The following is a 53,307-nucleotide window of genomic DNA, read 5'->3' on the forward strand; positions in this document are numbered from 1 at the left end:
CCACGAATTCGGCATCGCCCGCATCATGCTCCAGGATCAGCGCCGGGTGCGCGGTGCGCAGCGCCGCCAGTTGCTCGTCAACCTTCGCCGCTGCATCGCCCGCGGGCTTGCGGCGCGCGCGCGTATCCTTGACCAGACCCTTGAGCCCGCCCGGATAGCGGTCGAGATAGGCGGGAAGCGACCCGCGCTCCAGCCCCGCGTCCTTCGCATGGCCGAGCACGCAGGCATATTCGGCGAGGCGCGTCTTGTCGTAGGAGGCGCCGAACACCAGCTTGACGACTGGCGTCATTGGCGCACGCTCCTGCGCCTGCAGCCCCGCATCCTCGAGCAATTCGGCGAAGGCGTCGGGCTTCGCTTCGGCGGCGAGCGCGAAATCCCACGCCTTGCCAACCGCCTGATAGAGCGCGCTGCGGCTGCGGCTGTCGGCCGCCATCGCGCGTTCTGCGGTCTCGCGCGCCAGCGCCAGCCAGTCGGCCAGCTCGGCATCTTCACCCGGTCCGGCCGCGCCATCTTCGACAGTCTCGTTGGCGGCATCATCACCCTTGGCAGCCGGTACTACAGGATCGTCGAAGCGCTCAGTCAGCAGCATCACATCGCCAAAGGCAACCGCTTCGGGCAGGGCGTCGCCGAGCGCGGCGAAGCCCGGCGCCGCTTCGTCGTCGATCTGCTCCGAATCGGGGCCGTCGGCCCACACTGGCACGGGTGCGGTCAGCGGCGCAGCGCTGCGCAGCGCCTGCTCGACCGACAGTTGCAGCTCTTCAGCCTGCTCTGCGGCAACCGCTTCCTTCCAGTTGATGACGCCCATGATAAAATCGATGGTGTCGTCGTCGGACGAAAAGGGCAGCAGGATGCCGCGGTACATGATTGTCATGCCGCGATCGTTGACGAACTCGGCCTCGAAGCCGATCGGCGCGCGGTTGGCGATGATCTGGAGATAATGGTCGGTCAGCCGCGACAGCAGCGACCGCCCCGGAATCTGGCTGATATAATGGACATCCTCGTCGATCTGCGATTCTTCACGCAGCCGGTCGCCGAGATAGGAGATGCCCGGATTTTCGATACCCGCGGTAAAATCGAGCAGCACCGCATTGGGCCCGAAGTCGGCGCCGTCGAGGTCGAGATCCTCGACCGACGGATAGGCGCGGTCGGCAAGCAGCGATGCCCAATGATTATAGGCGCGCACCTGCATCCGCCGTTCGTCGACACCGACAGCCGGCGGCGCATCGATCGCGCCATCGTCCTGATCGTGGCTGCCCGAAAGCAGTCCGCGCATGCTGTCCATCATTTGTCCCCAGTCGCAAACATCGGGGATGTCATGCACCGACAGTGGTAAAAGTGGCGTAAACGATGCGCTCCGCAGGCACCGCGCGCCGCGCCGTCAGGCGAGCGTGGTGGCGATCGGCAGCCCGGCCTTCAGCGTCAGCGTGACCGGCGTGCGCTCGGCAATGTCGGCCATGCGCGCGCGCTGTTCGTCGTCGAGCCCGACGATCGCCAGCGTGCGGTCGATCCGCTTCTCCTCGCGCCCCGACAGGCGCAGGCCGACCTCGACCGATTCGAGCGGCCAGCCCTTGCGGTCGGCATACATACGCAGCGTGATCGCGGTGCACGCGCCCAGGCTCGCGAGCAGCAGATCATAGGGCGCCGGGCCCACCGCGCCGCCGCCGAGCGCGGGCGGCTCGTCGGCGATCAGCGCATGGCCGCCGACATCGATCTCGGTGCGATAGCGGTCCTTGCCGATTCGCGCGCTGCCTTGCGCCATGCCATCCTCCTGCATCCTGCGTCGCGCGCAGCCTATCAGATGCACCGCTCGTTGCCAGCCACCGTGCGCAGCTGGCATAGACGGCCCCGCAGGGGAGGCGAGGATGCAGACAAGAATGGGAGCAGGACCGCTGCTCGACGCGCGCGGGCAGCTCGCCGAACGCGGCTGGGCGACCGCCGAGGTGCGCCGCTACGACCGTGCGCGGATCGCGGCGGGCAAGCTGCGGATCAAGGAGTGGGACTATTATTGCATCCTCACCGACGCCTTCGGGATCGCGCTGACCGTCGCTGACAATGGCTATCTGGGCTTCCTCGGCGTGTCGTGGATGGATCTGGCGGCTCGAACCGCGATCAACGACGGTGCGGTGATCCCTTGGCCGATGGGCCGCATGCGGCTGCCCGAAAGCGCCGATGCGGGCGATATCGAACAGCGCCGCGGCGGCATGCTGCTGCGCTTCCGGCATGAACCGGGCGGCCGGCGGCTGACGGTCGAGGCCCCGAATTTCGGCGGCGGACAGGGTCTCGCGGGCGAATTATGGCTCGCGCAGCCGCCGATGGACCGCATTGTGATCGCCACGCCTTTCTCGGGGGCGCCAAGGGCCTTCTATTATAATCAGAAAATCAATTGCCTCGCCGCCGAGGGCGAGATTCGGGTGGGGAACACCCTCCATAGCTTCAGCCCCGACCGCGCCTCTGGCGTGCTCGACTGGGGGCGCGGCGTCTGGACCTACGACAATGTCTGGTATTGGGGGTCGGCCTCGGGAATGAGGGACGGACGCCGCATCGGCTTCAACATCGGTTACGGCTTCGGCGAGACGGCGGCGGCATCGGAGAATATGGTCTTCGTCGACGGCACCGCGCACAAGCTCGACCGCATCGCCTTTCATATGCCGGCGGGCGGACCCGACACAGGGCCGTGGCGCTTCACGAGCAACGACGGACGGTTCGAAATGACGATGGACCCGATCGTCAATCGCCACCACAGCACCAACCTCGGCCTGTTCAGGACGGTGCAGGATCAGGTTTTCGGCCGCTTTTCAGGGCGCATCATCCTCGACGACGGCAGCGCGCTCGACATTGCCGGGCTCACGGGCTTTGCCGAAGAAGTGCGCAACCGCTGGTAGTCGGTGCTGTGCGCCTGCGCACAGCAATCCACACCCTTGCGCCCTATCCCCGAATGCGAGACTATCGCGGTCCATCGGGGGAGACATCCGGGGTCGCGGTTCAGCCATTGGGTGGAGACCGACTATGACAGGGAATGACCAGCAGCCGCGCTCGATCGTCGATCGCGTGAAGAATATCTTGCTCCAGCCCGCGCGCGAGTGGGAAGTGATCGACGGCGAAGCCGAAACGATCGGCGGCCTTTATCGCCGCTATATCATCCCGCTGGCGGCGATTCCCGCTGTGGCGGGGCTGATCGGCATGCTCGCCTTCGGCTTTTCGGTAATGGGCTTCACCTATCGCCCCTCGGTCGGCTCGGCCGTCGCCTCGGCCGTCGTGCAATATGCAACGACCTTGATCGGGGTCTTCATCCTCGCGCTCATCATCGACGCGCTCGCCCCCAGCTTCGGTGCGACACAGAACCGCGTCCAGGCGTTCAAGGTCGCGGCCTATTCGGGCACCGCGAGCTGGGTCGCGGGCATCTTCGCGATCCTGCCCGCACTTTCCTGGCTGTCGCTGCTCGGCCTCTACGGCCTCTATCTCCTTTACCTCGGCCTGCCCCGCCTGATGCGCGCGCCGCAGGAAAAGGCGATGACCTACACGATCCTGATCGTCGTCGCGGCGATCGTCGTCGCACTCGTCATCGGCGCGATTACTGCCCCGATCACCGCGACCTTCATGCGGGGGTTCTAGGCAAGAAGGCGGACCGGCGAGGGCGGGGGCGGTGCGATCGCCGTCTCCCGCCGTCAGTCCGCCAGTTGCTCGAGCGCCCATCGCGCGGCGTCGGCGACCATCGGCGATGTGTCGCTTGCCAGCGCCACCAGGCGCGGCCGCAAACTGCGATCGCCGCTGTTGCCCGCCGCAATCGCGGCGTTGCGTACCATGCGGCCCCGCCCGATCCGCTTGATCGGCGAGCCTGAAAAGACCTGCCGGAACCCCGTATCGTCGAGCGCGAGCAGATCGGCGAGCGCGGGCGCCGCCAGTTCGCCGCGCGGCAGAAACGCCTGGTGCCGCGCCGCGGTGTCGGCAAACTTGTTCCACGGACACACCGCCAGACAATCGTCGCAGCCATAAACGCGGTTGCCGATTGCGCGCCGGAATTCGGTCGGGATCGGTCCATCATGCTCGATCGTCAGATAGGAGATGCAGCGGCGGGCATCGACGCGATAGGGCGCGGGAAAGGCCGCGGTCGGGCATGCCTGCTGACAGGCGGTGCAACTGCCGCACCGGTCGCGTCCGGGAACCGAAGGCACGAGATCGAGCGTGGTGTAGATCGCGCCCAGAAACAGCCAGCTGCCATGCTCGCGGCTGACCATATTGCTGTGCTTGCCCTGCCAGCCGAGCCCGGCAGCGGCGGCGAGCGGCTTTTCCATCACCGGCGCGGTGTCGACAAAGACCTTCACCTCGGCGCCCGGCGCCTCGGCGACGAGCCAGCGCGCGACATGCTTCAGCGCCTTTTTGACGACGTCATGATAGTCGGCTCCCTGCGCATAGACCGAGATGCGGCCGCGGTCGGATGCCCCAGCGAGCGCCAGCGGATCGGTGCCGGGGGCATAGCTCATGCCGAGCGCGATCACCGACCGCACCTCGGGCCACAGCCCTTGCGGCGATCCGCGCTGTTCGGCGCGGCTTTCCATCCAGATCATGTCGCCGTGGCATCCGTCGGCGAGCCATTGCGCCAGCCGCGCCGCGGTTTGCGGCGCCGCGTCGGCGCGCGCGATGCCGAACGCCGCGAAGCCATGCGCGCGCGCGGTGGCCGCGAGCCGCTCTTCGATCGGGGGCAAGGCATTGGAAAGCATTGCGCCCCTATACGACAGGCGGCGGGCCGTGCCATAGAGCGATGATACAGTGATGATATGCAGGCCGATTCAGCGAGCGGGGACCAGCGTTTGACCGATTATTGCGTGGAGGCGCGCGGCCTCACCAAATATTTCGACGAATTCAAGGCAGTCGACCATGTCGACCTCGAGGTACCGGTCGGCAGCATCTATGGCGTTCTCGGTCCCAATGGCGCCGGCAAGACCACCAGCCTGCGCATGACGCTGGGCATCATCGATCCCGACGAGGGGACGAGCCGCCTCTTTGGCAGCCACAAGCCGCAATCGGTGCGCCACCGCATCGGCTATCTGCCCGAAGAACGCGGCCTCTATCCCGGTATGAAGGCGCGCGAGGCGATCGCCTTCATGGGGGCGCTGCGCGGGCTCGACTGGGGCGAAGGTCGCCGCCGCGCCGCGACCTTCATGGCCGAACTCGGGCTCGAACGCGTCATCGACGAAAAGATCCGCAAGATGTCGAAGGGCATGGCCCAGATGGTTCAGCTCATCGGCTCGATCGTCCATGCTCCCGACCTGATCGTGCTCGACGAACCCTTTTCGGGACTCGACCCGGTCAATCAGGAGCGGCTTGAAACGCTCGTGCGGCGCGAACGCGATCGCGGCGCGACGATCCTTTTCTCCACCCATGTGATGGCGCATGCCGAGCGACTATGCGACCGGCTCGCGATCATCGCGCGGTCGCAGCGCCGCTTCGAGGGCACGGTCGACGAGGCGCGCGCGCTGCTGCCGATGCAGGTGCGCTACGCACCGCGCACCGGCGCCGACGATGGCGTGATCGCGGCGCTGCTGCCCGCCGATGCGCAGCGGCGCGGCGACGCTTGGCATTTTGCGATCGACGACGCGGGGGTTGAACCGCTGCTCGCGCGGATCACCGCCAGCGGGCATGGCGTCGCCGGCCTGTCGATCGCCCGCCCCGGCTTGCACGATGCCTTCGTCCATATCGTGCGCCAGGTCGACGCGGGCTTCGCCGCCGACGCCGCCGAAGAAGCCGCTGCGGAGGCAAGCGCATGACTCCCTTTCTGAAAAATATGGCTGTCGTCGCGCGCCGCGACTTTCTTGCGATCGTGGCGACGCCGACCTTTCTCCTCTTCCTGCTCGCACCGCTGTTCATGCTCGGCATGAGCCTGGTCGGCGGCCTCGGTGCATCGCAGCTCGCCGACAGCGCGCGCGGCGCAGGGCGGATCGTCGTTGTCGCCGACGCCGGCGATGTCGCGGCGCTGCGCAGCGCCGACACACGCTTGCGCGACGCGCTGGGCGGCCGCGGTCCCGCGACGCTCGACGTGCGGATCGCCTCGCCGAAGGGCGATGATCCGCTGGTCATCGCGCAGGAAAAGGGCGCCGACACCTATGCGGTGATGGTCGGCCCGCTCGCCGCGCCGCGCATCGTCGAACGCGAGGAGGGTAGCCGCTCGGGCCGCTATCTCGCGCTGCTCGCGGAAGAGGTGTTGCGCGACCGCGCCGCCGGCGCGGTGCCGCCGGTCGCACCGCATTTCGAATCGATCCGCAGCGGCGGGACGAGCATCGCCGTGCAGCAGTCGATGGGCTTCGGCGCGGTCTTTGCGATCTTCCTGATGACGCTGCTGCTCGCGGGGCAGACCGTCAGTTCGCTGGCAGAGGAAAAGGGCAACAAGGTCATCGAAATCCTCGCCGCCGCGGTGCCGCTCGAAAGCGTCTTTCTCGGCAAGTTGCTCGGCATGCTCGGCGTCGCGGTGCTGTTTATCGCCTTCTGGCTTGCGATTGCGGCAGGAGGCGGGTTGATCGCGGCAACCCAGATCGACCCGGCCACGCTCTCGGCGGCAGGCGCGGGCAAGCCGGTCGCGGCGATGCTCGCGGTGCCGGCTACCGGCTGGGGCTTTTTCGTCGGCATCTGCTTCGTCTATTTCATCATGGCTTTCCTGCTGCTCGGCGCGGTGTTCCTCGGTGTCGGCGCGCAGGCAGGAACGGTGCGCGAAATCCAGATGCTCAGCCTGCCGATCACCATCTTTCAGGTCGGCATGTTCAGCCTCTCTTCGGCCGCCGCGAGCGCGCCGGGCAGCCCGCTCGCGCGCTTCGCCGAAATCTTTCCCTTTTCGTCGCCCTTCGCGATGGCGGCGCGCGCCGCGACCGACGATGCGAAGGCGGTCCATCTGCTTGCGCTCGGCTGGCAGCTGCTCTGGGTCGCGCTCGTCATCTTCCTCTCGGTCCGGATGTTCCGCGCCGGGGTGCTGAGCGGCAAGGCGGGCTGGAAATTCTGGAAACGGCGGCAACGCGCGTGACCTCGGGCGACCGTTGCCATTTCTAGGGTGATCGCCCCAAAGCCTCATTGACAAAACTGTAAATAGTGGCATTCTGCAACCCAATCGGCCGCGCCCGACGGCCTTGAGAGGAGCTGCCCCCAATGGCCACCCAGATTCGCGTCGAACCCGAAACCGTCAATCCGCTCGACGTCAGCCGCGCCGACATGTGGCGCGAGGATCGCTGGCAGCAGCCGATGGCGCAGCTGCGCGCCGAATCGCCGATCTATTATTGCGACGATTCGAAATTCGGTCCCTATTGGTCGGTGACGACCTACAAGCCGATCCAGCATATCGAGGCGCTGCCCAAGATATTCTCCTCCTCGTGGGAATATGGCGGCATCACCGTCGCAGGCGACGGCATCGAACATCTGCAGGAGGGCGAAATCCCGATGCCGATGTTCATCGCGATGGACCCGCCGCAGCACACGGCGCAGCGCCGCACCGTCGCCCCGGCCTTCGGCCCCTCCGAAATCGAACGGATGCGCGCCGACACGCTGCGCCGGACAAGCGAAGTGCTCGATTCGCTGCCGATCGGCGAAACATTCGACTGGGTCGAAAAACTGTCGATCGAACTGACGACGCAGATGCTCGCCATCCTGTTCGACTTTCCCTTTGAAGAACGCCACAAGCTGACTGCCTGGTCCGACGCGCTCGGCGACATCGAAAGTTTCAATACCCTCGAAGAACGCCAGGCCCGTCTCGCGATCGCATTCGAAATGGGCGCCGCGTTCAAGGAATTGTGGGACCGCAAGGCGCAGAATCCCGGTACGCACGACCTGATTTCGATCATGCTCCAGTCGGATGCGATGAGCCACATGAGCCATGAAGAATTCATGGGCAACCTCATCCTGCTGATCGTCGGAGGCAATGACACGACGCGCAATTCGATGTCGGCCTACGCCTACGGCCTCCATCTTTTCCCCGAGGAGCGCGCGAAGCTGGAGGCAAATCACGATCCCGAACTCGCGGTCAACGCGATGCACGAGATCATCCGCTGGCAGACCCCGCTGGCCCACATGCGCCGCACCGCGACCGAAGACACCGAATTGTTCGGGCACCAGATCAAGAAGCGCGACAAGATCGCGCTGTGGTACGCGTCGGCGAACCGTGACGAGAGCATCTTCCCCGACGGCGACCGGATCATCGTCGACCGCGAAAATGCGCGGCGCCACCTCGCCTTCGGTTACGGCATCCACCGCTGCGTCGGCGCACGCGTCGCTGAGCTTCAGCTTACCGCGCTGATCTCCGAAATGCAGCGGCGGCGGCTGCGCGTGAATGTGGTCGGGGAACCCGACCGGGTGAACGCCTGCTTCGTCCACGGCTATCGCCACCTGCCCGTGGTGCTCGAGAAATATTGACGCGGCGTTGAAACCGGGAGCAGACCGGCATCGTATCTAGAAGGCAGAGGAGCCTGCCATGATCGAACGTCGTTATCTGCTTTCCGGTCTCGCCTTGGGCGGCGCGATGATTGCCGCGCCGATGCTCTTCGCCAAGCCCGGCAAGCGCCCGCTGGCACAGCCGGGCTGGCGCCTCACCGATGCCGAGTGGAAAAAGCGCCTCTCCGCGACGCAATATGCGGTGCTGCGGGAGGCCGCGACCGAGCGCCCCTACACCAGCCCGCTCAACAAGGAGCATCGCGCCGGCACCTTTGCCTGCGCGGGCTGCGCGCTGCCGCTGTATTCGAGCAAGACCAAATATGACAGCGGCACCGGCTGGCCGAGTTTCTGGGCGCCGCTGCCGGGCGCGATCGCAACGTCGGTCGATCATGAGCTCGGCTATCCGCGGACCGAGGTGCATTGCCGGCGCTGCGGCGGCCACCTGGGTCATGTCTTCGACGACGGGCCGAAGCCGACCGGCAAGCGCTATTGCATGAACGGCGCCGCGCTCCGCTTCATTCCCGCCTGACCACGCGCCGATTGGTGCACGCTCCAAACGAAAAGGCCCGGCGGATCGCTCCGCCGGGCCTTTGCCGTTCCGATGCGCCGCCGCTTAGTCGCGGCTGCCCATCAGGTTGAGCAGGAAGGTGAACATGTTCACGAAGTCGAGGTAGAGCGTCAGCGCGCCCATCACCACCGACTTGCCGACGAAGTCGGTACCGCGGACATAGAAATACATGCTCTTGATCTTCTGCGTGTCATAGGCGGTGAGGCCGGCGAACAGCAGCACGCCAATCACGCTGATCGCGAGGTTGAGCGCGGTCGACTGCACGAAGAGGTTGATCAACATCGCAACGAGGATGCCGACGACGCCCATGATCAGGAAAGTGCCGAAACCCGACAGATCCTTCTTGGTCGTGTAGCCATAGAGGCTGAGACCGAGAAAAGCCGCTGCGGTCGCGAAGAAGGTCGTCGCGATCGAGGTCTGGGTGAAGGCGAGGAAGATCGTCGACATCGACAGACCCATGATCGCCGCATAGCCCCAGAACAGCGCCTGCGCCGCGCCGGTCGACAGCTTGTTGATCCCGAAGCTGAGCACCATCACGAAAGCGAGCGGTGCGAGCATGACAACCCACATCAGCGGGCTGCCGATCAGCGACAGGGTGAAACCCGTCGAATAGGCGAGCATCGCGACGATGCCGGTAAGCAGCACGCCCGAGCCCATATAGTTATAGACCGACAGCATGTACGACCGCAGGCCGGCATCGACGGCCTGATCCATCGCGCTCGCGCTGCCAGGAAAGCCGGACGCCGCCATATTGGGGTCGTTCCAATTAGCCATTTTCAAATCTCCATCACCGGCCAGCCCATACCGGCCGTACTCCCAATATCAGTATTTTCGCCCTCCGTTTCAAGCGAAACCGGTCCGGGCGCCTTCGGCGCTGTCGCGCGCGGTGCAAAAGCCCTATGACGGGGCGCACCATGTCCACGCACCGCCTGTTCGTCGCCCTGCGCCCGCCGCGGCCGATTCGCGCCCGGCTGATCGCAGCAATGCATGGCATTTCGGGCGCACGCTGGCAGGATGACGATCAGCTTCACCTGACCTTGCGCTTCATCGGTGAAGTCGATCACCACCGGGCCGAGGATGTCGCCGCGGCGCTCGGCGCGTTGCACGCCCCCGCCATCGCCGCACGCATCGCGGGGGTCAGCCTGTTCGAGCGTCATGGGCGGCCGCACATGGTGTGGGCAGGGGTTGAGCCCGCCGAACCGGTCGCGGCGCTGCACCGCAAGGTCGACCAATTGCTGACGCGCAGCGGGATCGAGAAGGAGACGCGCGCCTTTCTGCCGCATGTCACGCTGGCGCGGCTCAATCGCGGATCGGGGCCCGTCGCACCCTTTCTTGCCCTGAACGGCGATCTGGCGACGCCCGACTTCGTCTTCGGTCATGTCACCCTTTATGAGAGCGAGCTTGGCCATGGCGGGTCGCGCTATCATCCGATCGCGCGCTATCCGCTCGACGACCCGGTCGCGGCAACCAGCGCGGCGGCAACCGCGCTGACATCGGCCCAGGTTTCGGCAAAGCCATCGTCGGCGCCATAATAGGGATCGGTCACGCTCTCGCCCGCCCGTCCGGGTACGAGATCGAGCATCAGCATCAGCCGCGCCGTCGCGTCCCCCGGGGCGAGCGCACGCGCGGTCCGCAGATTGTCGGCGTCGGCAGCCAGGATCAGATCGAAGCGGTGAAAGTCGCCGCGCACGAGCTGGCGCGCGCGCAGATCGCCGATATCGACGTCATGCCGCCGCGCCTCCGCCTGCGCGCGGGCGTCGGGCGGGTGACCGAGATGCCAGTCGCCAGTCCCCGCAGAATCGAGCCGCATCGCGATTCCGGCGTCGGCAAAGGCGGCGCGCGCCGCGCCCTCCGCCAGCGGCGAGCGACAGATATTGCCAAGGCAGAGAAAAAGGATGGCTGGCGCATCGCCCCAGTCGTCGGTCATGTCATGTCCTTCTTCACAAAGTTGAACCGGTTTTCAACTTGCGCTGCCCGGCGGCTCTGCTAGCCATGGCGGCCAACGATAATGACTGAGGGAGCGCGGTGCCAGATGGCTGAGACGAGCAACGATCCGGGGACAGGCTTCGAAAGTGCGGAGACCGAACCGCGCGCGACGGGATACAGCTGGTATGTCCTCGGCGTCCTCGTCGTCGTCTATATCCTCAACTTCATCGACCGCCAGATCGTCAGCATCCTTGCGGTCGACATCAAGGCCGACCTCGGCCTGACCGACGCCGACATGGGCTTCCTCGGCGGTGCCGCCTTCGCGGTCTTCTATGCGCTGTTCGGCATCCCACTCGGACGCCTCGCCGACAATTGGAACCGCGTGAAGCTGCTGTCGATCGGCCTCGCACTTTGGTCGACGATGACCGCCCTGTCGGGGTTCGCACGCAATCAGGTAACGCTGACCTTTGCCCGCATGGGCGTCGGCGTCGGCGAAGCGACCGCCAGCCCGACCGCCTATTCGCTGATCTCCGACTATTTCCCCAAGCGGCAGAAGGCGACCGCGCTCGCCATCTATTCGTCGGGGCTTTACCTTGGCGGCGGCGTGTCGCTGTTCATCGGCGCCTCGATCGTCGAGGCGTGGAACCGCACCTGGCCGAACGGCGGGCCGATGGGGCTGGTCGGCTGGCACGGCGCATTTCTGGCCGTCGGCATTCCCGGCCTGCTCGTCGCGCTGTGGGTCGCAACGCTGCGCGAACCCGCGCGCGGCGCGATGGACGGAGTCGCGAGCCACAGTTCGCCCCATCCTTTCCGCGAATTCTTTCGCGACCTGTCAACGATCGTTCCGCCCTTCACCCTTTTCGGCGCCGCACAGCGCGGCCCGACCGCACTGGCGGTAAACATCGGCTTCGCCGCCGCGATCGCCGCCTTTGCGTGGTGGATGATTCGCCTGACGGGCAATTTCCCGCAATGGTCGGCGGTCGGGCTTGGCTATTACGCCGTCTTTTCATGGGCCTCGACGCTGCGCGCGCGCGATCCTGCGACCTTCCGTCTGATCTGGGGCACGCCAGCCTTCATCTGCACGACGCTGGGTTACGGGCTGGTGAGCCTTGCCGCCTATGCTCTCGCCTTCTGGTCACCGCCCTATGCCGAGCTTGTGCTGAAGCTGCCCAAGCAGGAACTGGCATTCATTCTCGGCGCCAATGGTGCGCTTGCAGGGTTCGTCGGGGTAATTCTGGGGGGCCGCATCGCCGACGCGCTGCGCGCGCGCAATCCGGCGGGCCGCATTCTGACGATCATATTCGGCGTTGTCGCGCCGATCATCCCGATCTGGATCGGCTACACGACCGAAAGCAGCTTCATCTTCTATGCGATGAACTTCCTTGCCGGCATGTTCGGTGCCGCAGCGCTGGGCGCGGCCGCCGCAACCACGCAGGATCTGGTATTGCCGCGCATGCGCGGGACGGCGACTGCCGCCTTCTTCCTCGGCACGACACTCGTCGGCCTGTCGTTTGGTCCCTACATGGTCGGGCAGATTTCGGACCTCGCCGGCACGATAGTCGATGGCAAGCCCGTGGGTGACCTGCGGACCGGCATATTGTCGCTGATCGGCGTCGCGCCGATCGCGCTGGCGCTGCTGATCTATGCTTATCGCACGGTGCCGCAGGCCGAAGCGACGATTGCCGAGCGCGCGGCGAACGCGGCCGCCTGACCGCGCCCGCGCAACGCCGATATGCCGCTGCTTATCCGGCCGTGATCACGCCGCAGGCCACGCGGCCGCCGCTGTTACCGCTCGGATCCGTCTTGTAATCATCCGGACCGGCGTGGATGACGAACGCCGCGCCGTCGGCATCGAGCAGCCCGCCCTCGCCGGTCAGGCGCGAGCCGACGACCTGCAGCGTCGCTCGGCCGATCGTTCCCGATTCGACGACGAGGTTGGGCAGATCGCCGTGATGGGCGCCCATCGGGTTGTCGCGTCCATGCTGGGCATGGGTCGGGTTCCAGTGCGGGCCGGCGCTGGTGAAATCGGGCGGGGTGCATTGGCCGACGGCGTGCAGATGCATGCCATATGTGCCAGGTGCAAAGCCGCGCGCGACCAGTTCGATGCGCAGGCCCGTTCCGTCCTTGTAGATATCGACGCGCCCACGGTCGGCGCCCGAGGCGTCGTAAAGCTGGGCATGGGCGTCGGATGGGGGCATCGTCGTCGTCGGCCCCTTTGATCCGCTGGCGCAGCCGCCAAGGGCGAGCAGCGAGGCTACGCACAGCGCGGCGGTCATCGTCGGGCGAAAAGTGGCGGCAGGCTTCATGGATTGGCTCCCCATCATTGGCGCGGTGCGGCGCTTGCGAAAATCCTACGCCGCAGCGCGGCGTTCGTTCCCAGGCCCGCAGGATGCCCCGTCGAAGCTGCCGCGCCAAGCGCTTTCACGCCGGGCAAAGCAAAAGGGCCGCGGATCGCTCCGCGGCCCTTCAATGGCGCATCGCTGATCTAGCGATCAGAAAACGCGCCCATATTGTTCGTTACCGACGAAGCCGAGCTTGCCGACGCCGCTACGCTTTACGACCGCCATGACGCGATCGACCACGATATAGCGGGCGTAGGGGTCCGGCTGGATCTGCAGTTCGGGTTCAACCGGCAGCGCCTTCGTCTGCTCGAGATAATCCGAAAGCTGCGCCAGATCGACCGGAACGCCGTTCCACGTGACCGTCCCCGCGGGGTCGATCATGATCTTGTTCTTTTCCGGGTCGACATTGTTCTTCGAATCGGTCGGAACCGGCAGGTCGATCTTCACCGCGTGGGTTTGGACCGGAATGGTGATGATGAACATGATGAGCAAAACGAGCATGACGTCGATCAGCGGCGTCGTGTTCATTTCCATCATCGGTTCATTATCGTCCCGATCCCCAACAGCCATAGCCATGAGACTATTCCTTCATTCCTTCGCGGACCGCCTTAGAGGCGGCCCAGCGTAGCCGAACCAGGGGCAGGTTCCGAAATGAACCCGATCTTCTGGAAACCGGCATATTGCATCGTGTAGATCACACCGCCGATGCACTGGTACGGCGTATTGATGTCGCCGCGGATATGCACTTCGGGGAAGTTCTCTTCGGTGATATTCTGGGGCCCGCCGATATCGTTGAGAAGCTTTTCAAGCTTGTCTTGACCGCGCTTGAGCAATTCGCGCGAATCGACCGGAGACTGGCCCCAATATACTTCGCAGCTACCGGGGGTTGCGCCCGCTCGAACCGAGATGTTCACATTCTCGGGCTTCGTCGTCGTCGGCTCAAAAGCGACGTCGGGCAGCTTGAGCTCCACCGTCTCCAACACCACGGGAACCGTGATGAGGAAGATGATGAGAAGCACAAGCATGATATCCACGAGCGGCGTCGTGTTGATGTCGGACATCGGGGCATCTTCGCCCTTTGCGCCTGCACTCATCGCCATAGGATTAGCATCCTGTCACAAAATTACTGTCATGGACCTGCGAAAAGCCTGCCGAAGCGCGCCTGTCGCTGTCCAGCGGCCCCGCCGATCGCCTGAGCGGCCGACGGGGCGCGAGAGTCTTAGGCCTTCTTCGGCGCAGCGGCGGGAGCAGCCTTGGCGGGCGCAGCGGCAACCGCCGGCTTCACCTGGCCGCCCGACATGATCGAGCCGAGCACGTCGTTCGAGAAGGTCGACAGACGGCGAGCAATCGCCTTGTTGCGGCTCTGGAGCCAGTTGAAGGCGAGAACCGCGGGAACCGCGACGATCAGACCGATGGCGGTCATGATGAGCGCTTCACCGACCGGGCCGGCGACGGTGTCGATCGAGGCCTGGCCCGATGCACCGATCTTCACGAGGGCGCGAAGAATACCGATAACCGTACCGAACAGACCGACGAACGGCGCGGTCGAACCGACGGTCGCGAGGAAGGCGAGGCCGCCGTTGAGCTTCGAGTTGATGTGGTTCTGCGAACGCTCGAGCGTGCCGTGCATCCAGTCATGCGCTTCGACCGGGTCGGTCAGCTTGTTATGCTCTTCGTTGGCGCGCAGACCGTCTTCGACGACCTGACGATAGGCGCTGTTCTTTTCGAGCTTGTTCATACCTTCAGCGAGGGTCGGCGCACGCCAGAAGTTCGCGTCGACTGCCTTGCCCTGGTTAATCACCTTATTCTGTTCGAACAGCTTGGTGAACAGGATGTACAGCGTGCCGATGAACATGATCAGCAGGACGAGGAAGGTGATCTGCGACACGATACCGCCTTCGCACAGCGCCGGGACGAGACCATAGGGGTTCTCGCCCTCTTTCTTGACGCACATCGACGCGGGCATGAGGCTCATCCCGACATCATGGGCACCAGCCGCAGCAGCGGCGTTCGCAATCAGATTGAACATTTCGATATTCCCTCTCAAAAAATCTAAACCGGGGGTCGGCATTGCTGCCGGAAAATTCAGGAAAAACGGCGCTTAGCGGTCGATCTTCCAGGTAAAGCGGCTCGACCAGCTACCCGTCGTGGGATTGCCGTTCCGATCGACGGCCGGAGCGAATTTCGCGCGGCGCATCAGCAGCTTGCACGCTGCATCGTCGAGGTCGGAGTGACCGCTGGACGAAGTGACCGAACAGCCGGTGGGCTTGCCGTCAGTGCCAATGGTCAGACGGAAACCCGTCGTCCCTTCGCGTTCCTGACGCTGCGCGCTCGGCGGATAGTCGTCGTTCGTCACCCAGCGGCCCGGAGACCCCTTCGGCGACGCTCCCTTCGACATGTCGGGGGTCGGCGGCGGAGCCGGCGGCGCGGGCGGCGTATAGACCTGCGGCGGCGGCGCCGGCGGCGGCGTCGGAACCGACTGGATCTGGTTCGCGGTGCTCGGCGGCGGGATCGGCGACGGAGGCGTCACGACCGGCGGCGGCGGCGGCAGCTTGTTATCCGGCGGCGGCGGCGGCGGCGGCTCCTCCGGCGGCGGCGGCTCTTCGACGTCCACCACGTCCAATTTTTCGGCAATTTTCTTGACGATGCTGATATTCAGGCCGTTCACCAGGCCGTAGCCCAGCACTGCCGTCAGCAAGCCCACCAAGACAATTGCCACTACCCTGTTTTTAGGGTCGACATTATCACCATAAGCCATTCAGGGACGACGCTCCTTGCTAGATCATCCTGACACCAAATCCGCACCATCGGGTTCGGTTGCCAATTGCCCGGATATTTTCCGATGCGCTCCGCAGACCCGATGGCTTAGCAACCGGCTTGTTCTGTTTGTGCCGGACGCTTCACCGCTCGTCCTATCGCGGTGGCGAGAAGTTCGCAAACCCTTTATCAGCGGTTAATGTGCACTTGTCCATGATGGGCAATTGGCCGCCTTTCGAGGCAGGATAGAACAGAAGGTGGATTGAATATGCGCGCCCTCGCCCTGGCTGCCGTGGCCGGCATTGCTTTGTTTACTAATTGTTTTTCAAATGCTTACGCCCAAACTCCGACACCCGCCGCGGGTACCGAAAGCCCCTGGAGCTATGCCGATCTCGCCGATCTGGCGACAGTTGCCCCGATGGTGATCGAAGCGCGTGTCTACAGCACGGCGCTGCTTAAGGCCGAACGCGCACCGGGGCTCGCGGCGGGCTTTGCGCGATTCTATGTCGAGGCCGATGTGGTCAGCCTGATTCGCGGATCGGGGCCGTTGGCGGCGCGGATCAGCTATCTTGTCGACCTTCCGCTCGACGCAAAAGGCAAGCCGCAGAAGCTCAAAAAGAAGCAGCCCGTGCTGCTTTTTGCCCGCCCGGTCGCGGGCGCGGCAGCGGGGAGCAGCAGCACCGGCAGCGTCCAGCTGATCGCGCCCGACGCCCAATTGCCTTGGGACGCTGCGACCGAATCGCAGCTGCGCGCGATCCTGACCGAGCTGGTCAAGCCCGGCGCCCCGCCCGCGATTACCGGAATCGCCAACGGTTTCCACGTCCCCGGCACACTGCCCGGCGAGGGCGAGACGCAGCTGTTCCTCGACACCAAGACCGGCGAGCCGGTGTCGATCACCGTCCTGACCGCCGCCGACGGGTCGCGCCGCTGGTCGGCCGCCTTCGGCGAGATCGTCGACGAAAGCGCGCCGATTCCGCGCCAGAACACGCTCGGCTGGTATCGCCTGGCCTGCGGCTTGCCGCGAAGCCTGCCGCTCAGCAAACTCGGCGGCACCGCTCCCGAAGACCGCAAGAAAGCGGCCGCCGATTATGCCGTCGTCCTTGGCGCGCTCGGTCAATGCACGCGCACCCGCACACCGCCGCCAGGCCTCTGACCCGGCCAAACTGCCGGGCCTGCGGCAACGCGGGGCCTTGTTTCCGGGCGAAAAGCCGATAGGGGCGCAGGCGAATGCGGGCTCCGGCCCGCCCTGCCAAGGAGTGCCTGCATGTCGCCTCAGCCCGCCCCCGCCACCCCGCGCCCGCCGCTGCGTGTCGCGCTCGCCGGTATCGGCGTCGTCGGCGGCGGTGTCGTCCGGTTGCTCGAGGCGAATCGCGCCCTGATCGCACGCCGCGCCGGCCGCGCGGTCGAGATCGTCGCCGTCTCCGCGCGCGACCGCCAGAAGGATCGCGGCGTCGATCTGTCGCCCTATCGCTGGGAAGACGATATGGCGGCGCTGGTCGAATCCGACGATGTCGACGTCGTGGTCGAGATGGTCGGCGGCGCCGACGGCCCTGCGCTGACGCTCGCCCGCCAGGCGCTGGGCGCGGGCAAGGCGCTCGTCACCGCGAACAAGGCGATGATCGCGCATCATGGGCTCGATCTCGCGCAGATCGCCGAGGCGCAGGACACGCCGCTCAAATATGAAGCCGCCGTCGCGGGCGGCATCCCGGTCATCAAGGCGATCCGCGAAGGCGCCTCGGCGAACCAGATCGCCCGCGTCTATGGCATCCTAAACGGCACCTGCAATTATATCCTGACGCTGATGGAGCGCGAGGGCGCGAGCTTCGCCGACGCCCTCGCCGCGGCCCAGGCCGAAGGCTATGCCGAGGCCGACCCGACCTTCGACGTCGACGGGATCGACGCCGCACACAAATTGTCGATCCTCGCCGCGCTCTGCTTCGGCACCCGGCTCGACATCGACACGGTGACCGCCGAGGGCATCCGCGGCCTGATCGCCGCCGACATTCGCGAGGCCGCCGCGCTCGGCCACCGCGTCCGCCTGATCGGTATGGCCGAACGCGACGAAGGCGGTCTCTATCAACATGTCCAGCCGTGCCTCGTCCCCGCCGACCATCCGCTCGCCTATGTCCCCGGCGCGCTCAATGCCGTCGTCGCCGAGGGCAATTTCGTCGGCCGACTCTTTTTCGAAGGCGCGGGCGCGGGCGCGGGGCCGACGGCATCGGCGATCGTCGCCGACATCATCGACATCGCGCGCGACGAATATGGCCCCGCCTTCGCGATGCCGGTCGATGCGCTTGATGCCGCCCCCGCCGCCGATGCGGGCGCGCGCGTCGGCAAACATTATGTCCGCCTGATCGTCGAGGACCGGATCGGCGTCCTTGCCGAGATCGCGACCGCTATGCGCGACGCCGGCGTTTCGATCGAAAGCTTCATCCAGCGCGGCGACGATGCCGAGGGCGGCGTGCTGATCGCGCTCGTCACGCACGAAGGTCCGGGCCGCGCCGTCGCCGCGGCGCTCGCGGCGCTTGCAGCATCGGATCATGTCATCGGTACGCCAATGCATATGCCGATCCTGGCGCTCTGACCCCGCTTGCATTCGCAAATCCCCCTGTTAGCTCTCGCTGAGGGGAATGGGGGGACAGACATGGACTTAGCGATCCGGGAGGGCTTGGCCGAAGCACGCGCGCTGGCCCGGCAGTATTGGCAAGCGCTGCTGACCTATGTCGGGCTCGGCGTCGTGCTGCCCTTTCTGCTGCTGTCGAGCGAGCCGATCTTCGATCTGCGCACCCTCGTCGCCATCGCTGCCGATCCCTGGACCTATCGCGTCAGCGGATCGATCACCGGGCCGCTCTATCTTCTGGGCATCGTCAGCCTGATCGTAAGCGGCGCGCTGCTCGCGGCATGGAATGCGCTGCTCGCCGAGATCCGCGAGGGCTATATTTCGGAGATCATGTACGGGCTCGTCGCCGGCGCGGCCTATCTGGTGGTCAATATCATCCTCTATTTCGGCGTCGGAATCATCCTGTCGCTACCGATCCTGCTGCTCGCGGCATTTCAGTCTGTTCAGAGCTATGGAATCGCCCTTGTGATCTTCCGCTATATCGTTTCGGCGCTGCTCGGCTCGTGGATTTATGCGCGATTCTGTCTCGTCGGACCGGTGATGGCGGCGGGCGGGCGGCTCGAGCCGGTATCGGCCTTTGCCGAATCCTGGCGCCGCACGCGAACGGCATGGCCGCGTCTCCTCGGGCTCTATCTTGCCATCTACGTCCTGTCCGGCCTGCTGACGCTGGCGCTGCTCGCACCGCATCTTTTCATTCTGTTCAACAGCGCGCCCGGCAGTTTCGCCGAAACGGCGATGAGTATGGGGTGGCTGCTGTTCTGGGCGGCCTATTTCCTGATGCTGCTGCTCGTTCCCGCAGGTCTCTACCGCGCCTCCGAAGATCGCACCACGGTCGAGGTGTTTGCCTAGGGCTCCTCGGGCAGCGCGGGGATTCCCGCTTCGGGATCGGTCGCGCGCTTCGCCATCTCGTAAAGCGGGTTATATTCGGGGCCGGGCTTGTACCGCCCGCCGATCGGCATCCAGTTATAGGGCAGCTTGTCGAGGCTCATCGCCTTCGCCTCGGCCCGCGGGATTTGCGGCGATGCATCCTGACCCACCCCGGCGATGGCGCGCAGTTCGGGCGACAGGCGATTGCGGTCGGTATCGGAGCCGCACACCAGAATCTCGCCAGCCTTGATCGGACCGCAGCGGCGCACGGGGTCGGGCAGCACCCGGCTGCGCGCGATCGCACCCTCGGCGTCCTGCGCGGGCGGCGGCGACGCATCCTGAGCGGCGAGCGGCGGCGCTGTCATGCCAATGACGCACGTCAGCGCAATCACGCCCCCGAATCGGGCGAAGCGATCTCGACAAGCGGGGCGCACGACCATATGGCGCCCAGCATGCCGATGGGGCGGAGCAAGTAAAGACGGAGATGTGAGCCGATGGCAAAAAGTGACGGTAGCAACCTCGACCGGGTCCTGGTGCTCGAAATGGTGCGCGTCACCGAAGCCGCGGCGATCGCTGCCGCCAAGCTGATCGGCCGCGGCGACGAAAAGGCGGCCGATGCCGCCGCCGTAGAGGCGATGCGCAACGCTTTCAACACGCTCTATATGGACGGCACGATCGTGATCGGCGAAGGCGAACGCGACGAAGCACCGATGCTCTTTATCGGCGAAAAGGTCGGCAATGCGCCTGGCAAGGGCCCGAAGATCGACATTGCGGTCGACCCGCTCGAAGGCACCACGATCACCGCCAAGGCCGGCCCCAACGCGCTCGCAGTGCTCGCGATCGCCGAAGAAGGCTGCCTGCTCAACGCCCCCGACGTCTATATGGACAAGCTTGCGGTCGGTCCCGGCTATTCGCCCGGGATCGTTAATTTCGACAATAGCGTGCGCGAAAATGTCGAAGCGGTGGCCCGCGAAAAAGGGTGCGCGCCGGCCGACATCATCGTCTGCGTCCTCGACCGCCCCCGCCATGAAGCGATCATCGCCGAACTGCGCGCGATCGGCTGCGGCGTCGCGCTGATCCCGGACGGCGACGTCGCGGGCGTGATCGCTACGACCAATCCCGAAACCAATGTCGATATCTATATGGGATCGGGCGGCGCGCCCGAAGGTGTGCTCGCCGCGGCGGCGCTGCGCTGCGTCGGTGGCCAGTTCAAGGGCCGCCTGCTTTTCCGCAACGACGACGAGCGGCTGCGCGCGAAAAAATGGGGAATCGAAGATCTCGACCGCGTCTACGACCTCGAAGATCTGGCCAAGGGCGATGTAATCTTCGCCGCAACCGGCGTCACCGACGGCTCGCTTCTGCGCGGCGTCAAGCATCGCCGCGGCGGCATCTTGACCACTGAAACCGTGGTGATGCGCGCATCGTCGGGCACCGTGCGCTGGGTGAAGGGCGAACATCGCCTCGGCTGAGGACGCCCCGTCACCCCCAAAGCAGGATCAGGACTTTAGCCGCCGCTTGCTTTCGCGTCGTCGGGCGGTGCCCGCGCGCCGCCCTGTCCCCCGCCGGCGGCGTCCCCGCCCGCCAGCGCGCGCGCCAGCGGCTTCAGCGCCAGCGTTCCGAGCCGAACGCGCGGCGTCTGCTTGCCCGGGACCGCGGATAGCGCAAATGCGGCATCGAGCCGCAGAGCGGCCGCCGATGCTTTCGCTATCCGCACCGTGTAGCGTCCGTAAGCCACGCTTTCAAAAAGGAAATATCCGTCGAACTCGGTCAGAGTGGTTGCGCGCACCCGTCCTTCTGCATCGACCAGCTCTAGCTGCAATCCCTCGATCGCATTGCCGCCGTCGCGCATCGCGACGCCTTCGATTTCGCCGGCCGCGGTCAGCGGCAGCGCAACATGCGTCGCGACGCCGGGCCGCGGCGTGACGACCACACCGGGCAGTGCGGGCTGGATATAGGGGTCGGGCAGGCTTCCGGCATCGATGCCGATCATCACCGGACGAAAGGGTTCGAGACCGTCGATCGTGGCACGGCCATCCTTCGCGGTTGCGCTATCGACATAGCCATTACCCGCGGTCAGCGGGACGTCGGCGACCGCCGCTTCGCCCGGCTGGCGGATACCGTCGCCATTATCGTCCATCCACACTTCGGCGAGCACCTGGCCGCGGCTTGCGAGCTTTTCGCTCGACACGCGCCAGCCCCCGCCGCCGCCATCGGCCCGGCTGCGCGGCCCGAAGCTGAAGGCAAGCGACAGCGACGCCGCGACCGATCCGTCGCTCGCCACTTCGCCGAAGCCCGATAGCTGAAACTTGTCGAAACGCCGCGTGTAGCCAATCCCGGCGCGCGCGCGGTCGAGCCCCTTGTCATAGCCCAGTTCGGCGCGCCATTCGGCGTCGCGCTTGCCCGACCATTCGGCAATCGCGGTCAGGCGCGAATCGGCGTTCGATCCCGCCAGCGCAAAGCGCGCCTCACCGCGCAGACGGACGCGCCCGATGCGCGCATTGGCGAGCAGCGTGGCGGTCAGATTGTCAGGCGGGTCGGGGCCATAGGGCACATCCGATCGCGACCAGTCGATCTGCCCGGTCAGCGTCATGGTGCGGAAACTCGCCGAGGCGCGTCCCGAGGCCTCGATGCTCGAAACGCCCGAGGTCCGGTCGATCTTCGCCACATCGACGTGCAACGGCAGCACCGCCTGTCCCAATTTTACCGACTGGTCGATCGACACCGAATAGAGGCCGTTGATATTGTTGATGAAACGGTCCGAAACAAAACCGCCCCAACCGCGCATCGCGTCGGCACGGATATAGGTTTCGCCAAAGCCGGCGAGCCAGCTTGCCCGCAGCGCGTGGCCGCCGTCGTCGGCATAGGCAACGCCAAACTCGAGCAAGGTCGGGCCGATCGAACGGCGCAGCGCCGCCTCGCCATAGTTGCGGCGGACATTCTCGATCAGCAGACTGTGGAAATAGGCGGCGATCGAGGTGCGCGTATCGAGGCCGCGCTCGATCCCCGCCGAACCGCGCCAGCCGCGCCGGAAGGCGCCGCCGCGCGGCCCGCCGAACTCGATCAGGTCGGTATCGTCCTGGGCAATCCCGGCCCAATACCAGGTCTTTTGCGGCGGGATCGAATCGAGCCCGACCTGCAATTGCCGGATTTCGCGGCGCACTTGCCCCTGCGGGCCATAAAGGACGATCTCGAACCGGTTCGATCCATATTGCAGTGGGACGCCCAGAAATTCGTAGCGGCCGTCGCCATTGGGGCTGGTAAAGGCCAGCAACTGACCGTTGCGATAGAGTTCGGCGTCCCATCCGGCGGGTAGATCGCCGCGGAAATCGGTCTTGTCGAACGCGTCGGGGCGTTCGACGGGGCGATTGGTCAGCACCGCGCCACGGCCCGGCACCGACTGGGCGACGATTCCCGTCGACAGCAGGCTGACATCGCCGACCGCATAATGCGTCGCGTGGAGCGGGCCGAGAAGCTGGCCGGTGGGATCGGTGCGATAGAGCCGCAGGCGCAGGCTGTCGGGGACGCCCTTGTCGTCGGACGAGAGGCGCGCATCGAAGCTCTGCTTGAGCAATTCGCCGGCAGCGAAGATTTCGTAACGCGCCTGCGTCGAAGAGCCGCCCTGCTTGTCGGACACCACGCCTGCCGAAGCGACAACGTCGAGCGACGGCGTGCTCCACATTCGGTAGGGTCGCGGCGCTTGCGGCAGGCTGGCGAGGTCGAAGCGCGTCTGCGGACGAATCGTCGCAGCGCGCGCGCGGCGCTCGGCGGCGAGCTGGAACGGCAGCTTTTCCTTCGAATCGATGCGCAGAACAGCATTCGACAGGTCGGCGCTGATCGGCACCCCGATCCATTTCGACAGACTGGCAAGGTCGACGCACCACCCCGCCGCCGTGTCGCGGATCATATTCGCGCCGATCCGGAAGCGCTCGCTGCCCGCGCGCACTTCGCCCGCGTCGCGGTCGATCAGGAAGGTGCGGCGCTCGTCGAGCACCCAGCCGGTTGCGCGGCGCAACTTGCGGTCGACGCGCACCGCGAGATCGAGTGCGAGTACGACATCGGCAAGATCGACGCACAGCCCCTGCGGCGTCTGATAACCCCGCACGCCGTCGCCGAGCCGATATTGGCCCGAGCGCAGGTCGAACAGCCATCGATCGTCTTCGTTCGGTTTCCAGCTGTCACTAGTAGTTTGATATATATCTGTTTTTTCAGCGGCGTGGGCGCCGGAGGGCAGCAAGCCCACCAGCGCCATCCCGGCGGCGAGCGCCGGCAGCAGGCGTTTCAGGAAGGCGCCGAGCATCGCCGCCTCCGTCCGGTTCCGCGCGCCGTCCGGCTATTTCACCACCCGGTCGGCCTGATCGATCGTCGCACCGCCGACTTCGCGATCCTCCGAATAGCGGATCTGCACCGGCCCCTTCAGCTTCGCCGCGACCTCGGCCGGCACGCGCAGCGAAACGGTGCGATCGCCGACCTCTGGATAAACGGCGATGCCGCGCGCCAGCAGCAGCGGCTCAGCCACACCCGGCCGCGTCACCGCGATATCGCCATAGACCGACCGGTTGCCGGTGCGCGTGAGGTGGAAATTGAAGGCGGGTCCGTCGCGCGTATCCCCAACCCAAGCCTCCCCGATCTTTGCGGTCGCGGCGAGTTCGCCGACGCGCACGATGATCGGGATAGTGATGCCATAGATGGGGGTGAGCGCGATCGACACACCGTCGCCCGTCGGCTTGGCAGGATCGGCGACGGCCGGTGCCGCATCGGGAACCGCGCGGAAAAGCATATGCGCGCGATATTCACCCGGCGCGAGGCCTTCGGGGATACGCACGCCGATGCGGATCACCTGCGGCTGGTTCGGCGGCAGCGTCACGCGGCGCGGGCTGAAGGCGATCATGTCGAGCGCGGCGCGTTCGGCAGCGTTCGCGTTCGCCTCGTCAATCTCGTCGAGCCCGCCCTCGGCGGTCATCCGCTTGATCTCCAGGCTAACGCGGTAGGTTGCGGGTTCGGCCCCGATATTGTTGAGCACCACCTCGGTGCCGCGCGAACCGTCGAGAATCACGCGCGTCGGTGCCACGAGCAGATCGCCCGCGGCGTGCGCGGAGGGCGCAGTGCTGCTGCACGCAGCCGCCGCGAGCAGGCAAAAGCCCTTGAAAAAGCGAAACATAGATACGATCCCCACAATCGTTCGGGGACCGCGGTCGCCGCCCCCAGGTTGGTCGCCTCCCTGTTGCGCCATCATGGTTGATATTTCGCTAACCATAGCTGGGCACGCACGCATCGCCCTGCGCCGCGCATACGAAAAAGGGCCGCCGGAGCTGGTATCCGGCGACCCCTTTCGATGGCCGGCACGCCCACAGGCGCGCCGATCCCCCCACCTGATAATCAGGGTTTACTGGTAGTTGGCAGTGACGTTGAACGTGCCGCTGTAATCGCCAGCCGTCTGGTTGGCGCCAACGCTGAGCGTGCCGCCGACCTGAAAGCTGCCGCCGGTCGCACCGAGCGTAACGTTCGTCGCCGAATAGCTGAGCGTCGAGTTCATCGTGCCGCCAAGCGATCCGTTGAGCGTGACATTCGCGTCGCCACCGACCACGACAACCGCACCATTGGTGCCGGTGATGTCGAAATTGGCCGCCGTCGTGGTGCCGGTGCAGGTCAGTCCCGTGCCGCAGGTCACGCCGCCCGCGGTCGACACCGCGACCGTCGAGGCGGTCGCGCCGCTGATGACGGTCGCGAACTGCAGATCGCTGGTGTTGGAGAGCGTGATCTGGCGAAGGATCTTCGCCTTCGCCGTACCCGTGGCCGTCGCCGCATGCGCCGCCGGGGCGTTCATGGCGAGAGCAGCAATTGCGGCGCCGATGAGGGCGCGCTTCATTCCAATGGTGCGCATAAGTTGGTCCCTTGAACAGTCGATAATCGAATGGAAATCCCACCCCATTCGCCGACCCCTTTAGCGGGCGACCGGTTCAGCTTTTGCCCAACAAGCATGGTTAACAGCGCATATAGAATTGGCCCGCCTTGCAGGATGCAAGCGAGCAAAAACAAGGCATTAAGCCAGTTTTCGGCCAATCGTGGGGATTGCCGTCACCCCTTTAACGGCCCGCAGCGGGACAGATTAAGCGCATCGGACAGAAAAATATCAGCGGCGAATCGCCATGGCCCGGCGCGCGCCGATCAGATCGATTCGCCCGACAGCCGCTGGCAGATCATGTCGAGCTGGTCGAGCGACGCGAATTTCAGGGTCAACGCGCCCTTGCCGCCGCCCGCATAGTGAATCGCAACGCCAATTCCGAGCAGCTCAGACAGATGCCGTTCGACCGCGACGATGTCGGGATCGCGCCCGCCGCCAGCCACGGTCGGGCTTTCGGCGGGCGCCTTGCGGCCGCCTCCCTTCGCCTCGCGCACCAGCGCCTCGACCATACGCACCGACAAGCCTTCCTGGACGACCCTGCGCGCGATCGCCTCGGCGCCGTCGGCCCCGATCAGCGCGCGCGCATGACCCATCGACAGCGATCCGTCACCGACCAGATCCTGCACTTCGAGAGGAAGGTCGAGCAGGCGCATAAGATTCGCAACATGGCTGCGCGACTTGCCGACCAGCTTTGCCAGCGCTTCCTGGTTGTGACCGAAATCCTCGATCAGCTTGCGATAGGCGCTCGCCTCTTCGATCGCGTTCAGATCCTGGCGCTGGATATTCTCGACCAGCGCAATCTCATAGGTCGCAGCGTCGTCGAGTTCGCGCACCAGCGCCGGAATCTGGTGCAGCCCCGCGCGCTGCGCTGCGCGCCAGCGGCGTTCGCCGGCGACCAACTGGTACCCCTCGCCTCCCGGCGCGCGTCGGACGATGATCGGCTGCAACAGGCCGCGCGTCCCGATAGAATCGGCAAGCTCGGCAATCGCATTTTCATCGAAGTGGCGGCGCGGCTGGCCGGGAAGCGGGCGAATCGCGCCCACCGCGATATGCTGCACCGAATCGCCAGCAGGTGCCGTCGTCGCCGGGCGGGCGGCACCGGGACTCGCGAGTACCGGAGCTTCAGCCGCCACGTCGCCGAACAGCGCGTTCAGCCCGCGGCCGAGTCCCGACGGGCGTTTGCGCGGCGCAGATGGTCCAGTTTCGTCTTTATTATCAGCCATTTATGCAGCCTTGCGAACATTGGGCAGGCGGTCGATCAATTCGCGCGCGAGCGCGATATACGCGGCCGATCCAGCGCAGCGATGGTCATAGATCAGCGCCGGAAGACCGTGGCTCGGCGCTTCCGACAGTCGCACGTTGCGCGGAATGACGGTCTGAAAGACCACCGGCCCCAGCACTTCGCGGACATCGTCCGAAACCTGGTCTGTCAGCCGGTTGCGGCGATCGAACATCGTCAGCGCGACGCCCAGAATCGACAATTTCTGGTTGAAGCGACCGCGCACGCGCTCGACCGTAGTGAGCAGCTGGCTCAAACCCTCGAGCGCAAAAAATTCGCACTGCAACGGCACGATCAGCGATTCGGCGGCAATCAGCGCGTTGAGCGTCAGCATGCCGAGCGACGGCGGACAATCGATCAGGCAGATATCCCACTGCCCCGCCTCGGCACTCGTCAACGCCTGCTCAAGGCGATGGAGCCGATCGGAAAATTCGATCAGTTCGATCTCGGCGCCCGACAGATCGACCGTCGCCGGGACAATATCAAGCCGCGGCACTGCCGTCGGGACGGCACAATCGGCCAGCTGCGCATCGCCGCGCAGCAATTCATAACTCGAAAATTCGCGCTGCGACTGCGCAATTCCAAGCCCCGTCGAAGCGTTGCCCTGCGGGTCGAGGTCGATGATCAGCGTGCGCCAGCCCGTCGCCGCAAGCGCGGTCGCCAGATTGATCGCGGTCGTCGTCTTGCCGACCCCGCCCTTCTGGTTCGCCACGGCGATACGAATCATCGCTTTCCTCGCTGCTTTCCACCGATCGTCCCCATGCCAACCAATATCTGGCTGTCGGCGTCCGTCCGGCTCTGTTCCACGTGAAACATTCTCTGCCATGGCTCCGGCAGAGATGCCAGTTCCTTAACTGCGTTTCGCCCCTTTGGCAGCAGCCACCGCGTCGATTCGGTCGAAAAACGCGTGGATAAGTTGATTAGCTTGTCGAGCGGCGCAAAGGCCCGCGCGCTGATCGTAGCCACAGGGCGCGTCGCGATGCGTTCTAGCGGCGCTTCCACAACCTCGACATGTGCAAGATTAAGTTCGCCCGCGACCGCACGCAAAAAATCGCAGCGCCGCCGCCGCGATTCGACAAGCAGCATCGGCCGTGACGACAGGATTGCGACGACCAGCCCGGGCAACCCTGGTCCGCTGCCGAGATCGATCCAGAGCCCTTCGCCCTCATCGTCGAGCGCCAGCAACTGCGCGCTGTCGGCGATATGCCGCACCCACAAGGTCGGGATTGTCGATGCAGCAATCAGATTCTGCTGGGCGTTCTCCTCCACCAGCATCGCGGCAAAGCGATCGAGCTGCGCCCATTGTTGTTCGGTTGGCGCGAAGGCCGCCCCGATCCAACTGCGTGCTTCCGCTTCGCTTGTCAGCAATTCAACCGTCATGCGTAAATTGTCCTATCGATCAATGGCCCTCGACCTCACCCCGCCCTGGTGCCTTGCGAGCGGTATTCGAGTCCCGCGGCGGGGGCGCGAGGCCCTTCACACGGACCTGCTTCATTGCCAGCCAGCTGGGGGAAGCGCCGAGAAGCATCCGTCACCTGACCGATCAACCCTGGGAGAATTGTCGGCCACGCCCACCTCACGCCGCCCGTCGCCGACTATGCACCATGATCGCAGTCAGTGCAGCGGGGGTCACGCCGTCGATGCGACCCGCCTGGCCCAGCGTTTCCGGCCGCGCTTTGGTAAGCCGCTCGACCATTTCGCGCGACAAGCCGCCGATAGCAGCATAGTCGAGCGCGGGGTCAAGCAGGATGGCTTCATTCGCCGCGAGCGCACGCAGTTCAGCCTCTTGCCGCGCAATATAGGGCGCATAGTGGGCGTCCTCAGCCAGTTCGGCGAGTAGGGTCGGGTCGATGTCGGCAAGCTCCGGCGCGAGCACCGCAAGGTCGCTGATCGCGACACCCGAATAGCGCAACAGGTCAATTCGCGTCCGCGGCGCCCCGTCGCCCGGCAGTCCCAGGCCGATAGCGGCATAATCGGAGCTCGTTACCGGCGCTGACAACAGCTCCGTTGCTCTCGCGCGTTCCGCCATGCGCGCTTCGAACTGCACCGCCGTCGCGGGTCGCACCAGCCCCAACGCGATTCCCTTCGGCGTCAACCGCGTCGCGGCGTTGTCGGCCCGCAGCCGGAGACGATATTCGGCGCGTGCGGTGAGCATGCGATAGGGCTCGGTGACACCCTGCAAAACCAGATCGTCGACCATCACTCCGATATAGGATTCGGACCGATCGAGGATGAGCGGCTCGCGGCCCTGCACCGCAAGCGCGGCATTCGCACCCGCAACCAGACCCTGTGCCGCCGCTTCCTCATATCCGGTGGTGCCGTTTATCTGGCCCGCGCACCACAGACCGGCAATTGCACGCACCTGCAGACCGCGATCGAGCGCCCGCGGATCGATATGGTCATATTCGACCGCATAGCCGGGCACCGTCATCTCGACGCGTTCCAGACCCTCCATCGTGCGCAGCATCGCGAGCTGGACGTCGGCAGGTAGCGAGGTCGAAATGCCGTTCGGATAGACGAGCGGCGAATCGAGCCCCTCGGGTTCGAGAAACACCTGATGCCCCTCGCGGTCGGCGAAGCGGTGGATCTTGTCCTCGATCGACGGACAGTAACGCGGCCCAGCCGCCCCGATAGCACCGGTGAACAGCGGCGAGCGGTGGAGATTATCGGCGATGATGCGGTGCGATTCGGCATTGGTGCGCGTAATCGCGCAGAAAATCTGCGTCACTGTCCGCTCGCTGTTCCACGTGGAACAGGTCCAATGCGCGCCTTCAGCGCTGTCCGAGGGTTGCTCCTCGAGCCGCGCCCAATCGATCGTGCGCGCGTCGAGCCGCGGCGGGGTTCCGGTCTTGAGCCGCGCCATCGGCAAAGCCGCGGCACGCAATTGCTCGGCGAGCCGATGTGCGCCGGCTTCGCCGACCCGCCCGCCCACCATGCGCTCCTCGCCCCGAAACAGGCGTCCGCCGAGGAAGGTGCCCGTCGCAAGCACCACAGCCGGCGCGACGAGCCGCGTCCCATCGCCCAGTTCAATGCCTTCGACGCGGGCACCGCCTTCGCGAAGCACCAGCGCCGCGGCTTCGCCGGCCACGACGCAAATCGCCTCCTCCGCTGCAAGCAACGCCTGGATCGCATCGCGATAGAGTTTCCGGTCGGCCTGGATACGCGGGCCTTGCACCGCAGCGCCCTTCGACGCATTGAGCATCCGATAGTGAATCGCGGCGGAATCGGCGGCGCGCGCCATCCAGCCATCGAGCGCGTCCACCTCGCGCATCAGATGGCCCTTGCCGAGACCGCCGATCGCCGGGTTGCACGACATTGTCCCGATCAGCGCCGGGTCGAAACTGACGAGCGCAACGCGCGCGCCGAGCCGTGCAGCGGCGCCCGCGGCTTCGGTCCCGGCGTGTCCCCCGCCGACGACAATCACGTCGAAAATCTTGCTGCTGTCCATGATTGCCGCGCCTTTAGCCGATTCGGCGGGGTCGGTCTACGGCGCCCGCACGCACGCCGGCTGCACGAACTGTTCCACGTGGAACATCATTTGCCGATGCAGAAGCGTCCGAACAACGCATCGAGCATATCCTCGACGCCAGCACGCCCGGTGATCCGGTCGAGCGCACCTGCGGCAAGCCGCAGGCGCTCGGCAATAAGGATGAGGTCGCCCGCCTCGCGCGACCCCGCGTCGATGCCAAGCCATTGTTTCGCGTCGGCGAGTGCAGCGCGTTGACGCTGGCGTAGCGCCGCTTCGCCTTCGCGGGGCAGCAGCGTTCGCGCCATGTCGACGATCATGCCATGCAACGCCTCCATCCCTTCGCCCGTCGCCGCCGACAGGATCAGGTCGCAGCGCGCCGCATCGGCTTCGGCAGCGGCGTCGCCGCGCCAGCGGTCGGCTTGCGCTGCAATCAGGATACAGCGGGGATGGTCAGGGGCGTCACGCGGCGGGCCGAGCCACAGGACGATGTCTGCGGCCTCCACCGCAGCGCGTGCGCGATTGATACCGATCGCTTCGACGACATCGGCGCCTTCGCCGCGCAATCCCGCGGTGTCCGAAAAGCGCATCGCAATGCCATCGAGCGCCAGCGGGGTTTCGATGACGTCGCGGGTCGTCCCAGCGACGGGAGATACGATGGCCAACTCACGCTGCGCCAATGCGTTGATAAGTGTAGACTTTCCGGCGTTCGGCGGCCCGGCGATCACCACCGACAGACCGTCTGCAATCACTTCGGCCGCCGGTCGCGCCAGCCACTCGCCCAACTCGGCCGCCAGCGCCGCCATTCCCGCAACCAACCGTGCGGCAGCGCCTTCGTAAACATCGACGTCATCTTCGTCGGCAAAGTTCAGCTCTGCCTCGGCCGCCGCCATCAACGCCAGCAAGCCTTCCTGCCACGCGGCCACCGCGCGCGACACATGGCCGCTGGCTAGCCCGAGCGCCTGCACCCGCTGGCTTTCGGTTTCGGCGGCAAGCAAATCGGCAAGCCCCTCGGCCTCGGCGAGATCGATCCGGTCATTCAGAAAAGCGCGCCGGGTGAATTCGCCCGCCTCGGCGCGGCGCAGCCCAGGAAGCGCTGTCAGCGCCGATTCGACCGCTGCGACGACTGCGCGGCCGCCATGCAGATGAAACTCGGCCAGATCTTCGCCCGTCGCCGTATTCGGTCCCGGAAACCAGAGCATGAGCGCCCGATCGAGCGGCGCTCCCGTTGCATCCTTGAGATCGGCAAGCGACGCATGCCGCGGCGGCGGCAGACGCCCCGCTAACGCCCGCACGGCATCGGCGGCGTGCACACCGCTGACCCGCACAACCGCGATCGCGGCCGGCGGCATCCCGCTCGACAGGGCAAAAATTGTTTCGCTTGCCGGCGTGTTGATCAGCGCTTGCTTCCCCGCGCCGGCTTGTCCTCGTCATCCTTGGCCGCGGGCTTCGCCGCCCCCCCCATCAGCCCGCCACCGAATTGACCGAGCAGCGACTGAACCAGGTTCAATCCACTCTCGCCCATCGGGACCCAGCTCTTGACCATCGACTGGACCATGTCGGGCGTGATCCCCTTCGCCATCAGTTCCTTGACGCGGCTGAGGTAGATGTCGTGCAGCGGCTCGAGGTCGGGAAGTCCGAACAAGCGCCGCGCCTCTTCGGGTGTGCAATCGACCTCGATGTTGAACTTCATTGTTTTCCGCCCTTTCCGCGCTTGAGCGTCGCCCTGTCGGCGGCTAGCTTCGCGCTTTCACAGCCAATAAGCAAGAGTCAGGAGAGCCCCTCATGTCGCCAACCAACAGCGAAATCGCCGCACTCGACGGCGAAGGCCGGATTCCCGCCTATGTCGCGCGGCCCGATGCCGACACGACGCGCGCCATCGTCGTAATCCCGGAGATCTTCGGCGTGAACGAAGGCATCCGCAAAAAGGCCGACGACTGGGCGGCGCTCGGTTATCTGGCGATCGCCCCCGACATTTTCTGGCGGTTCGCGCCCGGTGTCGAACTCAGCCCCGATATCGAGGCCGAATTTCAGGAAGCGCTTGGCTATTTCGGGCAATATGATGCCGACCTGGGCGTCAAGGATATCGAGGCCGCGATCCGCTGGCTGCACAGCCAGGGCGCGACCAAGGTCGGCTGCGTCGGCTTCTGCCTTGGCGGACGGCTGGCCTATATGGCGGCGACGCGAACCGATATCGACGCTTCGGTCGGCTATTATGGCGTCATGATCGACACGATGCTGAACGAGGCGCATGCGATTGCCAAGCCGCTGATGCTCCACATTCCGACCGAGGATCATTTCGTCGATCATGCCGCGCAGGCAAAGATCCACGAAGCGCTCGATCCCAATCCCAAAGTTACGCTCCACGATTATCCCGGCCTCGACCATGGCTTCGCAGCAACGATGGGCAATCGCCGCAACGACGATGGCGCGCAGCTTGCCGACAGCCGGACGCGCGATTTCTTCGCCGAGGCTCTTGCATGAGCGCCGGGTCCGGCGTCCATCCCGGACTTGCCGCCTGGCACGCCTATATGGCGGCGGGCGGCGATCCGGAAGCCTTGCGCGCGATGCTGGCCGACGACGCGGTATTCCATTCGCCCGTCGTTCACTCGCCGCAAGAAGGCCGCGACAAGGTGTTCGCCTATCTGCACGCCGCGAGCCATGTGCTCGGCGGTGAAAATTTTCGCTATCTGCGCGAAATCGCCGACGGCAACCAGGCTTGCCTCGAATTTTCAACCGAACTTGAGGGAATCCACATCAACGGCGTCGATATAATTCGCTGGAACGACGACGGAAAGATACAGGATTTCAAGGTTATGGTTCGCCCGCTCAAGGCGATCAACAAGGTTTGGGAGAAAATGGCGGCGATGCTTGCAGCGCAGGCGGGCTGACCGCGTTTGCCTGTCATGCGCCGATGGATCGTCATTCCCGGCCTGATCGCTGCGATTGCGCTGGCGCTATGGTGGGCGCCCGCGCGCTGGAGCTTGCTGATCTGGACGCCGTTGCTGCTCGTGGCGCTTTACGACGTCATGCAATCGCATCATTCGCTGCGCCGCAACTATCCCCTGCTCGCGCGCATCCGCTGGCTGTTCGAGGCATTGCGGCCCTTTCTTTACGCTTATGTCGTCGAAAGCCCGCTCGACGGCCGTCCCTTCGCGCGCAACGAACGCGATCTGGTCTATGCCCGCGCCAAGGGGCAGCTCGACAGTCATCCCTTCGGAACCGAACTCGACGTCTATTCGGACGAATATGAATGGATGAGCCACAGCATTGCGCCCGCCGAAGCGCATGACCGGACGCGGCGGGTCCGCGTCGGAACCGCACAATGCGCACGGCCTTATGATGCGGCGCTCCTCAATATTTCGGCCATGAGCTTTGGGTCGCTCGGCGCCAAGGCGATCGAGGCGCTCAATCTTGGCGCCAAGGCAGGCGATTTCTACCACGATACCGGCGAAGGCGGCTTCAGCCCCTATCACCGTGTCCACGGCGGCGACATCGTCTGGGAGCTGGGCAGCGGCTATTTTGGTTGCCGCGATGATGAAGGTCGTTTCGACCCCGATCGCTTTCGCGATGCCGCGCAACATGATCAGGTCAAGATGATCGAAATCAAGCTCAGCCAAGGCGCGAAGCCGGGGCATGGCGGCGTCTTGCCAGGCCCGAAGGTGAGCGCCGAGATCGCTGCGACGCGCGGAGTTCCCGAAGGCAAGGATTGCGTGTCGCCGGCCGCGCATTCCGCTTTCTGGACGCCGATAGAAATGGTCGAATGGGCGGCGAAGCTACGCGATCTCACCGGCGGAAAGCCGGTCGGGATCAAGCTCTGCGTCGGCCAGCCGCACGAAATCTATGCCGTCATGAAGGCCATGCTCGAGACGGGAATCCGCCTCGACTATATCGTCGTCGACGGCGCCGAAGGCGGCACCGGCGCCGCTCCGGTTGAATTTTCGAACCGCGTCGGCATGCCGCTTCGCGAAGGCTTGATCTTCGTCCGCAACGCGCTTGTCGGCTGCGGGCTCAAGGAAGAAATCCGTCTAGCCGCCTCGGGCAAGGTGCATTCGGGCGCCGGGCTCGCGGTCAATTGCGCCCTCGGCGCCGACTGGTCCAACGCGGCGCGCGCTTTCATGTTCAGTCTCGGCTGCGTCCAGTCGCTCAAATGCCACACCGACGAATGTCCGACGGGCGTGGCAACGCAGGATGCCGGACGCCAACGCGGTCTGGTCGTCGAGGACAAGGCCGAACGGGTCCGCCGGTTCCAGGCGTCCACCGTGTCGGCGCTATGGGATATCAGCTGCGCAATGGGGCTCGACGATCCATGGCAGATAAGGCCGCACCATCTCCACGAGCGGCTGAATTCGGCACGCTCGGATTCGATCGACCGCATCTACAGCTTCTACCCGCGCTCCATTTTGCTCGACGATCCGGGATCGGTCGCCAGCGCGCGCTATTGGGCCATGGCGCGTGCCGACAGCTTTCGCGCCGCCATCGAAGGCACGCCCGGTGAGCGCTAGATCAGGCTGATCGCCGCCAATTCGCGATAGAGCTCGGGCGGCAGATCGCCGATTCCGCTCGCGCCATCCGCAGTCTTGGGCGCATCGGCCTCGCTCAGATAACGCCAGCCCTGGTGCGCACGCTTGGGCTGCGGATGAACGGGTTCGAGCCTGGCCGCACACACAATATCGACCCGCCCATCATCCCGATCGTCAAAAGCCAGGATTTCGACGCGCCCGACGATCATGTGACGAATGATGAAATGCAATCTGCCGCCGATCAGTTCGTCGGCACGTTTCGGCTTGAACCGCGTCGTGAACCGCACTTCGCCCTGCTCTGCGCGTGCGGCAATCCGCGCATCCAGCGACGGATAGTCGGGACAACCCACAGCAACACGGGTGAGATGGAGCTTTGCCATATCCGCCAAATGGGGATTCCGCCGCTAAAAGAAAAGCCGGCCTCTCACGAGACCGGCTTTTGTTCAGCCGAACAATGTTCCCAGCCCGACCGCGGGGTCGATCCAGCCTTCGTGGATCATCTTGACCGCGACATAGAGGATGACGGCAAGGCCGACATAGGCGATCCAGCGATAGCGCTCGATATATTTGGCGATGATATTCGCCGCGATACCCATCAGTGCGACCGCGAAGATCAGCCCGACGATCAGGATGCCCGGATGCTCGCGCGCCGCGCCGGCAACCGCAAGCACATTGTCGAGACTCATGCTGACGTCGGCGATCGCGACCGCCCAGGCGGCGGCGGCAAAGCTTTTGGCAGGCTTCAACCCCGAATGTTCGTCGCCCTCAATCTCGGGTGATCCGGCCGAATGCGCGCCTTCGCGCAGTTCGCGCCACATCTTCCAGGCGACCCAGATCAGCAGCAGACCGCCGACGAAGATCAGACCGACGATCTGCATCAACTGCGTGACGACAAGGGCAAAGGCAATGCGCAGGACGAGCGCCGCCAGAACGCCGATCAGGATCACCTTCTTGCGCTGATCGGCGGGCAGTCCTGCGGCGAGCGCGCCGACGACGATGGCATTGTCGCCGGCCAGCACGATGTCGATCATCAGCACCTGCACGAAGGCAGCGAGCGCGGCGGGTTCAGTGATGTTCGAAAAATCGGCGACGATGTGCGACCAGATTTCGCCGAACCCACCGGGCCCGGCAGTGGCCGCCGCCTGCGTCAACATGTCCAAAATCACACAGCGTCTCCGAAATAGCTCACCCCCGGCACGGGGTCGTAAAAGCGATGCAGCAGCGCCCGCCACCGTTCATAGCGGTCGGATCGACGAAAACCATCGCGATGATCCGCGACCGTTCGCCATTCTGCCAACAACAGATAGGGCTGTCCGGTTCCCAACGGCCGACGAAGGGTCAGCGAAATGAAGCCGGGCGAGGCTTCGATCAGCGGCCGCGCTTTGGCGATGGCCGCTTCGAATTCCACTTCCATTCCAGGCCGGACCGGCAGCAAGGCATGCTCGATCACGGCCATCGCGGCTTACTGGTTCATGCTGTCGAAGAAATCTTCGTTGGTCTTGGAATCCTTGATCTTGTCGAGCAGGAATTCCATCGCATCGACCGTGCCCATCTGCATGAGGATGCGGCGCAGCACCCACATTTTGCTGAGCTTGTCCTTCTCGACGAGCAGTTCTTCCTTTCGGGTGCCCGACTTGCCGACGTCGAGCGACGGGAAAATGCGCTTGTCGGCGACCTTGCGGTCGAGGACGATTTCGCTGTTACCCGTGCCCTTGAATTCTTCGAAGATGACTTCGTCCATGCGGCTGCCGGTATCGATCAGCGCGGTCGCGATGATCGACAGCGATCCGCCTTCCTCGATATTGCGCGCAGCACCGAAGAAGCGCTTGGGACGCTGAAGCGCGTTCGCATCGACACCGCCGGTCAGAACCTTGCCCGAGCTCGGCACTACGGTGTTGTATGCGCGGCCGAGGCGGGTGATCGAGTCGAGCAGGATGACGACATCCTTTTTGTGCTCGACTAGCCGCTTCGCCTTTTCGATCACCATTTCGGCGACCTGGACGTGGCGCGTCGCGGGCTCGTCGAAGGTCGAGGAGACGACCTCGCCATTGACGCTGCGCTGCATGTCGGTGACTTCCTCGGGCCGCTCGTCGATCAGCAGGACGATCAGATAGACCTCGGGGTGATTGTCGGTGATCGCCTTCGCGATATTTTGCAGCAGCACCGTCTTACCCGTGCGCGGCGGCGCGACGATCAGCGCGCGCTGGCCCTTGCCCTGCGGGCTGACGAGATCGATCACGCGCGCCGACTTGTCCTTGACGGTCGGATCGATCGTATCGAGCTTGAGCTTTTGGTTCGGATAGAGCGGCGTCAGATTGTCGAAATTGACGCGGTGGCGCACGACCTCAGGATTGTCGAAATTGACGCTGATCAGCTTGGTCAGCGCGAAATAGCGTTCGCCGTCCTTCGGCGCGCGAATTTCGCCCTCGACGGTGTCGCCGGTGCGCAGACCATATTTGCGGACCTGATTGGGCGACACATAGATGTCGTCGGGACCGGCAAGATAATTGGCTTCGGGACTACGCAGAAAACCGAAGCTGTCGGGCAGAACCTCGATCGTTCCCGATCCGATGATTTCCTCGCCCTCTTCGGCGAGCTCCTTGAGGATCGAGAACATCAGATCCTGCTTGCGCAGCGTCGAGGCGCCCTCGACGCCCAGCTCTTCAGCCATTTCGACGAGCTGCGCGGGCGATTTTGTCTTGAGTTCTTTAAGATGCATGGATGGATTCCAGGTAACAGAAATATAGGAAAATTCGTTCGATACGGCGCACCAGGCGGTGCCTATCCGGCCGGGGGACGACCGTTCACGATAGCTTCGGCGCCAAGATCGCGCCGCCGACGGAAAGCCGGGTTGATCGGCCCCTAAGCCGCCGATTTCGTCAAGTCAATCGGCTGTCGCCGAGACGAGAGGTCAAAAGGGCCGGACGACCGCCAGAATGACGATGATCGCCGCGGCTACGCCCGGTACCTCGTTGAGCATCCGCAGGCGCTTTTCGGACAGAGGTCGTTCGCCGCGCTTCAGCTTCTTGAAATAGCCGATCGTCCAGCCGTGATAGCCCGACAGAAGCAGGACAAGCAGGAGCTTGGCGTGAAACCAGCCCTGCGACCAATAGCCACCATTGAAAGCGAGCATCAGACCCAGGATCCAGACGAGGACGAGCGAGGGATTGAGGATGATCTTGCGCAGGCGATCTTCGCGCTCGATCCATTTCCTGTCCTCGTCCGACCCCACCGCACATTGGTGATGATAGACGAAAAAGCGCGGCATCATGAAAAGACCCGCCATCAGGAAGATGACGAAAATCACATGCGCCGCTTTCACCCACAACATCGTGACCCCCAGAAATCCAGTCCAGTCTGCCATCCCGCTACTCGCCTCGCACGCGCCTGATCAGATGTTCGACATGGGCTATGGGCGTGTCGGGCACGATACCATGGCCGAGATTGAAGATATGGGGCCGTTCGGGGAAAGCTGCAAGGATGCGATCGATCGCAGCGTCAAGAGCCGGGCCGCCGGCGACCAGCGCGAGCGGATCAAGATTGCCCTGCACCGGTAGATGATCGGGAAGATCATCATTGGCCCAAGCGGGATCGACCGTTTCGTCAAGACCGATCGCATCGGCGCCGACCCCGCGGGCATAAGCCGCCAGCTTGCCGCCCGCGCCCTTCGGGAAACCGATGATCGGCGTGTTGGGATGGAGCGCCTTCAGTTGCCGGACGATTTCGGCATTGGGGGCGATCACCCAGCGTTCGAACTCGGCAGGCGACAGGCTTCCTGCCCAGCTGTCGAACAACTGGACCGCCTCGACCCCCTGTTCGATCTGCCCCGACAAATAGGTCACGCTGAGGTCGACGATCGCATCGATGATCGCGCCGAATGCCACCGGATCAGAGAGCGCCATGCGCCGGGCGGCCGCCTGGTCCTTCGATCCCTGGCCGGCGACCATATAGGTGGCGACCGTCCAGGGACTGCCGGCAAATCCCAGAAAGGTCGTCTGGGGCGGCAAGGCAGCTGCCACGCGCGCTACGGTAGCATAGACCGCGTCGAGCCGCTCAGGCGCCGCCTCAAGCGACGCCAGAGCGCTATCGACGAGTGCCGGGGCCAGCCGCGGCCCCTCACCCGTCTCGAACCACAGCCGCTGCCCCAGCGCATGCGGCACGACCAGAATGTCCGAAAAGAGAATGGCACCGTCGAATCCGAAGCGGCGGATCGGCTGCAATGTTACTTCGGCCGCAGCTTCTGGATCATAGCATAGTTCCAGAAAGCCGCCCTTCGTCGCCCGCAACGCACGATATTCGGGAAGATAGCGACCGGCCTGGCGCATCAGCCACAGGGCGGGCCGTTCCTGCCGCACCCCACGCAGCGTTGCCAGCAAGCTCTTCGATGACGCCTTCACGCGGCCCCTCTTTCTCTCTTCATAATATATATAAATGATTGTGGTGGATTGTTGGCGGGCGGATAAGCGCGCTTTAGGCGCAGCCGCCCTTTTTGCCAACAGCTTGACTCCGGCTGGTCCGCCAAACGCCACGGAGTCGTTGGCTCTCATCCCCGCTATTCACAGCCTGTGGATAAGACTCGTCCCTTGTGGATAAGCGGTGGGGCAGAATCGACGCGGCCGGGGATGGAATCGCCCTGCCGATTTCATCCCGGGGCTTGTCCGCGAACTTATCCACAGCCTCGGAATTTCGCTTCACGGCTTGCCTTTTCGGATCGCAAGGCGGCAAGAGAGGTGATGGACCGCCTCCACCTTCACCTGATATCCGATTCCACCGGCGAAACGCTCGAAAATATCGCCAAGGCGGCGATCGCACAGTTCGACGACGTCGAAGTCGTACGCCATTTCTGGCCGATGGTGCGCTCGGAATCGCATCTCGACCGGATCATGGCGGAGGTCCAGGCGAGCCCCGGCATGATCCTCTTCACCCTCGTCAACGGTGAGTTGCGCGCCAGTCTCGAGCGCCGCGCCGAGGCCCAGGGCCTGCCGCTTGTTCCCGCGCTCGACGCCGTAACCGATGCCTTGTCGCGCATGCTCGGGCAGGAAGCCAAGGCGCGGCCGGGCCGTCAGCATGCGCTCGATGCCGCCTATTTCGCGCGCGTCGAGGCGATCCAGTTCACCGTCGCGCATGACGATGGGATCGGCTGGGAAAATTGGGAACAGGCCGACATTCTGCTCGCTGGCGTCTCGCGAACCTCCAAAACGCCGACGAGCATCTATCTGGCGAACCGGGGGTACAAGACGGCCAATATTCCGATCGTTCCTGAATCGCCGCCGCCCGACGCCCTCTATCATCTGAAGCGTCCGCTCGTCGTCGGGCTGACGACCAGCCTCGACCGCCTCGTCCAGGTGCGCCGCAACCGTCTGCTCTCGCTCAATCAGGCGCCCGAAACCGCCTATGTGGACGATGAACGCGTGAAAGCCGAAATCGCTTATGCCCGCCGCATGTTCGCCGACAATGACTGGCCGGTGATCGACGTGACGCGCCGTTCGATCGAGGAAACGGCGGCTGCGGTGATCAAGCTGGTCGAGGATCGCGGGGGCCGGACGGCGTGATGCAGATCGTCCTTGCATCGCAGAGCAGCGGCCGCGCAGCGATGCTGCGCGCTGCCGGCATCGCGTTCGAAGCGACCGCGGCGCATGTCGATGAAGAAGCGCTGACGGCCGGTCTCGTTGCCGCCGGCCAGACGGCGCGCAACATTGCCGATGCGCTGGCGGAGGCCAAGGCGATCAAGATTTCTTCTCGGCTGCCTGGCGTTACCGTAATCGGTGCCGATTCGACGCTCGCGCTTGCCGATGGAACAATGCTCGCCAAGCCCGCGAGCCCCGATGAGGCGGCAGACCATCTGCGCCGCATGGCGGGGACGCGGCACAAATTGTTCAGCGCGGTCGTTGCAGCGCGCGACGGCGCGCCGGTCTGGCGCGCGATCGGCGAGGCGCGGCTGTGGATGCGGCCCTTGTCGGACGCCTTCATCGCCGACTATGTGGCGCAGCATTGGGACAGCATCCGCTGGACCGTCGGCTGTTACGAAATCGAGGGGGCGGGCGTGCAATTGTTCGATCGGGTCGAAGGCGATCCCTGGACGATCATCGGCATGCCGATGCTGCCGTTGATGGCATGGCTGCGCGCCACCGGACTGGCGCCGCAATGACCGCTGCCGAGCCCGCGCCTTATGCCGAGGTGATCGGCGATCCGATTGCCCAGTCGAAATCGCCGCTGATTCATCGCTTCTGGCTCGATGCGCTGGGAATGAAGGGCGACTATCGGCCCGCGCATGTGAAACCTGACGATCTGGCCGCCTATATCGCCCAGCGCCGGACCGATCCCGCCTGGCGCGGATGCAATGTAACCATCCCGCACAAGATCGCGGTGATGGATCTGGTCGATGATCCGGGCGACATTCGCGGCACGATCGGTGCGATGAACACGATCGTGCGGCAACGCGACGGATCGCTTATCGGGACCAACACCGACGCCGCGGGCTTTTATTCCCCGCTCGCCGAACTCGATCTCGAAGGCGCGCCGGTCGCGCTAATCGGCGCCGGGGGCGCGGCGCGAGCGGTGCTTTTTGCGCTCGCGCGCGCGAACGTGGGGCATGTCACCATCCTCAACCGTTCGCCGCTGAAGGCGATGGGCCTGCTTGCCACATTTGGCCTCAAGGGCGATGTCGTCGCGCTCGATGCCCCGCTTCCGCCGGCCGCGTTGCTCGTGAATTCGAGCAGTCTTGGCATGACGGGGCAGCCGCCGCTCGATCTCGATCTGTCACCGTTGCCCGACGATGCGATCGTATACGATCTTGTTTACGCGCCGCTGATGACAGGGCTGCTCCGCGCTGCGGACGCGCGCGGGCTGGACATCGTCGATGGGCTCGACATGCTGATCGGTCAGGCGGCCTTGGCGTTCGAGCTGTTTTTCGGCGCGCCGCCGCCCGAAGGTCGCGACGAGGAATTGCGCGCGATTCTCACCGCATGACGCATTACAAGCGCCCCGGATCGCGGCTTCGTCGACCGTTCATTCTCGGCCTGACGGGTTCGATCGGCATGGGGAAGTCGACCGCGGCAACGATGTTCGAACGCGAAGGGGTGCCGGTGTTCGACGCCGATGCCGAAGTTCACCGCCTGCAAGGTCCCGGCGGTGCCTTGGTCGCCGCGATCGAGGCGCGCTTTCCCGGCACCACCGGTCCGCGCGGCGTCGATCGCCAGGAACTCGGCCGCCGCGTGCTCGGCAACCGCCACGAGCTTGCCGCACTCGAAGCGATCGTCCATCCCGCAGTCGGCCGCGCGCAGAAGAAATTCCTTGCCCGTCACCGCGCGCGCGATGTCGTCGTGCTCGACATTCCGCTCCTGTTCGAAAAAGGGGGCTGGCACCGCGTCGGCGCAGTCGCCGTCGTCACCGCACCGATGTGGATCCAGCGCAAACGCGTGCTGCGCCGGCCCGGCATGACCAATGCAAAGTTCAAGGCGATCCGGGGCCTGCAGGTTCCCGATCGCGTCAAGCGCGCGCGCGCCGATTTCCTGATCGAAACCGGCCGCCCGAAAAGCGAGACCCATCGTCAGATTCGGCGGATCGCCTCTTGTTTCCATGCGCAATAGGGTCCAGATTGTTTGAAAGATGCGTGAGATAATCTTCGATACGGAAACCACGGGCCTCGACCCCAGAACGGGGCACAGGCTGGTCGAAATCGGGTGCATCGAATTGATCGACCGCCGCGAATCGGGGCGGACCTTTCACGCCTATTTTCATCCCGAACGCGATATGCCCGCCGAGGCCGAGGCGGTGCACGGCCTTTCGATCCAGTTTCTGTCCGACAAGCCGCTCTTTGCCGCGCGCGTCGACGAATTGCTCGACTTTCTTGGCGATGCGCCGATGGTGGCGCACAACGCCGCTTTCGACTTCGGCTTCGTCAACGCCGAGCTGGCGCGCGTCGGCCGGCCGCCGCTCGATATGGCGCGCATGTGCTGCACCGTGCAGATGGCGCGCAAGCTTCATCCGGGCGCCAAGCACAGCCTCGATGCGCTTTGCACGCGCTACGGCATCGACCGCAGCCACCGCGTCAAGCACGGCGCGCTGCTCGACGCCGAACTGCTGGCGCACCTTTATATCGAAATGACCGGCGGGCGGCAGATCGGGCTGGGGCTCGCCGCCGAACCCGCCGCCGCGGCGCGGGGTGCCGCACCGGCACCCGTCCGATCCGTCGCCCCCACCCGCCCGTTTCGCGAACCGCGCCCGCACGGTGCAACCCCGGCCGAACTGGCGCGTCATGCAGAATTCGTCGCCACACTCAATCAACCTCTGTGGCACGATAGTCCCTGATCGCGGCTCCCCCGCGATCCCGTGGACATGACTGAAGGAGAAGAAAAATGGAAATCCGCGTCTCTGGCCACCAGATCGAAACCGGCGAAGCGCTGCAGGCGCATGTGTCGGACCGGATGAACGCGATTGCCGACAAATATTTCTCGCGCGCGATCGGGGCGCACGCGACCTTCGGAAAGGGACCGCACGACAGTTTCCAGTGCGACATTGTCGCGCATGTCATGCAGGGTCTGGTCCTGAAAGGCCATGGCCAGGCGCAGGACGCGCATGTTGCGTTCGAGGGCGCGGCCGACCGTATCGAAAAGCAGCTGCGCCGCTATATGCGCCGGCTGAAGGATCGCAACAATGGCAATGGTGCGCAGTTGGTGACGATCGAGACGATCGAGGACAATGCCAGCTATGTCGTTTTCGACGGCGGCACCGATGATGAAGATGCAGGCGATGCGCCGGCGATCATCGCCGAAACCCGCGTCGATATCCCGACGAGCAGCGTGTCCGATGCGGTCATGATGCTTGATTTGCGTGACACCAATGCGCTGCTTTTCGTCAACAGCAAGACGGGGTCGCACAACATGGTCTATCGCCGCCGCGACGGCACCATTGGCTGGGTCGAGCCGCGCTAACAGACAATAGGGCTGGATTTTCTCTGCCGTTCGGCCTAAGGGCCGCGCCCAACAAAGCCCGAAAGCCGGACGGCGGGGGCCAGCCTAGTACGCTCAAGCGAACCAACGCCAACAGGATGACCCGCGTGGCGTCGCCTTGCGGCCATGCAGATTTGACCAGACCAATGAACCTATCCTCCCTCCTTTATCCCGCCACCGTGCGCGCCAATGTGCAGCTCGATTCCAAAAAGGCGCTGTTCCCCTATGTCGGCGAACTGGCGGCGCGGTCGCTGGGACTCGACGCGGGCGAAGTGAGCGAGGCGCTGCTCGAGCGCGAGCGGCTCGGTTCGACCGGCTTTGGTCGCGGCATTGCCTTGCCGCATGCCAAGATGGCCGATCTCAACGGCGTGCGTGGCATGTTCCTGCAGCTCGCGCGGCCGATCGATTTTCAGGCGGTCGATGGTTTGCCGGTCGATCTTCTCTTCATACTGCTGTCGCCGCTCGACGCGGGCGCCGACCATCTGAAGGCCCTCGCCGGCGTATCGCGTATGCTACGCAATGAGAGCATTGCCGAACGATTGCGCGGTGCGAAGAATGACGAAGCGCTCTATGCCATGCTCGTCGATGCCGAAGCGCGCGACGCGGCCTGACCTTCCGGGGCGGATGCTCCGATGACGCGCTTCACCAGCCGGTTCCTCGTCGATCTTCTTATCCGCGAAACCGAGGCCGCGGGCGGATTCGCTGCGGTTCTTGCCGCGGGCGATGATCATTCCGGCTCGATCCTCGTCCAGTGCAGCGACCGAGGGGTGGCGGGGCCGCTGCTCGAACGCCGCTTTGCGATGACTGGCAATTATATATGGGAAGCGGTCGGACCCGATCCCGCGAGCGATGGTGAAGAACGCGCAAACTATCAGGACCGGCGGCGAAAAGCCGATCCCGACTTGTGGATCGTCGAACTGGATATCGCAGATGCGCCACGTCTCGTCGCGGAGTGGGGCGCGTTAACTTGACTCTGTTGCGGCGCACAATAGGTGCCCGGCCACTTGATAACGCGTAGGTCGTATCGCGGGTTGCATCCGTCTTTTCGGACAGGCCCGATTTACCGATATGGACACGCAGTCGGATGACGACCGCAGGTGGTTCAGGATCAACGATCCCCCAGCCTGTTAGATTTAGGTTCGTCAGCCGCCCTTTTGACGGATTAGATGAGTCGTATTCTGAACGCTGCCAGCGTGGCTGCCGTGGGCATCACTGCCTTTGCCGCGCTGTCGTTGGCCGAACCCGGCTTCGCCAGTGATCTGGCCGCCGACGCCAACATTCCCGCGATCACGCTGCCCGCCGCCGATGTTCCGGCCGACAGCGATGCGGCAGCTCCGTCGACCGAAGCCGAAACGCCGGTCGATACCGCCACCGACGACAGCGCTGTTGCCGATACATTGGCCCAGTTGGTCGCGGCGACCCCGAAGCCCGAGACGATCGATCCCGAACTGCGCTGCCTCGCGCAGGCGGTCTATTTCGAATCGCGCGGCGAATCGCTCGCGGGGCAGCTCGCGGTCGCACATGTCGTGATCAACCGCGCGAAGTCGGGCCGCTTCCCGACGAGCCTGTGCGGCGTCGTCCATCAGCCGAGCCAGTTCAGCTTCGTGCGCCGCGGCAAGATGCCCGCCGTGCGCAATGCCGGCCAATGGTCGAATGCGATCGCAATCGCGCAGATCGCGCGCGACGGCAGCTGGCAGAACAAGGCGCCAGGCGCGCTGTTCTTCCATGCGCGCTACGTCTCGCCCGGCTGGCGCAAGACGCGCATCGCGCAGATCGACAATCATATCTTCTATCGCTGAATTCGAGGGTGCGGGGGCCACGCCCCCCACCTCGTTCATTGCCAAGCCATTTTTGCTGGCGCATGATGCGGGCATGACGCGTCAATTTTCCGTCGCCCTGCTCGCGGCAGTGGCGCTTGCGCTCGGCGGCTGTGCCACGGCGGTTCCCCCCGTCGAGGTTACCCGCTTCCATAACAATGCAACCGCCGGCCTGGCCCCAGGTACGCGCTATGCCGTCGAAGTGCTGCCGCACGGCGATGCCTCGGCGACGGGCGGCGCGGCGCAGCCGTCACTCGAATGGAACAGTTATCGCATCGCGGTGGAGCGTCAGCTGCAGTTGCTGGGCTTCGTCGCTGCGCCCGAAGGAGCGGCCGCGCCGCTCAAGGTTCGCATAGCCTTCGACCGCAGCGATCGCATGCCGCTTGCGAAGCGTTCGCCGGTTTCGGTCGGCGTTGGCGGATCGACCGGCAGCTATGGCTCGGGGGTGGGCCTCGGTATCGGCATCAATCTTGGTGGCGGGCCGAAACAGATGCAGGATCTGCAGCTGTCGGTGCGTATCGATGACGCGGCCACGGGCCAGGCCGTGTGGGAAGGCCGGGCGCTCAGCGCGGTGCCGGTGAAGGCGCCTGCGGCACAACCGTCGATTGCTGCCGCGAAATTGGCCGAAGCCCTATTCAAGGACTTCCCCGGCGAATCGGGACGCACTATCAGCGTTCCATGACAATCAGCATCAACGCCGCCTTCGACAGCGGCAATATCGTCGTGGATTCGATCGATGGCACGCGTGCCCGCCTTTCGATCCGCAAGGATCGCGAATCCGATTTCTTCCAGTGGTTCCATTTCCGCGTGGGCTGCGCGGTGGGCGATGAACTTGAACTGGCGATCGCCGGGCTCGGCGATTCGGCCTATCCCGATGGCTGGCCCGGCTATGCCGCCTGCGCCAGCTATGACCGCGAAAACTGGTTCCGGCTCGACACCGGCTACGAAGCCGGGACGCTCACCATCAACCACAGCGCCGAAGGGCAGCTTCTGTGGATCGCCTATTTCGCGCCCTATTCGATGGAACGGCATCACGACCTGGTCGCCTCTGTCGCTGAATGCGACGGCGTTTCCTATCGCTGTCTCGGCACCAGTCTTGAGGGGCAGCCGATCGACTGCCTCGAAATGGGCACCGGGCCGGTCCAGGTGTGGCTGTACGCGCGCCAGCATCCGGGCGAGAGCATGGCCGAATGGTGGATGGAAGGCGCGCTTGAGAAGCTCACCGATCCGGCCGATCCCCATGCCCGGTCGCTACGGCAGAAATGCCGTTTCCACCTCGTCCCGAACATGAACCCCGATGGGTCGCGCCGCGGTCATCTGCGCACCAACTATGCCGGGGTGAATCTCAACCGCGAATGGGACAATCCCACTGCCGATCGCAGCCCCGAAGTGCTCGCGGTGCGCAATGCGATGGACGAAAGCGGCGTCGATTGGGCGATGGACGTTCATGGCGACGAGGCGATTCCGGCGGTGTTCCTGGCGGGTTTCGAGGGCATCCCGTCGTTGAAGGACGAGCAACAGGCGCGCTATCTGGCCTTCCAGTCCGCCCTTGCCGCCAACACGCCCGATTTCCAGACCGCGCTCGGCTATGAAAGCTCAGCGCCGGGCAAGGCCAATCTGTCGATGTCGACGACGCAGCTCGCCGAACGCTTTGGTGCGGTGTCGATGACGATCGAAATGCCGTTCAAGGACAATCGCGATCTGCCCGATCCCGTCGCCGGCTGGTCGCCCGAACGCTCGAAGCTGCTCGCGCACGCGTGCCTCGCGACGCTGGATCAGATGCTTTGACCGATGCCGCAGGTCGGGACGGCTGGCATATCGTCGAGGACGATCTGTCAGGCGCCCCGATCCGCGCGCTGCTCGAACGGCATTTTGCCGGCATGCTCGCAAACTCGCCCGAGGAAAGCTGCCATTTTCTTGATTTCGAGGGACTGAAGGCCCCCGGTGTTACCTTCTGGTCGATTCATTGCGGCCCCGATCTGGCGGGTTGCGGCGCGCTGAAGCGGCTCGATGGCCGGCACGGCGAGATCAAGTCGATGCGCACCGCCGACGCCTTTCTGCGCCGCGGTGTCGCCGCCCGGATGCTGGGCCACATTATCGAAGAGGCCCGCGCGGCCGGGCTTGAGCGGCTCAGCCTCGAAACCGGGTCAGGCGCTGCCTTCGAACCGGCGCTCGCGCTCTACCGGCGACATGGCTTCACCGATTGTGGGCCATTCGCGGATTACAGGCCCGATCCATTCAGTCGCTTCATGACGCGCGCAATCTAGCAACGCCGAGCAGAAACGGGGCCCGGAAGGGACAGCCGGACCCCGTTCGTACGGCCCATTCGGACCGGCGTTAGCCGCTGGCTTACGCGGCTTTCTTGGCTTCGATCGCCGTGGGCTGCGTGCCGCCGATGGCAATCTTGTGCGGCTTCATCGCTTCGGGCACTTCGCGCACCAGGTCGATGATCAGCAGCCCGTCGGCGAGGTCAGCGCGATCGACGCGCACGAAATCGGCAAGCTGGAAGCGGCGCTCGAAGGCGCGCGTCGCAATACCGCTATACAGAAGCTGGCGCGTTTCGCCTTCCTTCGCGGGCGCCTTGCGGCCGCTGACGGTCAGCATATTCTGCTGCGCGGTGATGTCGATCTCGTCGCTCTTGAAACCCGCCACCGCGACAGTGATGCGGAAATGGTCGTCGGCGACCTTCTCGATATCGAAGGGCGGATAATTTTCGGCAGAACCGCTGTTTTCCAGAAAGTCGAACAGACGATCGAAACCGACGGTCGAGCGGCGATAGGGGGTCCAGTCAAAGCTGTTACGCATGGGTCATTCCTTCCTTGCAAAGCGAAGTCATCGGGCCGCGGCATGGCCTGCCGCGGCTTCCATCCGGCCCCGTTTTGGCGACCGGATGTTCCGAATCTGGGATGGCGCCGACCCTTTTCAAGAGGGGCGGTGGCCCTTGCCCGAAAGCCGCGCTATGGCGCCCCCGAATCGCCCGCGCGGGCGCGCCCTTTGTCGAAAGGACAGATCATGCCGCAGCTCATCCTCATCCGTCACGGCCAGTCGCAGTGGAATCTGGAGAACCGCTTCACCGGCTGGTGGGACGTCGATGTCACCGAAAAAGGCGCGGCAGAGGCGTGGGCGGCGGGCGAACTGATGAAGGAAAAGGGTATAGCACCCGACACCTGCTTCACCTCGGTCCAGACGCGCGCGATCAAGACGCTCAACCTCGCGCTCGAGGCGATGGGGCGGCTCTGGCTGCCGGTGACGAAGGATTGGCACCTCAACGAACGCCATTATGGCGGGCTCACCGGCCTCGACAAGGCGGAGACCGCGGCCAGGCATGGCGAGGATCAGGTGAAGATCTGGCGCCGCAGCTTCGACACCCCGCCGCCGCCGCTTGAGGCCGGCTCGCCTTACGATCTGTCGGGCGATCCGCGCTATGCGGGCATCGCGATCCCGGCGACCGAAAGCCTGAAAGACACCATCGCGCGCGTTCTTCCCTATTATGACAGCGCGATTGCGCCGCAGCTGCGGGACGGCAAGACGGTGCTGATCTCGGCGCACGGCAACAGCCTACGTGCGCTGGTGAAGCATTTGTCGGGCATTTCCGACGCTGACATCACCGGCCTCGAAATCCCCACTGGCCAGCCGATCGTCTATGATCTGGACGACGATCTGACGGCGCGCGAGCGCTATTATCTCAGCGAGCGGTGAGCCACCCCGTCATTGCTTCGCTTTGCTCGCAATGACGATTATCCGGGAGGCGATCAGTCGCGCAGCAGTTCGTTGATGCCCGTCTTCGCGCGCGTCTGCGCATCGACGCGCTTGACGATGACGGCGCAGTAGAGCGACGGGCCCGGCGTTCCGTCGGGAAGCGGCTTGCCCGGAAGCGAACCCGGGACAACGACCGAATAAGCCGGAACCTCGCCGATGAAGACCTCACCGGTCGCGCGGTCGATAATCTTGGTCGATGCGCCGAGATAGACGCCCATCGACAGTACCGCGCCCTCGCGCACGATCACGCCCTCGGCCACTTCGGCGCGCGCGCCGATGAAGGCGCCGTCCTCGATCACCACGGGCCCGGCCTGCAGCGGTTCGAGCACGCCGCCGATCCCCGCGCCGCCCGACAGGTGGACGTTCGCGCCGATCTGCGCGCAGCTGCCGACGGTGGCCCAGGCATCGACCATCGATCCCTCGCCGACATAGGCGCCGATGTTGACGAAGCTCGGCATCAGCACGGCGCCCTTGCTGATGAAGGCGCCGCGGCGGACGATCGATCCGGGAACGGCGCGGAAGCCCGCATCGCGGAAGCGGTTCTCGCCCCAGCCGGCGAATTTCGACGGAACCTTGTCCCACCAAGTCGCGCCGCCGGCGCCGCCCTCGATAATCTCCATGTCGTTGAGGCGGAAGGAGAGCAGCACCGCCTTCTTGAGCCACTGATTGACCTGCCACGTTCCGCCGGCATCGCGCTCGGCAACGCGGAAGCTGCCGTCATCGAGGCCCGCGAGTGCCGCCTCGACCGCGTCGCGCACCGCGCCGGTCGTCGTCAGACCGAGCGTCTCGCGTGCATCCCAGGCGGCTTCGATCGTCGATTGCAGGTCGGTGCTCATGAAATTCCCCAAGGTTACGGCCCAAAATGTTCCGGAAGCGCATCAAGCCAGTCGGCGATGTCGTTCACATGAAAATCGACATGGTCCGGCAGGTGGTCGCGATGGCCGCTTTCGCTGCCATTGTCCAGCCATACGGTCGTCATTCCCAGCGCCTTGGCGGGGGTCAGATTGCGCGCCATATCCTCGACGAACAGGCTCTTCGCCGGATCGATTCCGAGATGGCCGATCATCATGCGATAAGCTTCGGCGTCGGGCTTCGGCGTATAGCGCGTCGAGCGAATATCGCAGATGCCGTCGAACAGATCGGCGATGCCCCGCGCGTCGAGCACGCGCGCCGCATAATCGGCATCGGCGTTGGTGAAGATCAGACGGCGGCCGGGCAGGCGCTCGAGTCCGGCGCGCAGCCGCGCATCGGGCGCCAGCCGGTCGAGAGGAATATCGTGGACGTCGACTAGGAAATCTTCGGGATCGACGCCGTGGTGGCGCATCAGCCCCGCCATCGTCGTGCCGTGATCGTGGAAATACTGCTTTTGTACACGCCGCGCTTCGACGGCATCGACGTCCATCAGACGCATGATGAAAGCGCCCATGCGCGCGTCGATCAGGTCGAACAGCCGCGCCGACGGATGGTAGAGCGTGTTGTCGAGATCGAAGATCCAGCAGTCGATATGATCGATCGGTACCGTCATGACGCCGCGCGCCATAGGACGCGCCGCCCGCGACGGCAAGGTAGCCGTGGCACACTTTGCAGTTCCCATGTTACCCCGCTAAGCAGGCTGCCACTGGGCAGCAGGGGACAGACTTATGAAATCGACGATGCTTCTTCCGCTCGCGCTGGCTGGCGCGCTGCTTTCGGCGCCGGTTGCGGCGCAGGCGCCGACGCGCACGGTCATCCACGCCGGCAAATTGATGGCGGAGCCCGGCAAGCCGGTGCGCGGCGCGACGACGATCATCGTCGAAAATGGCAAGGTGGTTGCGATTCTCGACGGCTACCAGCCGGCCGATGCCGGCGCGGTGCTGATCGATCTAAAGGACAAATATGTCCTGCCCGGCCTGATCGACAGCCACGTCCACCTGACCAGCGATGCTGGCGGTCTGGCGGGCCAGCTCGAGGAAGTGACGCTCAGCCCTGCGGCTCAGGCCTTCAATGCCGAGGTAAACGGCCTGAAGACCCTGCGTGCGGGCTTCACCACGGTGCGCAATCTGGGCGATGGCGACGGGGCCACGCTGGCGCTGCGCGACGCGATCCTGGCGGGGAAGGTGCAGGGGCCGCGCATCGTCGATGCGGGCAACGCGATTTCGGGTAGCGCCGGGCATATGGACGGATCGCTCGGCTATCGGGACGAACTGCGCCCCTATTTCCAGGGAGCGGGGAACACCTGCAACGGTGCCGACGATTGCCGCCGTGCCGTCCGGCTTCAGGTCGGGCGCGGCGCCGACGTGATCAAATTCGCTTCGACGGGCGGCGTCAACAGCCGCATCGGCGCCGGGCTGGGCAAGCAGATGTTCGACGACGAAGCCAAGGCGATCGTCGCTACCGCGCATATGTTCGGCAAAAAGGTCGCGGTCCATGCGCACGGTGCCGACGGCATCCGCCTGGCGCTCGACGCCGGCGCCGATTCGATCGAGCACGGCACGATCCTCGACGAAGCGACGATCGCCGCCTGGACGAAGTCGAAGGCTTATTATGTTCCGACCCTGTCGACCGTGAACGGCTACAAGGAGCGGCTGGCGGCGAACGCCAATGCCTATGAACCCGATGTGCTCGCCAAGATTCGCTGGCGCATCTCGATCACCGGGAAAAGCCTCGAGCAACTCGTCCCGCGCGGCGTGCGTATCGCCTTCGGCACCGACGCGGGCGTGTCCAAGCATGGCCGCAACGCCGACGAATTCGAACTGATGGTCCAGCACGGCATGACGCCCGTTGAAGCGCTGAAGGCTGCGACGGTCAACGCCGCGGATCTGCTGGGCCTGTCGGACGAAATCGGCACGATCGCGCCGGGAAAGAGCGCGGACATCATCGCGGTGGCGAGTGACCCGGTTGCCGATGTGACGGTGCTGAAAAAGGTCGACTTCGTGATGGCGCGGGGGGCAGTGGTTGATTGACCCGCAGCATCATCGCGAGGAGCGAAGCGACGCGGCAATCCAGTGCTGCATCGACCAGCTCCGGATTGAGCCGCTTCGTTCGCAATGACGCGCTCTATTATGCCAACGCCGCGCGCAACCGCAGCCACCGCTCCAGCTTCGCCGCATAGCCCACCGTATTCGCCGCGCTGCTTGATGGCAGATCGACGAGCGCGACGCCCTCAAGCACGGGCACTTGCCTTCGCCCAATCGCTGCGGCCTTGTTGCCGTTGAAGGCGATCATGCGCAGATCGGGCAGTGCCGCGATCAGGGCGCCAAGGTCGTGCGCCTCGGCCTCGCGGATCAGCGAATCGCTGCTCGTAAGCCGCTCGGCCGAACGGATCACGTCCCATAGCCCGATTTTCGCATCCGCGAGCGCGCCCAGCCGCTCGTCATAGGTCAGGACGGCGAGCGGCCGGTCGATCGCGGCGCCTACCAGTCGCCAGAACTGGTTCGTTGGATGCGCATAATAGCGCCGCTCGGCGAGGGAACGCGCGCCGGGCAGGCTGCCGAGAATCAGCAGGCGCGTGTCGGGCGCGACGTGCGGTGCGAAGCTGGCGTGGCGGACCGGAGGCATTTACGGGCCGCTACCGGCCGGAAATCCGCGGCGCAAGCCGCTTGACGCTTGACCGCAAAGGGAATCACCGCTAGGGGCGCCCCCGATCGAAAGCGGCGGACTTCTCGCCAAACTCGTTCACAACAGCGCTTGAACATTGCTGGCGCGGATGGAGCCTCCGGAGGACGAATGTGTCCGCCGGGGTCTTTTGCTGTTATCAGGTCGGGGCATTTCGATGCCCCGGAGCTTCATCCACCGCGGTAGAGTAACCGTTCGCTCCGATGGGCGGACACTTGAAGGTGAAGCATTCATGCCCACGATCAACCAGCTGGTCCGCAAGGGCCGGACTCCGCAGAAAGTGAAGTCCAAGGTCCCGGCGATGGAAGCAAACCCGCAGAAGCGCGGCGTTTGCACCCGTGTCTATACGACGACCCCGAAAAAGCCGAACTCGGCGCTCCGCAAGGTTGCGAAGGTCCGCCTGACCAACCAGCGCGAAGTCATTTCCTACATCCCCGGCGAAGGCCACAACCTCCAGGAACACAGCGTCGTGCTGATCCGCGGCGGCCGTGTGCGCGACCTTCCCGGTGTCCGTTACCACGTCCTGCGCG

60 protein-coding genes (2 of these 60 only partly in view) are annotated in these 53,307 nt (G+C 64.9%); 30 read left to right on the forward strand and 30 right to left on the reverse strand.

The window, feature by feature from the left end:
• Both ACT17R_RS07925 and ACT17R_RS07930 read right to left on the reverse strand, forming a co-directional pair.
• Positions 1-1,282: the 5' portion of a hypothetical protein gene (locus tag ACT17R_RS07925; protein WP_062903073.1), read on the reverse strand. Its footprint begins 119 nt before the window's first position; 1,282 of the gene's 1,401 nt are visible here — the first part of the coding sequence; its start codon is at positions 1,280-1,282; the stop codon falls past the left edge of the window.
• Positions 1,283-1,378: 96 nt separating this feature from the next.
• On the reverse strand, positions 1,379-1,759 hold the full coding sequence (locus ACT17R_RS07930) for an OsmC family protein (protein ID WP_062901432.1): 381 nt from the start codon (positions 1,757-1,759) through the stop codon (positions 1,379-1,381).
• 103 nt (positions 1,760-1,862) lie between these two features.
• On the opposite strand from ACT17R_RS07930, the gene ACT17R_RS07935 reads away from it, so the two are divergent.
• Together ACT17R_RS07935 and ACT17R_RS07940 are read left to right on the forward strand one after the other, a co-directional pair.
• Complete coding sequence (locus tag ACT17R_RS07935; RefSeq protein WP_062901431.1) at positions 1,863-2,882, forward strand: DUF2804 domain-containing protein; 1,020 nt, start codon at positions 1,863-1,865, stop codon at positions 2,880-2,882.
• 124 nt (positions 2,883-3,006) lie between these two features.
• Positions 3,007-3,612 (forward strand): Yip1 family protein, encoded by a 606-nt coding sequence (locus tag ACT17R_RS07940; protein ID WP_062901430.1) that lies wholly within the window; start codon positions 3,007-3,009, stop codon positions 3,610-3,612.
• A 53-nt stretch (positions 3,613-3,665) separates the two neighbouring features.
• On the opposite strand, the gene queG is transcribed toward ACT17R_RS07940, so the two are convergent.
• Positions 3,666-4,718, reverse strand: a complete 1,053-nt coding sequence (gene queG, locus ACT17R_RS07945) for a tRNA epoxyqueuosine(34) reductase QueG (protein WP_062901429.1) — start codon at positions 4,716-4,718, stop codon at positions 3,666-3,668.
• Between the two features lie 57 nt (positions 4,719-4,775).
• Between queG and ACT17R_RS07950 the strand changes: the two genes are divergently transcribed.
• From ACT17R_RS07950 to msrB, 4 genes are all read left to right on the forward strand, one after another.
• The gene (locus ACT17R_RS07950; RefSeq protein ID WP_062901428.1) at positions 4,776-5,765 is read left to right on the forward strand and encodes an ABC transporter ATP-binding protein; all 990 of its coding nucleotides are present in this window, start codon (positions 4,776-4,778) and stop codon (positions 5,763-5,765) included.
• Entirely contained in the window at positions 5,762-7,009 is a 1,248-nt protein-coding gene (locus tag ACT17R_RS07955) for an ABC transporter permease (protein WP_062901427.1), read from the forward strand. The genes ACT17R_RS07950 and ACT17R_RS07955 overlap by 4 nt, the downstream gene beginning before the upstream one ends.
• 122 nt (positions 7,010-7,131) lie before the next feature.
• A complete protein-coding gene (locus ACT17R_RS07960; RefSeq protein WP_003042048.1) occupies positions 7,132-8,388 on the forward strand; it encodes a cytochrome P450 in 1,257 nt (418 codons plus the stop codon).
• A 58-nt stretch (positions 8,389-8,446) separates the two neighbouring features.
• Positions 8,447-8,935, forward strand: coding sequence for a peptide-methionine (R)-S-oxide reductase MsrB (gene msrB, locus ACT17R_RS07965; protein WP_186401475.1), 489 nt, complete (start codon positions 8,447-8,449; stop codon positions 8,933-8,935).
• Positions 8,936-9,019: 84 nt separating this feature from the next.
• Here the strand turns inward: msrB and ACT17R_RS07970 are convergent, their stop codons facing one another.
• The gene (locus ACT17R_RS07970; protein WP_003042056.1) at positions 9,020-9,748 is read right to left on the reverse strand and encodes a Bax inhibitor-1/YccA family protein; all 729 of its coding nucleotides are present in this window, start codon (positions 9,746-9,748) and stop codon (positions 9,020-9,022) included.
• 140 nt (positions 9,749-9,888) lie between these two features.
• Between ACT17R_RS07970 and thpR the strand changes: the two genes are divergently transcribed.
• On the forward strand, positions 9,889-10,506 hold the full coding sequence (gene thpR / locus ACT17R_RS07975; RefSeq protein ID WP_186401474.1) for an RNA 2',3'-cyclic phosphodiesterase: 618 nt from the start codon (positions 9,889-9,891) through the stop codon (positions 10,504-10,506).
• On the opposite strand, the gene ACT17R_RS07980 is transcribed toward thpR, so the two are convergent.
• Positions 10,413-10,901 (reverse strand): low molecular weight protein-tyrosine-phosphatase, encoded by a 489-nt coding sequence (locus ACT17R_RS07980; RefSeq protein ID WP_186401473.1) that lies wholly within the window; start codon positions 10,899-10,901, stop codon positions 10,413-10,415. The genes thpR and ACT17R_RS07980 overlap by 94 nt on opposite strands.
• A 105-nt stretch (positions 10,902-11,006) precedes the next feature.
• On the opposite strand from ACT17R_RS07980, the gene ACT17R_RS07985 reads away from it, so the two are divergent.
• The gene (locus ACT17R_RS07985) at positions 11,007-12,611 is read left to right on the forward strand and encodes a spinster family MFS transporter (RefSeq protein ID WP_217372898.1); all 1,605 of its coding nucleotides are present in this window, start codon (positions 11,007-11,009) and stop codon (positions 12,609-12,611) included.
• A gap of 31 nt (positions 12,612-12,642) precedes the next feature.
• On the opposite strand, the gene ACT17R_RS07990 is transcribed toward ACT17R_RS07985, so the two are convergent.
• The 5 genes from ACT17R_RS07990 to ACT17R_RS08010 form a co-directional block, all read right to left on the reverse strand.
• Positions 12,643-13,206, reverse strand: a complete 564-nt coding sequence (locus tag ACT17R_RS07990; protein ID WP_062903070.1) for a superoxide dismutase family protein — start codon at positions 13,204-13,206, stop codon at positions 12,643-12,645.
• A 186-nt stretch (positions 13,207-13,392) separates the two neighbouring features.
• A complete protein-coding gene (locus tag ACT17R_RS07995) occupies positions 13,393-13,818 on the reverse strand; it encodes an ExbD/TolR family protein (protein WP_062901424.1) in 426 nt (141 codons plus the stop codon).
• A gap of 32 nt (positions 13,819-13,850) precedes the next feature.
• A complete protein-coding gene (locus ACT17R_RS08000; RefSeq protein WP_062901423.1) occupies positions 13,851-14,342 on the reverse strand; it encodes an ExbD/TolR family protein in 492 nt (163 codons plus the stop codon).
• 119 nt (positions 14,343-14,461) lie between these two features.
• The gene (locus ACT17R_RS08005; RefSeq protein ID WP_051066368.1) at positions 14,462-15,217 is read right to left on the reverse strand and encodes a MotA/TolQ/ExbB proton channel family protein; all 756 of its coding nucleotides are present in this window, start codon (positions 15,215-15,217) and stop codon (positions 14,462-14,464) included.
• A 126-nt stretch (positions 15,218-15,343) separates the two neighbouring features.
• Positions 15,344-16,000: an energy transducer TonB gene (locus tag ACT17R_RS08010; protein ID WP_062901422.1), complete on the reverse strand. Its 657-nt coding sequence runs from the start codon at positions 15,998-16,000 to the stop codon at positions 15,344-15,346.
• A gap of 267 nt (positions 16,001-16,267) precedes the next feature.
• On the opposite strand from ACT17R_RS08010, the gene ACT17R_RS08015 reads away from it, so the two are divergent.
• The 3 genes from ACT17R_RS08015 to ACT17R_RS08025 all read left to right on the forward strand — a co-directional run bounded on the left by ACT17R_RS08015 (position 16,268) and on the right by ACT17R_RS08025 (position 19,468).
• Positions 16,268-17,152 (forward strand): hypothetical protein, encoded by an 885-nt coding sequence (locus ACT17R_RS08015; RefSeq protein WP_186401471.1) that lies wholly within the window; start codon positions 16,268-16,270, stop codon positions 17,150-17,152.
• A gap of 111 nt (positions 17,153-17,263) precedes the next feature.
• Positions 17,264-18,583, forward strand: coding sequence for a homoserine dehydrogenase (locus tag ACT17R_RS08020; RefSeq protein ID WP_062901420.1), 1,320 nt, complete (start codon positions 17,264-17,266; stop codon positions 18,581-18,583).
• Between the two features lie 84 nt (positions 18,584-18,667).
• Positions 18,668-19,468 carry a hypothetical protein gene (locus ACT17R_RS08025; protein ID WP_444809243.1) on the forward strand — a complete coding sequence of 267 codons (801 nt, stop codon included), beginning with the start codon at positions 18,668-18,670 and terminating at the stop codon, positions 19,466-19,468.
• Here ACT17R_RS08025 and ACT17R_RS08030 read toward each other — a convergent pair.
• Positions 19,465-19,851, reverse strand: a complete 387-nt coding sequence (locus ACT17R_RS08030) for a hypothetical protein (RefSeq protein ID WP_234180464.1) — start codon at positions 19,849-19,851, stop codon at positions 19,465-19,467. The genes ACT17R_RS08025 and ACT17R_RS08030 overlap by 4 nt on opposite strands.
• Before the next feature lie 129 nt (positions 19,852-19,980).
• Here ACT17R_RS08030 and glpX point away from each other — a divergent pair, with 129 nt between their 5' ends.
• On the forward strand, positions 19,981-20,955 hold the full coding sequence (gene glpX, locus ACT17R_RS08035) for a class II fructose-bisphosphatase (RefSeq protein WP_062901417.1): 975 nt from the start codon (positions 19,981-19,983) through the stop codon (positions 20,953-20,955).
• A 35-nt stretch (positions 20,956-20,990) separates the two neighbouring features.
• Here the strand turns inward: glpX and ACT17R_RS08040 are convergent, their stop codons facing one another.
• From ACT17R_RS08040 to ACT17R_RS08080, 9 genes are all read right to left on the reverse strand, one after another.
• Positions 20,991-23,783: a carboxypeptidase regulatory-like domain-containing protein gene (locus ACT17R_RS08040; protein WP_186401468.1), complete on the reverse strand. Its 2,793-nt coding sequence runs from the start codon at positions 23,781-23,783 to the stop codon at positions 20,991-20,993.
• A gap of 33 nt (positions 23,784-23,816) precedes the next feature.
• On the reverse strand, positions 23,817-24,644 hold the full coding sequence (locus ACT17R_RS08045; protein ID WP_062901415.1) for a fimbrial biogenesis chaperone: 828 nt from the start codon (positions 24,642-24,644) through the stop codon (positions 23,817-23,819).
• A 225-nt stretch (positions 24,645-24,869) separates the two neighbouring features.
• Positions 24,870-25,367, reverse strand: coding sequence for a DUF4402 domain-containing protein (locus tag ACT17R_RS08050; RefSeq protein WP_058810817.1), 498 nt, complete (start codon positions 25,365-25,367; stop codon positions 24,870-24,872).
• A 284-nt stretch (positions 25,368-25,651) separates the two neighbouring features.
• On the reverse strand, positions 25,652-26,611 hold the full coding sequence (locus ACT17R_RS08055) for a ParB/RepB/Spo0J family partition protein (protein WP_062901414.1): 960 nt from the start codon (positions 26,609-26,611) through the stop codon (positions 25,652-25,654).
• On the reverse strand, positions 26,612-27,394 hold the full coding sequence (locus ACT17R_RS08060) for a ParA family protein (RefSeq protein WP_062901413.1): 783 nt from the start codon (positions 27,392-27,394) through the stop codon (positions 26,612-26,614).
• A complete protein-coding gene (gene rsmG / locus ACT17R_RS08065) occupies positions 27,391-28,047 on the reverse strand; it encodes a 16S rRNA (guanine(527)-N(7))-methyltransferase RsmG (protein ID WP_444809244.1) in 657 nt (218 codons plus the stop codon). Before rsmG ends, ACT17R_RS08060 begins: the two co-directional genes overlap by 4 nt.
• Before the next feature lie 196 nt (positions 28,048-28,243).
• Positions 28,244-30,115, reverse strand: coding sequence for a tRNA uridine-5-carboxymethylaminomethyl(34) synthesis enzyme MnmG (mnmG, locus tag ACT17R_RS08070; RefSeq protein WP_444809245.1), 1,872 nt, complete (start codon positions 30,113-30,115; stop codon positions 28,244-28,246).
• An 86-nt stretch (positions 30,116-30,201) separates the two neighbouring features.
• The gene (gene mnmE, locus ACT17R_RS08075; RefSeq protein WP_444809399.1) at positions 30,202-31,506 is read right to left on the reverse strand and encodes a tRNA uridine-5-carboxymethylaminomethyl(34) synthesis GTPase MnmE; all 1,305 of its coding nucleotides are present in this window, start codon (positions 31,504-31,506) and stop codon (positions 30,202-30,204) included.
• 23 nt (positions 31,507-31,529) lie between these two features.
• Complete coding sequence (locus ACT17R_RS08080; protein ID WP_062901409.1) at positions 31,530-31,826, reverse strand: DUF6489 family protein; 297 nt, start codon at positions 31,824-31,826, stop codon at positions 31,530-31,532.
• Positions 31,827-31,918: 92 nt separating this feature from the next.
• Between ACT17R_RS08080 and ACT17R_RS08085 the strand changes: the two genes are divergently transcribed.
• From ACT17R_RS08085 to ACT17R_RS08095, 3 genes are read left to right on the forward strand one after another with little or no spacing between them, the layout of a single operon-like run.
• Positions 31,919-32,617: a dienelactone hydrolase family protein gene (locus ACT17R_RS08085; RefSeq protein ID WP_444809246.1), complete on the forward strand. Its 699-nt coding sequence runs from the start codon at positions 31,919-31,921 to the stop codon at positions 32,615-32,617.
• Positions 32,614-33,024 carry a nuclear transport factor 2 family protein gene (locus ACT17R_RS08090; RefSeq protein ID WP_062901407.1) on the forward strand — a complete coding sequence of 137 codons (411 nt, stop codon included), beginning with the start codon at positions 32,614-32,616 and terminating at the stop codon, positions 33,022-33,024. The genes ACT17R_RS08085 and ACT17R_RS08090 overlap by 4 nt, the downstream gene beginning before the upstream one ends.
• 15 nt (positions 33,025-33,039) lie before the next feature.
• The gene (locus ACT17R_RS08095; RefSeq protein ID WP_444809247.1) at positions 33,040-34,638 is read left to right on the forward strand and encodes an FMN-binding glutamate synthase family protein; all 1,599 of its coding nucleotides are present in this window, start codon (positions 33,040-33,042) and stop codon (positions 34,636-34,638) included.
• On the opposite strand, the gene ACT17R_RS08100 is transcribed toward ACT17R_RS08095, so the two are convergent.
• The 6 genes from ACT17R_RS08100 to hemE all read right to left on the reverse strand — a co-directional run bounded on the left by ACT17R_RS08100 (position 34,635) and on the right by hemE (position 39,053).
• A complete protein-coding gene (locus tag ACT17R_RS08100) occupies positions 34,635-35,036 on the reverse strand; it encodes a DUF1489 family protein (protein WP_062901405.1) in 402 nt (133 codons plus the stop codon). The two genes, ACT17R_RS08095 and ACT17R_RS08100, sit on opposite strands and share 4 nt — an antisense overlap.
• A gap of 63 nt (positions 35,037-35,099) precedes the next feature.
• Positions 35,100-35,810: a TerC family protein gene (locus tag ACT17R_RS08105; RefSeq protein ID WP_062901404.1), complete on the reverse strand. Its 711-nt coding sequence runs from the start codon at positions 35,808-35,810 to the stop codon at positions 35,100-35,102.
• A gap of 8 nt (positions 35,811-35,818) precedes the next feature.
• A complete protein-coding gene (locus ACT17R_RS08110; RefSeq protein WP_062901403.1) occupies positions 35,819-36,112 on the reverse strand; it encodes an antibiotic biosynthesis monooxygenase family protein in 294 nt (97 codons plus the stop codon).
• Between the two features lie 6 nt (positions 36,113-36,118).
• A complete protein-coding gene (gene rho / locus ACT17R_RS08115; RefSeq protein WP_003042126.1) occupies positions 36,119-37,375 on the reverse strand; it encodes a transcription termination factor Rho in 1,257 nt (418 codons plus the stop codon).
• Positions 37,376-37,567: 192 nt separating this feature from the next.
• Complete coding sequence (locus ACT17R_RS08120) at positions 37,568-38,020, reverse strand: CopD family protein (RefSeq protein ID WP_062901402.1); 453 nt, start codon at positions 38,018-38,020, stop codon at positions 37,568-37,570.
• Positions 38,021-38,024: 4 nt separating this feature from the next.
• Positions 38,025-39,053, reverse strand: coding sequence for a uroporphyrinogen decarboxylase (hemE, locus tag ACT17R_RS08125; protein ID WP_444809248.1), 1,029 nt, complete (start codon positions 39,051-39,053; stop codon positions 38,025-38,027).
• 336 nt (positions 39,054-39,389) lie between these two features.
• On the opposite strand from hemE, the gene ACT17R_RS08130 reads away from it, so the two are divergent.
• The 12 genes from ACT17R_RS08130 (at position 39,390) to ACT17R_RS08185 (ending at position 47,691) form a co-directional block, all read left to right on the forward strand.
• The gene (locus ACT17R_RS08130) at positions 39,390-40,208 is read left to right on the forward strand and encodes a pyruvate, water dikinase regulatory protein (protein ID WP_062901400.1); all 819 of its coding nucleotides are present in this window, start codon (positions 39,390-39,392) and stop codon (positions 40,206-40,208) included.
• Entirely contained in the window at positions 40,208-40,804 is a 597-nt protein-coding gene (locus ACT17R_RS08135; RefSeq protein ID WP_082819859.1) for a Maf family protein, read from the forward strand. Before ACT17R_RS08130 ends, ACT17R_RS08135 begins: the two co-directional genes overlap by 1 nt.
• A complete protein-coding gene (gene aroE, locus ACT17R_RS08140) occupies positions 40,801-41,625 on the forward strand; it encodes a shikimate dehydrogenase (protein ID WP_062901399.1) in 825 nt (274 codons plus the stop codon). The genes ACT17R_RS08135 and aroE overlap by 4 nt, the downstream gene beginning before the upstream one ends.
• The gene (coaE, locus tag ACT17R_RS08145; protein ID WP_058810830.1) at positions 41,622-42,245 is read left to right on the forward strand and encodes a dephospho-CoA kinase; all 624 of its coding nucleotides are present in this window, start codon (positions 41,622-41,624) and stop codon (positions 42,243-42,245) included. Before aroE ends, coaE begins: the two co-directional genes overlap by 4 nt.
• A 19-nt stretch (positions 42,246-42,264) precedes the next feature.
• Positions 42,265-42,966 (forward strand): DNA polymerase III subunit epsilon, encoded by a 702-nt coding sequence (dnaQ, locus tag ACT17R_RS08150; protein WP_062901397.1) that lies wholly within the window; start codon positions 42,265-42,267, stop codon positions 42,964-42,966.
• 47 nt (positions 42,967-43,013) lie between these two features.
• Positions 43,014-43,589 carry a ribosome hibernation-promoting factor, HPF/YfiA family gene (hpf, locus tag ACT17R_RS08155; protein ID WP_003042145.1) on the forward strand — a complete coding sequence of 192 codons (576 nt, stop codon included), beginning with the start codon at positions 43,014-43,016 and terminating at the stop codon, positions 43,587-43,589.
• Positions 43,590-43,753: 164 nt separating this feature from the next.
• Positions 43,754-44,218 (forward strand): PTS sugar transporter subunit IIA, encoded by a 465-nt coding sequence (locus tag ACT17R_RS08160; protein ID WP_062901396.1) that lies wholly within the window; start codon positions 43,754-43,756, stop codon positions 44,216-44,218.
• Between the two features lie 21 nt (positions 44,219-44,239).
• Positions 44,240-44,578: a DUF1491 family protein gene (locus ACT17R_RS08165; protein ID WP_062901395.1), complete on the forward strand. Its 339-nt coding sequence runs from the start codon at positions 44,240-44,242 to the stop codon at positions 44,576-44,578.
• 195 nt (positions 44,579-44,773) lie between these two features.
• Positions 44,774-45,406 (forward strand): cell wall hydrolase, encoded by a 633-nt coding sequence (locus ACT17R_RS08170; protein ID WP_062901394.1) that lies wholly within the window; start codon positions 44,774-44,776, stop codon positions 45,404-45,406.
• 73 nt (positions 45,407-45,479) lie between these two features.
• A complete protein-coding gene (locus tag ACT17R_RS08175) occupies positions 45,480-46,106 on the forward strand; it encodes a DUF4136 domain-containing protein (protein ID WP_062903067.1) in 627 nt (208 codons plus the stop codon).
• Complete coding sequence (locus ACT17R_RS08180) at positions 46,103-47,212, forward strand: M14 family metallopeptidase (protein ID WP_062901393.1); 1,110 nt, start codon at positions 46,103-46,105, stop codon at positions 47,210-47,212. The genes ACT17R_RS08175 and ACT17R_RS08180 overlap by 4 nt, the downstream gene beginning before the upstream one ends.
• Positions 47,209-47,691, forward strand: a complete 483-nt coding sequence (locus tag ACT17R_RS08185; RefSeq protein ID WP_444809249.1) for a GNAT family N-acetyltransferase — start codon at positions 47,209-47,211, stop codon at positions 47,689-47,691. The genes ACT17R_RS08180 and ACT17R_RS08185 overlap by 4 nt, the downstream gene beginning before the upstream one ends.
• Before the next feature lie 82 nt (positions 47,692-47,773).
• Here the strand turns inward: ACT17R_RS08185 and ACT17R_RS08190 are convergent, their stop codons facing one another.
• The gene (locus tag ACT17R_RS08190) at positions 47,774-48,229 is read right to left on the reverse strand and encodes an Hsp20 family protein (protein WP_062901391.1); all 456 of its coding nucleotides are present in this window, start codon (positions 48,227-48,229) and stop codon (positions 47,774-47,776) included.
• A gap of 207 nt (positions 48,230-48,436) precedes the next feature.
• Here ACT17R_RS08190 and gpmA point away from each other — a divergent pair, with 207 nt between their 5' ends.
• A complete protein-coding gene (gene gpmA, locus ACT17R_RS08195; RefSeq protein WP_062903066.1) occupies positions 48,437-49,123 on the forward strand; it encodes a 2,3-diphosphoglycerate-dependent phosphoglycerate mutase in 687 nt (228 codons plus the stop codon).
• 53 nt (positions 49,124-49,176) lie between these two features.
• On the opposite strand, the gene dapD is transcribed toward gpmA, so the two are convergent.
• Together dapD and ACT17R_RS08205 are read right to left on the reverse strand one after the other, a co-directional pair.
• Positions 49,177-50,019 (reverse strand): 2,3,4,5-tetrahydropyridine-2,6-dicarboxylate N-succinyltransferase, encoded by an 843-nt coding sequence (gene dapD / locus ACT17R_RS08200; protein ID WP_003042169.1) that lies wholly within the window; start codon positions 50,017-50,019, stop codon positions 49,177-49,179.
• 14 nt (positions 50,020-50,033) lie between these two features.
• Positions 50,034-50,708: a pyrimidine 5'-nucleotidase gene (locus ACT17R_RS08205; RefSeq protein WP_062903065.1), complete on the reverse strand. Its 675-nt coding sequence runs from the start codon at positions 50,706-50,708 to the stop codon at positions 50,034-50,036.
• Between the two features lie 115 nt (positions 50,709-50,823).
• On the opposite strand from ACT17R_RS08205, the gene ACT17R_RS08210 reads away from it, so the two are divergent.
• Entirely contained in the window at positions 50,824-52,125 is a 1,302-nt protein-coding gene (locus tag ACT17R_RS08210) for a metal-dependent hydrolase family protein (protein WP_062901390.1), read from the forward strand.
• A gap of 97 nt (positions 52,126-52,222) precedes the next feature.
• On the opposite strand, the gene ACT17R_RS08215 is transcribed toward ACT17R_RS08210, so the two are convergent.
• The gene (locus tag ACT17R_RS08215) at positions 52,223-52,720 is read right to left on the reverse strand and encodes a DNA-deoxyinosine glycosylase (protein WP_062901389.1); all 498 of its coding nucleotides are present in this window, start codon (positions 52,718-52,720) and stop codon (positions 52,223-52,225) included.
• A gap of 289 nt (positions 52,721-53,009) precedes the next feature.
• On the opposite strand from ACT17R_RS08215, the gene rpsL reads away from it, so the two are divergent.
• A protein-coding gene (gene rpsL / locus ACT17R_RS08220) for a 30S ribosomal protein S12 (protein ID WP_003042180.1) crosses the window boundary here: on the forward strand, positions 53,010-53,307 show its 5' portion. 74 nt of this gene lie beyond the right edge of the window; 298 of the gene's 372 nt are visible here — the first part of the coding sequence; the start codon lies at positions 53,010-53,012; the stop codon falls past the right edge of the window.

Origin of the sequence: Sphingopyxis sp. Q841 (genome assembly GCF_052384365.1) — a bacterium.
Classification (GTDB): domain Bacteria; phylum Pseudomonadota; class Alphaproteobacteria; order Sphingomonadales; family Sphingomonadaceae; genus Sphingopyxis; species Sphingopyxis terrae_A.

What these genes read in the sequence shown, in the direction of transcription:
- ACT17R_RS07930 (WP_062901432.1), bottom strand. Translation starts at nt 1,759, where the DNA reads ATGGCGCAAGGCAGCGCGCGAATCGGCAAGGACCGCTATCGCACCGAG.
- ACT17R_RS07935 (WP_062901431.1), top strand. Translation starts at nt 1,863, where the DNA reads ATGCAGACAAGAATGGGAGCAGGACCGCTGCTCGACGCGCGCGGGCAG.
- ACT17R_RS07940 (WP_062901430.1), top strand. Translation starts at nt 3,007, where the DNA reads ATGACAGGGAATGACCAGCAGCCGCGCTCGATCGTCGATCGCGTGAAG.
- queG (WP_062901429.1), bottom strand. Translation starts at nt 4,718, where the DNA reads ATGCTTTCCAATGCCTTGCCCCCGATCGAAGAGCGGCTCGCGGCCACC.
- ACT17R_RS07950 (WP_062901428.1), top strand. Translation starts at nt 4,776, where the DNA reads ATGCAGGCCGATTCAGCGAGCGGGGACCAGCGTTTGACCGATTATTGC.
- ACT17R_RS07955 (WP_062901427.1), top strand. Translation starts at nt 5,762, where the DNA reads ATGACTCCCTTTCTGAAAAATATGGCTGTCGTCGCGCGCCGCGACTTT.
- ACT17R_RS07960 (WP_003042048.1), top strand. Translation starts at nt 7,132, where the DNA reads ATGGCCACCCAGATTCGCGTCGAACCCGAAACCGTCAATCCGCTCGAC.
- msrB (WP_186401475.1), top strand. Translation starts at nt 8,447, where the DNA reads ATGATCGAACGTCGTTATCTGCTTTCCGGTCTCGCCTTGGGCGGCGCG.
- ACT17R_RS07970 (WP_003042056.1), bottom strand. Translation starts at nt 9,748, where the DNA reads ATGGCTAATTGGAACGACCCCAATATGGCGGCGTCCGGCTTTCCTGGC.
- thpR (WP_186401474.1), top strand. Translation starts at nt 9,889, where the DNA reads ATGTCCACGCACCGCCTGTTCGTCGCCCTGCGCCCGCCGCGGCCGATT.
- ACT17R_RS07980 (WP_186401473.1), bottom strand. Translation starts at nt 10,901, where the DNA reads ATGACCGACGACTGGGGCGATGCGCCAGCCATCCTTTTTCTCTGCCTT.
- ACT17R_RS07985 (WP_217372898.1), top strand. Translation starts at nt 11,007, where the DNA reads ATGGCTGAGACGAGCAACGATCCGGGGACAGGCTTCGAAAGTGCGGAG.
- ACT17R_RS07990 (WP_062903070.1), bottom strand. Translation starts at nt 13,206, where the DNA reads ATGAAGCCTGCCGCCACTTTTCGCCCGACGATGACCGCCGCGCTGTGC.
- ACT17R_RS07995 (WP_062901424.1), bottom strand. Translation starts at nt 13,818, where the DNA reads ATGGCTATGGCTGTTGGGGATCGGGACGATAATGAACCGATGATGGAA.
- ACT17R_RS08000 (WP_062901423.1), bottom strand. Translation starts at nt 14,342, where the DNA reads ATGGCGATGAGTGCAGGCGCAAAGGGCGAAGATGCCCCGATGTCCGAC.
- ACT17R_RS08005 (WP_051066368.1), bottom strand. Translation starts at nt 15,217, where the DNA reads ATGAGCCTCATGCCCGCGTCGATGTGCGTCAAGAAAGAGGGCGAGAAC.
- ACT17R_RS08010 (WP_062901422.1), bottom strand. Translation starts at nt 16,000, where the DNA reads ATGGCTTATGGTGATAATGTCGACCCTAAAAACAGGGTAGTGGCAATT.
- ACT17R_RS08015 (WP_186401471.1), top strand. Translation starts at nt 16,268, where the DNA reads ATGCGCGCCCTCGCCCTGGCTGCCGTGGCCGGCATTGCTTTGTTTACT.
- ACT17R_RS08020 (WP_062901420.1), top strand. Translation starts at nt 17,264, where the DNA reads ATGTCGCCTCAGCCCGCCCCCGCCACCCCGCGCCCGCCGCTGCGTGTC.
- ACT17R_RS08030 (WP_234180464.1), bottom strand. Translation starts at nt 19,851, where the DNA reads ATGACAGCGCCGCCGCTCGCCGCTCAGGATGCGTCGCCGCCGCCCGCG.
- glpX (WP_062901417.1), top strand. Translation starts at nt 19,981, where the DNA reads ATGGCAAAAAGTGACGGTAGCAACCTCGACCGGGTCCTGGTGCTCGAA.
- ACT17R_RS08040 (WP_186401468.1), bottom strand. Translation starts at nt 23,783, where the DNA reads ATGCTCGGCGCCTTCCTGAAACGCCTGCTGCCGGCGCTCGCCGCCGGG.
- ACT17R_RS08045 (WP_062901415.1), bottom strand. Translation starts at nt 24,644, where the DNA reads ATGTTTCGCTTTTTCAAGGGCTTTTGCCTGCTCGCGGCGGCTGCGTGC.
- ACT17R_RS08050 (WP_058810817.1), bottom strand. Translation starts at nt 25,367, where the DNA reads ATGCGCACCATTGGAATGAAGCGCGCCCTCATCGGCGCCGCAATTGCT.
- ACT17R_RS08055 (WP_062901414.1), bottom strand. Translation starts at nt 26,611, where the DNA reads ATGGCTGATAATAAAGACGAAACTGGACCATCTGCGCCGCGCAAACGC.
- ACT17R_RS08060 (WP_062901413.1), bottom strand. Translation starts at nt 27,394, where the DNA reads ATGATTCGTATCGCCGTGGCGAACCAGAAGGGCGGGGTCGGCAAGACG.
- rsmG (WP_444809244.1), bottom strand. Translation starts at nt 28,047, where the DNA reads ATGACGGTTGAATTGCTGACAAGCGAAGCGGAAGCACGCAGTTGGATC.
- mnmG (WP_444809245.1), bottom strand. Translation starts at nt 30,115, where the DNA reads ATGGACAGCAGCAAGATTTTCGACGTGATTGTCGTCGGCGGGGGACAC.
- ACT17R_RS08080 (WP_062901409.1), bottom strand. Translation starts at nt 31,826, where the DNA reads ATGAAGTTCAACATCGAGGTCGATTGCACACCCGAAGAGGCGCGGCGC.
- ACT17R_RS08085 (WP_444809246.1), top strand. Translation starts at nt 31,919, where the DNA reads ATGTCGCCAACCAACAGCGAAATCGCCGCACTCGACGGCGAAGGCCGG.
- ACT17R_RS08090 (WP_062901407.1), top strand. Translation starts at nt 32,614, where the DNA reads ATGAGCGCCGGGTCCGGCGTCCATCCCGGACTTGCCGCCTGGCACGCC.
- ACT17R_RS08095 (WP_444809247.1), top strand. Translation starts at nt 33,040, where the DNA reads ATGCGCCGATGGATCGTCATTCCCGGCCTGATCGCTGCGATTGCGCTG.
- ACT17R_RS08100 (WP_062901405.1), bottom strand. Translation starts at nt 35,036, where the DNA reads ATGGCAAAGCTCCATCTCACCCGTGTTGCTGTGGGTTGTCCCGACTAT.
- ACT17R_RS08105 (WP_062901404.1), bottom strand. Translation starts at nt 35,810, where the DNA reads ATGTTGACGCAGGCGGCGGCCACTGCCGGGCCCGGTGGGTTCGGCGAA.
- ACT17R_RS08110 (WP_062901403.1), bottom strand. Translation starts at nt 36,112, where the DNA reads ATGGCCGTGATCGAGCATGCCTTGCTGCCGGTCCGGCCTGGAATGGAA.
- rho (WP_003042126.1), bottom strand. Translation starts at nt 37,375, where the DNA reads ATGCATCTTAAAGAACTCAAGACAAAATCGCCCGCGCAGCTCGTCGAA.
- ACT17R_RS08120 (WP_062901402.1), bottom strand. Translation starts at nt 38,020, where the DNA reads ATGGCAGACTGGACTGGATTTCTGGGGGTCACGATGTTGTGGGTGAAA.
- ACT17R_RS08130 (WP_062901400.1), top strand. Translation starts at nt 39,390, where the DNA reads ATGGACCGCCTCCACCTTCACCTGATATCCGATTCCACCGGCGAAACG.
- ACT17R_RS08135 (WP_082819859.1), top strand. Translation starts at nt 40,208, where the DNA reads ATGCAGATCGTCCTTGCATCGCAGAGCAGCGGCCGCGCAGCGATGCTG.
- aroE (WP_062901399.1), top strand. Translation starts at nt 40,801, where the DNA reads ATGACCGCTGCCGAGCCCGCGCCTTATGCCGAGGTGATCGGCGATCCG.
- coaE (WP_058810830.1), top strand. Translation starts at nt 41,622, where the DNA reads ATGACGCATTACAAGCGCCCCGGATCGCGGCTTCGTCGACCGTTCATT.
- dnaQ (WP_062901397.1), top strand. Translation starts at nt 42,265, where the DNA reads ATGCGTGAGATAATCTTCGATACGGAAACCACGGGCCTCGACCCCAGA.
- hpf (WP_003042145.1), top strand. Translation starts at nt 43,014, where the DNA reads ATGGAAATCCGCGTCTCTGGCCACCAGATCGAAACCGGCGAAGCGCTG.
- ACT17R_RS08160 (WP_062901396.1), top strand. Translation starts at nt 43,754, where the DNA reads ATGAACCTATCCTCCCTCCTTTATCCCGCCACCGTGCGCGCCAATGTG.
- ACT17R_RS08165 (WP_062901395.1), top strand. Translation starts at nt 44,240, where the DNA reads ATGACGCGCTTCACCAGCCGGTTCCTCGTCGATCTTCTTATCCGCGAA.
- ACT17R_RS08170 (WP_062901394.1), top strand. Translation starts at nt 44,774, where the DNA reads ATGAGTCGTATTCTGAACGCTGCCAGCGTGGCTGCCGTGGGCATCACT.
- ACT17R_RS08175 (WP_062903067.1), top strand. Translation starts at nt 45,480, where the DNA reads ATGACGCGTCAATTTTCCGTCGCCCTGCTCGCGGCAGTGGCGCTTGCG.
- ACT17R_RS08180 (WP_062901393.1), top strand. Translation starts at nt 46,103, where the DNA reads ATGACAATCAGCATCAACGCCGCCTTCGACAGCGGCAATATCGTCGTG.
- ACT17R_RS08190 (WP_062901391.1), bottom strand. Translation starts at nt 48,229, where the DNA reads ATGCGTAACAGCTTTGACTGGACCCCCTATCGCCGCTCGACCGTCGGT.
- gpmA (WP_062903066.1), top strand. Translation starts at nt 48,437, where the DNA reads ATGCCGCAGCTCATCCTCATCCGTCACGGCCAGTCGCAGTGGAATCTG.
- dapD (WP_003042169.1), bottom strand. Translation starts at nt 50,019, where the DNA reads ATGAGCACCGACCTGCAATCGACGATCGAAGCCGCCTGGGATGCACGC.
- ACT17R_RS08205 (WP_062903065.1), bottom strand. Translation starts at nt 50,708, where the DNA reads ATGACGGTACCGATCGATCATATCGACTGCTGGATCTTCGATCTCGAC.
- ACT17R_RS08210 (WP_062901390.1), top strand. Translation starts at nt 50,824, where the DNA reads ATGAAATCGACGATGCTTCTTCCGCTCGCGCTGGCTGGCGCGCTGCTT.
- ACT17R_RS08215 (WP_062901389.1), bottom strand. Translation starts at nt 52,720, where the DNA reads ATGCCTCCGGTCCGCCACGCCAGCTTCGCACCGCACGTCGCGCCCGAC.